The organism is Streptomyces sp. NPDC006208, assembly GCF_040613775.1.
Lineage (GTDB): Bacteria > Actinomycetota > Actinomycetes > Streptomycetales > Streptomycetaceae > Streptomyces.
This window is the reverse complement of the sequence record NZ_JBEXSW010000061.1, coordinates 1-45,845: the sequence shown is the minus strand read 5'-3', so window position 1 is coordinate 45,845 and position 45,845 is coordinate 1. Positions and strand designations below refer to the sequence as shown.

The window sequence follows — 45,845 nt, the reverse complement described above, 5'->3', positions numbered from 1 at the left end:
GACTCCGTCAACGGCAAGAAGAACGACGGCCAGGCCAAGGAAACCGTCCAGGTCGTCGACGTCGCCCAACTCCTCCTCGACTCCGTCAAGACGCCCATCGCGGAGAGCGACGGCGAGACCGTCGCGGAGCCGCAGGCCGAGCCGGTGAAGTAGCGGTAGCCCGCAAGCACGACAGCCGGTGCCCGAAGGTGGGGGGCACCGGCTGTCGTCGTTCCTGCCCGCACCGGAGTCCACTGCGCCGGCGGTGTCCTTGCTGCCGGCCAAGGGCCCCTACGGCCGCACCGTACGGGCGCCTGGCGCGGGCACGGCACAGGCCGGAAGGCGCGTGGGGTCTGTGCGGCGGGCGGCCGCGGCGCTCGTTGCGTCCTCGCCCGTCATCGGGCGTGAGTGCAGCCCCGCTGTCGGCGCCGGCTGAGCAGGACGCAGAAGGTCCGACGCGGGGGCGCTGGAGCGGGATCGGAAGGTGCTCCAGGGGCCGCAAGGATGTATCAGCGGTAACGGTCGCTCGTCACACGCCCGAACACTCATTGACCAGCAGGTCCATGCCTGCCTGCCGCTCGGTGATCGGGTCGGGTGAGGGTGAAGAGCGTCAACGGATCACTCCGCTGAGGTGGCACCGCCCCCGCCGGGGGGCCGGTGTCTTCCCGCTTCGTCGCCTCCTGCCGTCCGGCCCGGTGGCCGGTCGGTCTCAGGGATGCTCTGCGGGCGTTTCGTGTCTCTCCTCTACCAGGAGCGACAGGGTGATCGGCGATGGTGACGGCATGCCGGGCGATGTTCCGGGCGGCGTTCACGTCCCGGTCGACCGTCAGCGTGCAGTTGTCGCAGTGGAACGTCCCGTCCGCGAGCGTGAGGCGTGGGTCTTGCCATCCGCAGGCGGAGCAGGTCCTCCTGGAAGGCCACCCGCGATCGAGGACCGCGAGGGTGGAGCCGTACCAGGTGGTCTTGTAAATGAGTTGGCGACGCAGTTCGCCGGGTGACGCATCGACGACCGCCCGGACGGCACCGGCTTTCCGCTGCATCCGGTGGCCGGGCTTTTCGCGGTCGGCGTGGGTCCTTCCCGCGATGTTGAGGTCCTCGACGGCGATCTCGGCAAAGCGCGTGGCGAGCTGCTTGGTCATGGTGTGCAGCGCGGTGCTGCGGCGGGTCACAACATCGTGGCGCAGCCGGGCCACACGGCGCCGGGCTCTCCCCCGGCGCGCCGACCCTCTCCGGGTGCGCGACAGAGCCCTCTGGGCCTTGGCCAAGCGGTGCTCGGCCTCCCGCAGGTGACAGGGCTTGGCCACGAACGCCGAAGCCCTGTCGGTGGGGTCGAGGGGCTGGGAGAGGACGGCCAGGTGGCCGGCGCCCGGGTCGACGCCGATGCGGCCCTGCTCGCGCTGGCGCCGGGTGGGCCGCTCGGGCAGCTCGGCAGTCACCTTGCACAGCACCGACGCGTACCAGCGGTGCCCGCCACGGGTCACGGTCACCGACTGCACCACAGCCTGGCCCCGGTCGACCAGCCGGGCCAGGCGCTTGGCCGACTCGTGCAGTCGCACCTCCCCCAGTACCGGCATGCGCAGCCTCCTGTAGGAGGCCAGCCGGATCACCGGCTGCTTCACGTTGTGATGCAGCCGGAACGCCTCCCGCGAACGGCCCTTCTTCTTGAACCGCGGAAAGCCGACCGGACGTCCGGCCCGCGCTCCGCGCAGCGAGTCGAGCCAGTTCTGCCACGCCCGGTCGGCATCGACGAACGCCGACTGGAGGGCGTAGGTGCTCACCTCGTGCCACCACGGACATGGCCGCTCCGGTCCCAGAACTCCCTTGGGCAGACCGCCGAGCCGGGAGTCGCCCTTGATCCGGTTCAGGTGCTTCTGGATCTCCGGCTTCGTCGGCACAGGAACCCGTGTCCTCGTGCGGGCTTCCGCCTCCGACACTCCCTGCCCGACCAGCTCTTGAACTTCGCGCCGCCACTGCTGATACGCGGCCGCCTTCATCCCCAGCGCATGGTTGAACGCCCAACGGGCCGCCCCCGCATGCCGCGTGAACGCCTCGGCCTGATCCGGGGTCGGGTCCAGGGCGAACCGAAACGCCCGGAGAATCTCCCGCTGCACCAACCCGCCCCTCAACCGGACCTGCCTGCCGTGGCATGGAGAACTATAGGGACGACAGCACATCGTTGACGCCGTGGCCCAGTCGATGCGGCGCGCCGTCCACGCACCGAGCCACACCATCGCCGACCATCGGCAAGGGAATCTAACTGCACGACAATGCAACTTCCAGTGTGCATTCGAATATTGTCTGACCTCTTGCGGCCACGGCCCGCATCGGCAGCGATCCCCCATAGGCTGTACGGCAGTTGTCTTGCCGCCACAAATCGGCGCTGATACCGTTCCCTACCGTCGCACGGCTATCACGAGAGAACCGAAGTCCAGGTTCCCTGGATCGACAGGCCGGATTTGCGTTCGCAGGTAGGGTCATTTTCCCACTACGGAAGCCACGCTCGGCATGGTAGCCCTGAACCGCCTCGTTTTCCCCTGAACTCCTCGACAAACAAGGCAATTCGCACCCACGTAGGGATGAGAGATCAACGTGAACAGCATTTCCATACACCGCGACGCACTGGAGATGATGGCCGAGGCGCGTGAGCTGATCTCTCCCCTGCACCGCTCCACCATAGCCGCCTTGCCGCAGGAGACCGCACACATAGCCGGCTACCACATCGGATGGTGGGATGCGAACGGCCGGCAGTGCAAGGAAACCGGAAAATACGTCAGGCCGACCCTTGCCATCGCCTGTGCTCGCGCGATAGGCGGCGAGAGCGCCCTGGATTCCGCCATCCCTGCCGCTGTGGCGGTCGAGTTGGTCCATGACTTCTCCCTCCTTCACGACGATGTCATGGACAAAGGCCTGGTCCGCCGTCACCGGGCGACAGCATGGTCCTTGTTCGGGACCCCGAAGGCCGTGCTGACAGGCGATCTGCTCGTCGCCAACGCATACCGGCTGCTCGCGTCCTCGGGCCGTGACAGCTCAGGGCGATCGGTGGAGATCCTTGCTCAGGTTGTCCTTGACCTTTGCGTCGGGCAGGCGATGGACCTCGCGTTCGAGAACCGCGCCGAAGTGACTCTCGCCGAGACCAAGGCAATGGTGACGGGCAAGACCGGCGCGTTGATCGCCGGCGCTTGTGAGCTCGGCGCGGTCGCGGCCGGCGCCGACGCCGACGTCGCGGCTGTCATGCGCGCATTCGGTCGCCACCTGGGAATGCTGTTCCAGTTGGTTGATGACATTCTCGGTGTGTGGGGAGACCCCAGCGTGACCGGGAAGCCTGTCGGGGCCGATGTCGCGTCGCGAAAGAAGAGCCTCCCCGTCGTGGCCGCGTTGGAGGCCCGGACCGATGCGTCGCGCAGCTTGTCCACCCTTTACAGCAGTGCCGCCCCTCTCACGAGTGAAGAGGTCACTGAAGCAACGCAGTGGATCGAGGAGGCCGGTGGCAGGGAATGGGCCGAGGCGGAGTCAACCCGTCTGTGCCAGGCAGCTCAGGAGTGCCTCGAACAGGTGGGAGCGGATGTCCGGGCAGTCAATGACCTGCTGTCATTGATGCGGTTCCTCGTGGAACGAAAGGCATGACGGCAGCCGAGAAGGAGCGGTAGCCGAACTCACGCTGCTGCCACGCGTGGTGACGAACGGGTCGCGTGGCAGCGAGCAGGCTGGTTGCATTGCACTTGACCGGAGTTGGTCGAAATCAGCGAGCGGGTACGGACGTTGACCAAGGGGCTCGCCCCTCGGACGCGGACGGCCCGGGACGACCAGCACCACCCCAACGGAGCCCTGGACCCCGGCGCCCACCCGACGCGACAGCCGGGCCCGCATCATGCTCACGACCGCATCGAACGTCCGAGCACCCGGAACCGGCGGACCGTCAGCCGCGCGCCTGGGAACCGCTTGCCCCATCCACATCAGCGGGACCGATTACACCTCAGCCCCCATTGCATACGCAACGAGAGGGCGGAGCCCGAGTACGCCGTCATGGCGTGAGCATGATCACGGGGAAACCTGATGTACAGCCGAGGTGACGGTGTGACAGGTTGTCACTCAGGCGGCTGTTGTTGCAACTCGGTGCGGGGGCCACCAACTTCTCGCACCGGGAACTCACCTGCTCAACCAGAGCGGTCAATGAGAGCGACCGTGGCGCCCTCCGCCGCGAGCAAGAGCGTCAACTTCTCATGACGAGGCTCGGTCCCGGAGTCCACACCCGGCAGCCTGACGATCACAGCCATCCGCTGTCCGACGGGCCGCCACCGCAGTCGAACAGCCGCGGAACCGGCCTTGAACCGCATTGCTGTTGAACCAATCGCTTCCACGTGAAGATACCGGGGGGGATATGACTCACGCAAAGCGCGAATTGCGTGCAACGACTGAGATCAATGAGCCGATGAGGCAACTGCTCCAGCTGATCGAGCTGCAGGAGCAGTCTATAGCATCAAGCGCGGAACACACACAATCACTCCAAAGGCAGGTTGCAGCGCTGGCGTCATGCATGTGGCCTCCGCTGCACCGGGCGTCAGAACTGGAGATCGTGAAGGATGCCGATCGGATAGCAGAAATCCAGGAAAGCATCGTCGAGCTGCCCGCAGAAGAAATCATGCTGCTGAGGCCCGCATTTGGATCGTCAGACGAGACAAACCGCGAGGTGGAACGCCTTCAGTCCGCCCGGGAACGCGGGACAACGGTCCGATGTATTCAGCAGCATCTGCACAGCAGTTTGCGGATCCGTTCCCGATTCCGACAGCTCGAATCACTGGGCTGCCAAGTACGCACGTCACCCCTGATCCCTTTCCAGGCGACCATAGTGGACAACACACTGTCCTTCGTCTCGACAGACGTCGACGGGACGTCTGAAAAGATGCTCTTGATCACGAATCCGAATCTCGTCGGATGCCTGCGTCGCGTCTTCGAGTTCTGCTGGAACGCTGCCAGCGACAGCACTGCACAACCGCAGTTGGCGATCTGCAGCTCTGGGCATCCTGAGGCCGATGTGAGCCGGCCACGTACACCCGAGCTGCCGAAGGACCAGCTGACGGTGTTGCGTCTCTGGGCGAGTGGTCGACCCGATACCGCCATCGCACGAGAGCTGCAGATTTCACCCAGGACGCTTCGCAGGACGACCGCGATGCTGATGCGACGACTCGGCGTCAGTACCAGATTCGAAGCCGGCATGGTCGCCACCCGCTTAGGCCTTCTCAGTTGACCGGTTCAGCACGCCGATCGGCGCAGCTGAACAGCCGGCCGACGGCTTCACTCCCGTAGACGAACCCGCTCGAGTCCAGGACGTGCCGGACGCGGAGACCACCAGTTCCACGTTCCGGCGATGCGCATGAACGCCGGCACAAGGACGACACGCACCAGAGTTGCGTCCACGAGGACGGCCAGCGTCAGTCCGAGACCGAGCATCCGCATGAGGGAGACGCCGCTGGTGGCGATGCCTGCGAATACGACGGCCATCATCACCGCGGCTGCCGTCACCACCCGGCCCGACCGTGCCAGACCGACTGCGACCGCAGTGTCGTTGTCGGCTCTGGTGCGTCCGGACTTCTCCCACTCCTCGCTGAACCGGGCGAGCAGGAACACCTCGTAGTCCATGGAGAGCCCGAACGCGATGCAGAACAACAGCACCGGAACCGTGGCGACCGTGTAGCCGGTACTCGTCGTGCCGAGAGCCCCGAGAGCCCCGTCCTGGAAGATCCAGACCATCGCTCCGAAGCTCGCGGTCAGCGAAAGCGTATTGAGAACAAGGGCTTTCAACGGCATCACCACACTGCCGGTGAGCAGCAGCAGGAGCACGAACGTGGTGGCGGCGATCCAGGCCAGTGCTTTGGGTATGCCCCGGGCGATACTCGCGGCGGTGTCACGGGTCTGCGGCCCCAGACCGTCCAACAGGATGTGGCCCGGGGCGGAAACCGTCCGCAACGCGTTCAATTGCCGTGCCGCCTCGGAGGAATACGGGTTCAGCGGAGTCTGCACCGTCAGGTACGCAACGCTCGCCTTCCTCGCTGCCGGCTCGCCCGGACCCACCCGCTGTCCGCCGCTGTACGTACCAGCCGGGGCAACAACGGATTTCACGGATTCGACCCGCGACAGGGCCTCGGCGTAGGACTCGACCTCGTCCGGATCGCCGATGTCCTCCACGACGATGCGTACGGCACCCGCGACGTTTTCGTCGAATCCGTTCCGTATCGTGTCGCCCACCTGGTGCGACTGCGCGCTGACCGGGAGGACTCGGTCGTCGGGTAGGCCGAGCCGCAGACCGAGGACCGGTGCCACGGACACCAACAACAGGGCGAGCACGGGCAGGGCGAACACCACGGGCCGGCGCTGCACCGCCACCGCCACCCTGTAGAGCCACGAGGATTCGACCGTACCCGCCTCACGCAGCGGCTTGCGGTTGATCCGGGTGCCGAAAAGACTCAGCAGCGCGGGAACCACAGTCAAGGCCAGCACGATCGACAGGGCGACCACAGCCACGCCGGCGTACCCGATCGACTTCAGGAAGTAGATGGGGAAGAACGTCATGCCTATCAACGCGATACCGACGACGAGACCGGAGTACACAACCGCCCGCCCACCGCGCCGCAGCGCGACCGCGATCGCCTCGTGCTGTCCTCGGCCCTCGGCGATCTCTTCGCGGAACCGTCCGATGACGAGCAACGAGTAGTCGATCGCCAGCGCCAGGCCGAGCCCGGTGGCAATGTTCATCGCGAACACCGACAGGTCGGTCACCAGCGTCAGCAGATACAACACCGCGGTGGTGCCGACGATGGCGGTGATTCCGACCACGAGCGGGATCGCGGCCGCCAACCAGCTTCGCAGGAACCAGACCAGCAGGAGGAACGTCAATACGATCGCGATCGACTCGGCCACGGCGAGGTCGCGTGCCGAGATCGTGCCTATCTCCGAGAAGGCCATGGCCTGTCCGCCCGCGGTGACAGTGGCCCCGTCGGCTTCGCCCGTGTATCGGTCGGACAGGTCCTTGGCGGTCTTCTGCGCGGCATTGTCGTCGCCCTTCAGCGTGGCGACGACGAGTCCGACGTGGCCGTCGCGGCTGATCAGGTGCGCACCGCCCTGCGGTGGGGTCCACGGCGAGGCGACCGTCTCCACGCGCTCGTCCTGCCGCAGCCCGGCGACGATGGCCTTGGCCCGGGCCGTGGTCCGCGCATCCGTCGCACCCTGCGCCGACTCGACGGCGAGGATGAACTGTGCTCCGGACAGACCGAATTCGTCGGCCAGTACGTTCGCGGCTCGGGAGGATTCCGCGCCAGGATCCAGGAACCCGCCGGCCAACAGCCGGTCGGAGACCTTCGATCCGAGCACACCGCACAGGACGAAGGCCAGACCGGCCAGCGCCAGTACGACTTTCGGGGCACGGATGGAGAATCCGGCCAGACGGTCAATCATGTCTCCTCTTTCGATTCTCTGCTGTCCGCAGATCGGTCGGCGCAGGAAGACGGCACTCGGCCGTCAGAACCGTGCCTCGACCCGCATCGGCATGCGCGTCGGCTGGACGAACGCGCCGATCGCAACCTCCTCGACCTTGCTGCCAGGCATCGCCCGGAATCGCCAGCGCGCGGCGATGGTCGCGATCTGCAGCGTGATCTGCGTGAGCGCGAAAACGTTTCCGGGGCACTGACGCGCTCCCATGCCGAAGGGCATGTAGGTGTCGTTGGACATGCGTGCCCTGTTCTCCGGCAGCCACCGGTCCGGGTCGAACCGCATCGGATCGGGGTGGAACTTCGGATCGCGGTGCACCGCGATGGGGCAGGCGAAGAGCACCACACCGCCGGGGATCTCAACGTCACCGATGGTGGTGGGCTCGGTGATCTGCCGAAGTGTCAACCACGGCGAGTACTTCCGCAGGGACTCCGACACCACGCGCTTCGTGACATCGAGCCGCTCCAGGTCAGCGAACTCGGCCGGCCGTCCGTCGGTGAGCACTGTGTCGAGCTCGGCATGCAGCGCCGCCTCCACATCCGGGTCGGCGGCGAGTTCATGGAAGATCCAGGCGAGAGTGGCCGCCGCCGCCTGGGTGCCGGCGACGAGGAAATTCAGTAGTTCGTCGTGCACCTGAGTGTCGCTGAGCATGGCGCCTGACTCGTCGTCACGGGCCTGCAGCAGAGCGCCCAACAGGTCCCCCGGATCGTGCTCGGGATCGGCGGCCAGCTCGGCTCGTCGACTTGTGATGATCTTGCGAGTCACGGCTTTCAACTCGGCGAGCAGGACCTCGAACCGGCGATTTCCGGGCAGAGGCAGACGATCGGTCCAGGCAGGGCGGGTGCCTCGCTGCACGAGCAGCGTCATCACCGGCGGCAGCAACCGGTGAATGTGCCGGGCAGTCTCAGTGCCGAGCGTGCCCTGGAACAGCGTCCCCGCCATGGTCCGCACCGCCAGCTCGTGCATCTCCTCGTTGAGCAGGATCTGCCGGCCGTCCCGCCAGGAGCGCGAACACTCCGCCCCGTGCCGTGCCATGACCGACGCGTACTGCGCGATGCGGGCTTTGGCGAACGCAGGTGCGATCAGCCGGCGTTCCTGCCGGTGCTTCTGTCCCTGCAGGACGATCACGCCGTCGCCTGTCAGCGCCCTGGTGCGCTCGACCAGGACACCCTGATCCGAGTGTGTGACGAAGGCCTTGCGTATCAGTGCGGGCTCAGTCACGACGTACGCGACGTACCCGCCGATCCTGATGCGCACCACCGGCCCGAGCGCCGACAACGTCGACAGGAAGTGGTGCGGGCGCCGTGCGAGACGCAGCGCGTGGCCGAGCAACGGCAGGCCGCCCGGCGCGGTGGGAGCGCTGCGCGCGGCCTGTCGTTCGTTGATTGTCGTCACAGTGCAGATCTCCATCCCAGGGGCAACTGATCACGACCGCTACGGCGCTTGCGGCCGGCACCGGTTGCGGGTGCCGGCCACGTCCCCTCACGACAGGAGAATCGCCGCGGTCAAACCGAGCATCCCGACATCGATGCACCGGAAACCGAATTTCATGGCCTTCCGAACGTGGCCTTTGACAATGCCCTGGTAGTGCTGCACTGCCTGCATCACGACGACCGGCAGCAGCAGCAGCGCGGTCAACGGGTGCAGGTCGCCCACCGTGAACAGGAGCACCGTGAGCACGATGCTGTAGCCGTACAGGATCCAGATGGCACCCTGGAACTTCCGCGGACTCAGCACCACGGCGAGCGTCCGGCGGTCGGCAGCCCCGTCTCCGACGCGGTCGGCCATGTTGCCGTACGAGACCGGCATCAGGAACCAACTGCCGGTGAGCAGCCCGATCAGGACCACCGTGCCGGTCACGGTGTGCGCGATCATCAGGTACGGGATGATCGTGACGACGACGGTGAGGCCGGAGATGAACAGCTCCAGCCCGCCGGGAACGTAACTGAACTTCAGCCCGCCGGAGTATTGAAGCGCAATGCCGATCACGACTGCCCAGATCGCCAGCGCCAAAAGGACATTGACTCCCAACGACAGCGCCGTGGTGACGACGGCGATGGTGGCGACAGTGACGACGGTGACGACGAACGCGACCGCCTGCCGCACCGACAGCACGCCCGCGACCAAGGGCTTGCGAATCATGTCGGGATAGTCGGCCGCACCGTAATTCGCTATGTCGCAACCGTCCCGGAAGCCCATGATGTCGTCCATGGCGCATGCCGAACTCTGAATCGACAGCAACAGCAACGGAACCAGCACCAGCGCAGTCGTCGCACCGTGCAGGGACACCGAATCGGAGTACAGCAGCGCCAGAAGAACGATCCAGTGGTACAACCGGTGGTAGACACGCAGCTTTCCGAGCTGCACATAGGCCGTCCATTTCGGCGCCGGCCGGGCAGAGTTCGCTGCTTCGGTAGAGACAGTCACAACACCACTCACTTCGGGCTTGCAGGAGATCCGGAACCTTCGGCGATGCGGGCGGCAAGCACCGAGCGACGGATCTTCCCGGTCGCTGTCTTCGGCAGACTCGCGAAATCAACCACTACGGGCGAGTCGAATCCCGGCAGATCCACAACCGCTTCCCGCCACGCGTTTGCGTCGAAGCCACCCTCCCGGACCGCCGCTACCGGCACGATCCGGCCGTGCTGCTCGAGCACGACGACCTCGAGCAACCACGGCATCCGTTCCAGCAACAGGTCTTCCACGGCGATCGAGCTCGGCACCGTACTCACCCGATCCACTTGGCGATCGATCAGCGTGAGCCGGCCGAACCGGTCCTTCTCGCCCCAGTCACCGGTGTCCCACCAGCCGCCGTCGCTACGACCGGCACGCGCGGCCTCCGGTCGGTTGATGTAGGTGGAGAAGAGCGCCTTGGTGCGCACCTGAATGCGCCCGGGCGTACCTGCGGGTACCTGGGATCCGTCGGCATCGACGATCCGGATCTTCGTGACACCGGGAACTCCTCGGCCCACGGGGTGGCCCTTCATCCTGCGGCCGAGCTCGTGCTGCTTACGGCTCCCGCCGATCCCCTTGAGATGCGTGCGAGCCGATATGGCGCCCAACTCCGACTGGCCGTACAACTCGAAGAAGAGAGCGAACTTTCGGCCGCTGCCACGCAGGAAGCGCTGGACCGTGGCCGGATGCAGCACGTCGAACGTGGCGTAGAACCATCTGACCGATCGGAACACGCCCGCGTCGGCCAGGTCCTCCCACAGCATGTACGTGTTCGGAACCGTCTCCAGAAACGTCGGGCGCCGCTGCTGGACGATTCGGCTGACGGTCGCCGGGTCCGTGGCCGCCAGCAGAATCAGCGGAGAGTTCCGTCGCAGCGAGAACAACAGGGCGACAACCGTGGCGCCGTGAGAGGGCGACAGGGCGAAGACGGAGTAGCCCTTCATACGGAAGACGCGGTGCCCCAGCGCGCGCAGATACCCGTGGTAGTCGATCACCGCTCTCGTGTACTCGACGAGCTTCGGCACGCCGGTCGTTCCCGACGTGTGCGTGACCACATACGGTGCCGTGTCCGGCAGCACCACGGCAGGGGTCGTGCGGGGAGACATGGTCGCCATCCGCTCGGTCAGCACCGACCAGTCGTCGACCCGCCGGCCGTCCCCGACAGCGGCATACGGCGCGACGCGGGCAGTCGTGGTGATCACCCGGTCGACGCCCGTGGTCGGTGCCAGCATCTCCCCGACGGTCTCGGCGTCCAGAGTCGGGCTGATCAGGATCGGCACCGCGCCCACCGCGGACAGACCGGAGATCAGCACCAGCACGTCCACAACGGAGTCGAGCCACAACACGCAACGGTCGCCGACGCCGACACCTTCGGACTCGAGCAGAGTCGCCGCCCGTGCCGCCGCATCCGCAATGGCGCTCGGGGCGATCTCGTCGTCCTGCACCGCCACTGCGATCGGCTGATGGTCGACGATCCACGGCTCCGCGTCCCGCCGCGCTGCCATCAGCTCGTCGTAGAGCAGACGGTGATTGCGCGCCATTGTGCCTCCGTTGCGTCGTTGTTCTTGAAGTCCACAGTTCCGGGGAGAACGGTGATCGGTGATCCTGCGCAGATCCTGCGCAGCCATTCGGCGCCGGCCGTGCCGCCGGTACCGGATGCGGGTTGCGTCACGGCGTCAGGCAGCTCGTACTCCTGCGGACGCTCAGATCTTGCGGCCGCGAACCCACTGGAACGAGCCCTTCTGACGGACTTCGACGTCCGTGAGCCCGTTCGCGGCGAACATGCCGGGGAGTTCGTCGTCGTCGAAGTAATGGGCTCCACCGCCCGGCAGCGCCGACATCAGCTTGGCCGGACCGTGCTTGGTGCTGGGGATCATCACGGTGAGGACGCCGCCGGGCCGCAGCACGCGGACCATCTCCGCGAGCGCGGCAGCGCGGTCCGGGACCAGCTGCAGCACGGCGGTCGAGGCCACGCCGTCGACGCAGCCGTCGTCGAAGGGCAACCGGCGGGCGTCGGCCAGCAGGAACCCGACCCGAGGATCGGTGCATGCCTTGGCCGCACGGGCCAGCATCGGCGCGGAGATGTCCGCGCCCAGCACGACGACGTCCGGGCCGGCTCTGTCCGCCAGGACATGGGTGACATGCCCGAGCCCCGATCCGACATCGAGGATCACGCCTTCGGACGGCAGCACCAGCCACGCGGCCGGAGTCCGGGATCCCCTCAGTACCCCCCGAACCAGCGCCTGGGCGAATCGATAGAGACCCGCGCCGGCCTTGGAGGCCCAGAGCGCCTGGATTCCTTTGCTGTCCGCGCCGGCGATGGCGTCGGGGCGAGGCCGGAGGGTGTCGAGATAGCCGTCCTGGACGACCGGGTCGATCCCCCGTACGGCGAGCAGCTCGGTCGCGCGTCGCAGTGCGGGGGAAAGGTCGGTTTGCACAGTCATGACGCCACTGTCGAGGAGAGGGCTGCCCGGTCGATCTTGCCGATCTTCGTCCGCGGGACGGCGTCCACGATCCACAGCCGATCCGGCATCTTGTGCCGTGCAAGTGAATGACGCAGGCCGGACTTCAGCCCCTCCAGATCGATCGGATCGTCGGGATCGGCCGGAACCACACACGCGCCGATCGCCTCACCGAGCACCTCGTCGGGGACGGGGAAGATCGCGGCGTCGGCCACGGCCGGCAACGCCCCCAGCGCCGTCTCGACCTCGACGCACGAAACCTTCAGACCACCCCGGTTGACGAGCTCCTTCGTCCGGCCGCGCACGTGCAGCCGACCCTCGTCATCGATGATCCCGAGGTCACCGGTGTGGTACCACCCGTCGACGGCCACACTCTCCTGCCCCCAGTAACGCACCGGGACCTTCGCGCGGTACACGATCTCGCCGAGCACGCCGCCGGCCACGGCTCCCGTACCGTCGAGCGCGACGATCTCAGCGTGTCCGTCGGCCGGAGTACCCTCCGGCCCGTCCATCGGCCGGCGGCCGACCGAACCGGCCTCGATGTCCGCACGGTCGGTGGTGAACGTGTAGAAGCCCTCCGAGCAGCCGTAGATGAACAGCATCTCGACACCGAGAACGGTGTACACCTGCTCCAACAGCGCCGCGGGCAGCGGCGATGCGGCCGAGACCGCCCATCCCAGCGAGGACACGTCATGGCGCTCGCCGTCCAGACGGTCGAGCATCATCCGGAGATGGGCCGGGGTCCCGGGCAGCACCGTGACCTTTTCGGCCGTCACCAGATCCAACGCGCCGCTCGGCGAGAACCGGTCCATGACGACCAGGCGGCCGCCACTGGCCAGTGCCATCAGTGTCATCTTCAAGCCGAAGCCGTGGGCCATCGGCGGGTAGAGCAGCCATACGTCGTCGTTGTCCGGCTGCATCGCCTCCAGGAAGGCCGCGGTCTTGGACCACAGTGCCCTGTAGGTCTCGACCACCAGCTTCGGCTGGCCGGTCGTGCCGGAGGTCATCAGCAGCAGCGCGATCCCGAGATCGTCGATGCGGGTGTAGTCACGGTCCGTCTCCTGCGGGGCGGCGGTGCCGTCCAGCAGGTCGTCGAACGTCGTTCCCGCCGGCTCATCGGTGCCGTGCACGATCGCGTGAATCTTCGGAAACGCCTCACGCACCGCGTGCAACGGTTCCATGCCGTCCTCGGCTCCGGCCCGAGGCTGGTACAGCACGGCGACAGCATCGGTGCGGTCGACCAGCGACACCAGCTCGGGTCCGGTCAGATCGTGGTCGACACCGACGAACGCGATCCCTGAGATCCACGCTGCCACCATGGATATCAGGTATTCCGGGGAATTCGGGAGCTGGCAGACCACACGGTCCTCGGCCCGGATCCCGAGCGTCCGATAAGCCTCCGCCATGCGCTCGACACGATTCCAGAGCTCACCGTAGGTCAGGGACTGTCCCCGGAAGGTGAGGGCAGCCTGGTCGGCCCGCTCCTTGCATGCGGCGTGCAATGTCGCAATCAGTTCGTTCACAGGTTGTTCCTCGATATCGATGTGACTCAGTCACCGACTGACGTCGGTCACTCGAACACCCACGGCGCTACCGGTGCTTGCCCGCCGCCCTCGAAGGGCTCGAACAAAGGCGCAAGACGTTCGTCATGAACCAGCGCATCCACATCACAACGGACCTCGGCAGCGGGAACGCCGGCCTCGACCAGTGCCTTCTCCCAGTGCGCTGCCGGAGCCTCACGCAACCGCTCCGCCAGTGCCTTGTCGCTCTCGTCGTGAAGCGGCATCCCCAGCGCTTCGCCCAGGCTTCGGCGGGCAGCACCGTCGGCAACGGTGATCGCCAGGTAGCCGTCGGCGGTTTCCAGCGGCTCGTCCAGGAGGTGCCAATCCGGACGCCCGTCCGTTCGCCCCGACGAGCCATGATCGGACGTGACCTGGGACTGCAGGGCCATCGAGCCGCACAGCAGCGAGGTCTCGGACTTCCAACCGTGATCCCGGCGCTCTCGCTGAAGGAGGCCTGCCAGGACTCCTTCACAGGCCACCAGGGCACCGAAGATGTCGCAGAGCAACACCCGGGTCGTTCGAGGCTGTTCGAGAACGGGCGTGTTCGTGTCGGCCAACCCTGTGAAGGCCTGGACCATGAACTCCGTACCGAGCACATGGTCCCGGTCGGCCAGAGGGGCCCACCCGGATGCTTCGGCGAAAACCAGTCCCGGCCGGATGCACGCCAGTTCTTCCGCGCTGAGACCCCACTCCTCGGCCTTACCGGGGCGCCAGTTGTGGAGGAACACATCGGATTCCGCGATCATGTCGCGTAGTTGGTCACGGCCTTCCGGGCGCGCGACGTTGACAGGCACTCGTCCCTTACCGCGGTGGTAATAGGCGCCCATGCCGCCGATGTCCCCCTGCGGCGGTTCGATCCAGGTGACCTCGGCACCGAGCATGCGCAGCAAGAGCCCGGCCAGTGGACCCTGGACCCGGGTAGTGGCCTCCACGACACGAATACCGCTCAGCGGCAGGGGCTTCGAATCACCTGCCCGGCTCGCATGTTCCGGAGCAGAGGGGCCCCGGCCATGTCCGGCCAAGGGCGTCAGCTCGGGATGACCGGCCGACCAGCCAGGTTCAGCAGACATCTCCGCGCAGGTCCGCAACGGCGCCAGACTCACTCGGAACTCGTCAGCTGCCGCGAGCACTTGAGACCACCGCGCGGACGACGCTGCGATGTGCAGGCCGGCAGGAAGTACGCAGTGCCCCTTGACGTATCGATACTGAAAAATGGTCCACGACCGGCCCAGAAGAGCGTCGTCCACGCCCAGGCTCCGCCAGAAGCCGGCCCAGCGCTCGGGATCGAACGTATCGATTTCGAATTGCCGACCGTCCGCGCTGGCGAACGGCGGCGGCGAACCGTTGCCGCGTATCGACGGCGCCCAGCTCTCCTCTGACGTTGCCTCACCGATGTACTGGCCGGCCAGGAGTGTTGCCGCCTGAAGCACGGACGTCCGTACGATATCGATGCCTATTCCACGAGAACGGCCGATCTCGGCCGCCAAAGCACCGTGACCCGCGAGCAGACCGCTTGCAGCGGACGCCACGTCCAGGCCGAAACGGCGAGGTCGGCCGGTTTCTGCGCCATTCACGGCCATCAGCCCAGAAAGCGCCTGCACCACGGCTTCACTTCCTGGATCTGCCGAAGGGATCCGCGATCCGCCGTACCACGATATATCCACGCTCTCCAGCATCGGAGTCGCAGATTGCCCTGCAGAATCCCCCGACCAGGGTGCAACGCGAATACCGAACACCTCGCGGGCGAGGTTCATCTCATTCATCCTTTGATAATCGAAGACACGACTACCCTGCGCCTCAAGGAGGTATGTTCGACCCCACCTTTGAACAGCTCATCAACGGAAATTACGTTAGCAGGAGCGGTGAAAACGGGGAGCCGACAGGAGTCGCAAGGATGACTGGGTGGGGCCATGGCCGCTTTGGGCCAGACACGAGGCCGGGTACGTGGGTCACAGACCCATGTGGGTCAGCACGGCATCGCCCAGCGCGGTACCGCGGCACGCGAGGTCGAACGGCAGGTCGAAGTGGTCACGTCCAGCCACTCGCAGATCGACGGACTGCAGGCCGTGGCGACTCAGCTCGTTCACGAAGTCGACGTGCTGCCGGGCGTATTCGGCGGTCTCGGCGGCGCCCCGCGCGACGATGGCCTTCGGCGTCGCGAGAGGGAGGTGCCGGATGGGGCTGTAGGCGGTCACCGCCGATCCGTCCATGCGCACCTTGTCGTTGACGTAGCTCGACCGCACCGGCTCGAGGTCGTAGACGCCACTGAGGAGCACTGTCCCGGCGACGTCGCACGGCTCCTCCGCGCCGGCACACAGCGCCATCGCCACAAGGTGCGCTCCGGCGGAACTGCCGCCTGCAAAGATGAGGTCGGGGCGGGTCCCCAGATCTGCGGCATGGGACCTTGTCCACCGCAGGGCCCGGCGTACCGACGCGACCATTGAACCGATGCTGTGTTCCGGTGCGAGTCCGTAGCCGACGGCGATGAATCCCGCACCCTGCTCCACCAGGTCCGTGGCAGGGAACGCGGAGTCCTCCTTGCTCATCTCTTGCCAGTGACCACCATGTACGAAAACGAAGAGCGGGGCCTGGGGACGTCGTGGCGGAAAAAAGTCCAGCAACTCCGCCGCACCTGGCCCGTAGCGGACGTCAAGCTGGTGGTCAAGGATTTCCCTGGCCCGGTCGCTGTCCGTCGCATAACGCGTAAGATGTGCGGTAAATTCTGGCGCGCAAGAACTCGGCGAGTACTCCCGGTCGAGTTCCTTCTGGGTCATTTCACCATAGACAAACATATCGTTCTCCAGAGTTCGAAAAAGGCCCCGTGTTCCCGCAGGGCGCTATTAAAGCGTTAAAATCCCGACGATTCTTCGACTCGAAAGAGGTGCTCCATGCCCACCATGAGGGATGCCAAGAATCTTGACATGGCAGATCCTCTGTATTCGCGGCGAGAAAAGTTTCTGCTTCCGGATGGGACCATCTATTTGGACGGGAACTCTCTGGGTGCACTCTCCAGCCGCGTACCGGCGACGTTGGAGAAGGCGGTTCGCGACCAGTGGGGCAATCACCTGATTGCCGCATGGACCGAGGACGACTGGTGGGGAGCACCGCTGCGGATCGGCGACCGCATCGGCCGCTTGCTCGGAGCTGCGCCCGGGCAGATCACGGTGGGTGAGTCGACGTCCGTCCAGACGTTCAACGCCTTGGTGGGAGCTGCGCGGCTACGACCGGGGCGCACGCTGTTGGTCACGGATCCCGACCACTTCCCCACCAACCGTTACCTTGCGCAGTCGGTGGCCGGCCTGTGCGGGCTGGATGTCATCGCTGTACCGGTGCCGGACGTGCACGCCTTCCTTCAGGAACACGGCGAGCGCGTGGCCGTCGTCTCCTACGGGGCGGTGGACTTCCGCACCGGACGGTTGTGGGACGCAGCCGATGTCACCGCCGCCGCTCACGCGGCGGGCGCGGTGGTGGTGTGGGACCTGTGTCATGCCGCGGGCGCGCTGCCTGTTGAGCTCGACGACCAGGGTGTCGACATCGCCGTGGGCTGTACGTACAAGTACCTGTCCGGGGGCCCTGGCTCCCCCGCGTTCATATATGTGGCGCGGACTCATCACGGAACCTTCGAGCCGCCGCTCACCGGTTGGCACGGTCACGCCCGTCCCTTTCATATGGAGCGGGACTTCGAGCCGGCGCCTGGTATCTCGCGGACCAGGATCGGTACGCCCCATGTGCTGTCTCTTCTCGCTCTCGAAGCGGCCTTGGAGGCTTTCGACGGCGTCGAGATGGCCGATGTGCGCGCCAAGAGCCTCTCGCTCGGCGACTTCTTCATCGAATGCGCCGACCAACACCTTGTGTCCTTGGGCTTCGACCTGGTGACGCCGAGGGAACCCGGCCTGCGGGGCAGCCAGGTGACACTGGCTCACCCGGAAGCCCACCAGCTCATGAGGGCCCTGATCGCCAGAAAGGTCATCGGGGACGTGCGGCCCCCGAACATGCTGCGCTTCGGCTACAACGCGCTGTACGTCTCCCATGCTGACGTCCATCAGGCGGTGACGACGCTGCGCGACGTCGTGCTCTCCGGCGAACACCACGACTCCCGGTTCCGGACACCCACGTTGATCACCTGACAGGAGGCGGACGGTGCTGTGCTCGGACCGGCCTCGTCCGAACACAGCACCGTTGCCTCTTGCCTCAGCTCTTGTAGGCCTCGATGACTCCATGGGGTGTCCAGGTGTTGATCGTGACCCTGTTGATCTTGGAGAACCCGCAGTGCCGCAGCCACTCCTCGTAGTGCTGCCACGGGTAGAGGGTGCTGCCGCGGAAGGGCAGCGTGGCGAAGTAGACGCTGTCCAGTCCGGCGTACAGCGGGCCGGTGCCGTCGTCGTCGGAGAAGGCGTTGAAGATGAGCACACGGGCTCCGTCGGCCATCGCGTCAAACGCCTTGCCGAGCAGGGCCTTGTTCTGCTCGGGAGTCCAGATCACCAGCTGGTGCGCGAACAGAATGCAGTCGTAGCCGGTCGGGTAGGCATCGTCGAACAGGTCCGCGGAACAGGTGTCGATGCGGTCGGCCAGACCACTCTGGGCGATCTTGTCCTTGGCGACTTCAAGTGCACCGGGTCGGTCGAGGACGGTGACGCGCAGATGCTCGTGGGCCGACGCGAGGGCAATCGCGTTGACCGCGTCCCCACCGCCGACATCGAGCACCCGCTGGACCTGTGAGTAGTCCACGCCGTCGAGCAGCACCGGATTCGACAGAGTCGACCAGGAGTTCATGCACCGGTAGAACAGCTGCTCGAGACCCTCGGTGTTGGCCAGACGGGTGTAGAGGTCCTGCGTGTCGCCCGGGAAGTGGCGCACACCGATGTTCTCGCCCGTGCGCAGCGACTCTGCATAGTCCATGGCCGGCAGGTAGGCGATCCTGGCCTGGAACTCCACGATGTCCTTCAGCACCTGCCAACTGCCTTCGCGGAACGCCTCCTCCACGATCGCGCAGTTTCGGTAGCCGTCAGGGCCCTTTGTCGTGAGGCCCAGTGAGGTCGTCCCCAGCAACAGCACCTGCGCGGAGCGCGGGCTCAGGCCGGTACCGGCCGCAACGGACTCCGCCGGGGCCCCCGGCGCGCTGTGCAGATATTCGAAGAGCCCGAGCTCGCATGCGGCATTGAGTTGCTGGAACGCGGCGTGTCCGAACAGGATGGGCACCAGCCCGCGCATGGTCAGGGTAGGGGCGGCAGTCACAACCAGCCCTCCAGTCTGAGTCGATGGGATGGGGAATCAGAGGAGTGTGCGGACAGCCCACAGTTCGGGAAAGAAGCGGTGCTCGTTCACCGAACGAAGCCAGTCCAGGCCCGTTGTGCCGCCCGTTCCGGGCTTGCTGCCGAGCATGCGTTCCACCACGAGGAGATGGGTCGCGCGCCAGTGGGAGAACTGGTACGACACCTCGGTCAGCATCTCCGCGAGCCGATGGGCCTGTCGCCAGCGACCCGGCTCCTTGTAGACGGCGAGCCATGCCTGTTCCACGTCCGTGCTGGCCGTGTACGGAGCACCAGGCTCACGCTCGTAGACGTCTCGCGGAATCGTGGCTCCCAGGCGGACCAGCAGGCTCAGCGCCTCGTCATAGAGACTCGGGGCACGGAACGCCTTCGTGAGTTCTGGATAGAGGTCCATGTAGCCGGAACACTGAGCCACGGTCCGAGGGTCCTTGTTGCCGAGCGTGAATTCCAGTGCCCGGTACATGAAGGACTGAGTGCCTGATGCCTCGCCGAGGATGTCGCGGAAGGCAAGGAACTCATCCGGGGACAGCGCCGTCATCGTGTCCCATACGTTCACCAGGAGCCGCTGGGCACGCACGGCGCGCGAGAGACTCTCGCACGCCTGGTCGACCTCGCTCTCGCGAAGCTGTTCACGAGCCTGGTCGACCTCCACGAGCACAGCGCGGAACAGCAGTTCCTTGACATGGCTTATGAGCAGGAACGTCAATTCCCGTGGTGAATCGGATCGAGGTTGCTGCAATTCGTGCAGTCTGTCCATGTGGGCGTAAGTGACGTAGGGGGGTGCGCCCTCACTGCCGTGCTGCAGCACCGGACAGGAACTCAGCTGCTCCATGTTGGTCTTCATTTCTCCAAAGGCCAGGCTCTGGTGGACGCTTGCGAAGTCATCGGATTCGGCTGATGCTCGGGTCAGTGCGCCGGTTCGAGATCCCCCGCCAGTCGGGCACGCGCGGATTCGAATAGTTTGACGAAATCAGGGTCGAGTCGGTCCGGCTTCTCGTAATGCCGTCCATGGCGACGCTCGTATTCTGCGAACCAGAAATCGTCGGCGTGCAGGAAAAGGATGTCGTGCAGAGCCATGTTCCGGACGGCGAACAACGGCACGGGCGACCTGTTGACGGGGAACCCGCTGTTGCGTGCTGCCGGCTCTTCGCAGGTCGGGTGGAACTGCCCCAGCATGCAACCCCTTGCTACGACACGGTCCTTGGTGAGCTCATGCGCCTTGTCGATCAACCAGTAGGCCTCGCGGGGCAGATCCGGCACCGCTACCACGAGGGAGTGCAGGTTGGGGTTCTTCGATCCCCACTCGTGGGTGGCGAAGGATTCGACTGCGTTTTCGACGATTCGCATCATGTGTGGGAGGCCGAACTCCGGCCGCCATTCTGCCGTGTACAGCACGAGACAGCCGGCTCTCCGGGAGGGTTCTACGAACGGACACACAGCACCGCTGCGGCCCAGTTCCGCATGGGGCTTGGTTATGTAGCTCCCCAGCCAGTCATCAATCAACTTGGTTACATCTGGAGTCGGCTCTGTCAGCGTGATATCAATGTCCGGCACTGTTTCGCTTTCAAGTCGTGTAGGAGCGGTCCGGGCCCTCCTGTGGAGACCTTCGCACAAGGAGGCTCAACAGGAAAAATAGGGGCGACGTAAGTACCCTTCGACGTTGCTCGCAGCACCGGTTCCGGCATGGTGCCGATGAAACACGTCGCCTCGCCGGTCAGCAGAGTCAATGGGAATTGCAGGGAAAGCGCTGTCCTTGACCCCATCCATTGGCTCTGAGCGCGCTTGCGCAAGGTCGTACGGTTCGGTTCATTTGACGTGGTCCCGCGTCAGTTCAGGTACGACTTTGTCAGATCACGCCCATCGAGAGTAGGCCCTTTATGGCCGACGGCGGCCATGGCCACCCACGGACACAATTGTCGAGACGCAGGGATATCTCCCCGAGCCCGGATGCAAACCTTCAGTGATTGAGCTGGTTCCGCTTTGGCGGACGCCATTGATGTGGCAGCTGATGTCGTCACGCCGGCGGGCATCGAAGCCGAGGCGGTGCTCGGTCACGTCGGTCCGGTCATGACGGCCGGATGGAGCCCGGGGCGGGAGGAGCGGGAGCCTGAGGACCTGATCGAGGTCTGGACGCTGCAACTGGCCGGTCCCGAGAGTCGGTCCGTCACCGTTCCCGTGAGTGATCTTCGCGCGCTCCGTCCACAGCCGGCCAATGAGCCGAACCACACCGCGCCGCACCCCTGTGGACACCCCTCACGCAGGCACACCCCGTCGCCCCGGGCGACCCGGCGATCAGGGGCTTCACCGGCTGACGGCTTGTCCGTACGATCCGGCTCATGTCGATCACGTCACCCATACCCGTCCTCCAGGACCGCGACGGCACCGTCCTGAGCGCCGAGAGCGAGGGGCTGGTCCTGGAGCGCCCGCGCGAGGAACTGACGATCCCCACCGCGGCCATCTCCCGGGTCCGCGCCGAGGGACGGTCCGTCGCCGTCGAACTGAGGGCCCTGGCCGGCGCCACGCCGTCCGTCCACCGGATCGAGGACGTGAGCGAGGCCGCCGCCACCGTCTTCGCCGACGCCGTGAACGCGCTGTTGCCCGAGCGGACCGAGGAGATCGACGGTTCCGCCCTCGTCGTCCTGCGCACCCTCACCCCTTCCCGGCGCGAGAAGTTCATGCGCAGCCTCAAGTGGTTCGTGTTCGGCTGCCTCGGAGTGGTCGTCGCCGTGTGCGTGACTGCCGGGATCGCGGGGGACGCGGGCCTCGCCATCGCCGTCGTGCCGATCGGCGTCATCACGACCGCGGGCCTCGGGGTCGGTGTGTACTGCGTGTGGACGTGGAACCGCGAGCGGCGCCTGCTCAAGCACGGCATCACCGTCGTCGCGTCGCCGGCCAACAGGCCGGGGGCGTACCTCTACACCGACAGCGCCGGCATGACCCGCGTCCTCTCCCACTGGGGCGTCGAACCGTACGTCCGGGCCGGCTACAACCCCCAGGACCCGTCGGACGTGCTCGTGCCGCAGGCGCCGTTCATGCGGCGCTTCAACATCACCCTGGGGGCGTTCATCCTCTTCTGCGGGCTCAACGGCGTGGCTCTGCTGGCCTTCATGATCGTCGACACGCTCTCCGGCGGCGGGATCTAGGTCGCGTATCGGGCCGTGATCAATCTGTGGGGATGTGCTCTCGCGGCTGGGCCCGGTCCAATAGACCGCTTTGCGTGACGGCCGGACCGACTGGTTCGGCCGCACCGCGAGCCTTGGGGGCCTGCGAGTGCGTTCCTTCGCGGCTGGACGGCAAGCGAGTCCTCAACCCGTCAGGCGTCGAAGCGGTGGCGGGAGGCCTCGATGTGACCGAGGTACTGGTGGGTCCAGTCGCACAATCCGTCGATCGTCACCCGCAGGGCCTGGCCCGGCTCGGTGAGGGTGTACTCGACCTGTGGCGGCACGACGGGGTGCACCGTCCGCTCGACCAGACCGTTGCGCTCCAGCATGCGCAGGTTCTGGGTGAGCATCTTGTGGCTGACGCCCTCGATCTCGTTCCGCAACTCACTGAAGCGCAGGGTGCGCTCACCGAGGGACTCGATGATCAGGAGCGCCCACTTGTTGGCGACGTCCGAGAAGATCTCCCGCCCCAGAGAGTCCGCACGCCTCAGGTCCGCATCCTCGGACGAGCCGCTGAACTTCTTGGTCACCATCAGGTTCCCCAGTCACCGAAAAGTGCGTTCTTCCATGTCAGCGGTCACTCTCCTACGGTTTCCCAGTAACCACAAGAGAGCATCTCTCATAGCAATGGAGGCAGGGAGCATGGCCATCACCCTGGTGAACCCCAACGGATTGCCGGAAATCGACGCCTATCGGCAGGTGTCGATCGCGACCGGTTCGAAGCTGGTCTTCATCGCCGGGCAGGTCGCCTGGGACGTCGACGGTGTCACGGTCGGCGAAGGCGACCTCGCCGCTCAGGTCGAGCAGTGCTACCTCAACATCGGCACCGCCCTGGCCGCGGTCGGCGCTTCCTTCGACGACGTGGCGAAACTGACCGTCTACGTCGTCGACTGGACCCCCGACAAGATGCCCCTGCTCATGCAGGGGCTCGGTCGGGCAGCCGCGAAGCTAGGGGTCACCGCGACACCCCCTGCCTCGCTGCTGGGCGTTGCGGCACTGGACGTACCCGACCATCTGGTCGAGATCGAAGCAACCGCCGTCATCGACTGAACAGGCGCTCTTCGCCCCGGGGTTGTCCGAGCCCGGCGTCCGCCGCGGCGCGGGGCCGGGCACGCACGACGGGCAGCGGGACGGTGGGGTGGGAGGCCATGTCCAGCTCGGACCGGCGGCAGGGGTTCACGTGGGTCCGGAACAGCGGGGACAGGCCCGCCGGGCGGCGTCGGTGCGCCTGCGGTCGATCGCGTCCGTCACCGGCCGGTTGGCGGTCAGGCCGCCTCAGCGGCCGCTGCCGGTCACTGGCCTAGAGTGCGGGTGTGCCGTCGTACAGCATTGGGCAGGCAGCAGAGCTGCTGGGTGTGAGTTCGGAGACCGTTCGCCGGTGGGCGGACGGCGGTCGGCTGCGTATGGACCGGGACGGCTCGGGGAACCGCGTGATCGACGGGGTGGGCCTGGCGACGTTCGCGCAGGAGCGGGCCGCGGGCATGCATCCGGTACCGGAGGGCGTGGCCACCTCCGTACGCAACTCGTTCGCCGGGATCGTGACCGCCGTACGCGTCGACGATGTGGCCGCCCAGGTGGAGATCCAGTCCGGTCCTCACCGGCTGGTCTCGCTGGTCACACGAGAGTCCGTCGAGGAACTCGGCATCGATGTCGGAGTCACCGTCACGGCGCGGATCAAGTCGACCAACGTCCACATCGACCTTCCGTGAACTCCGCACGAGCCGGCGGACCTGCGTCTCGCCGACACGCGTCACGAGGGCGTCCGGGGCAGGCAGTTGCCGTGGCCTTGACCGCCTCGGCCTGAGCCAGAGGCCCCACTCAAGGCGCGCACGGAGTTGTCTCATGATCGCGACGGAGGGGTCCCGCCGCGGGGTCAGACGTCGGCGAGCGAGATCTCGGTGGACTTGATCAGCGCGACGACCGAGGATCCCGAGGCGAGACCGAGGTCGGCGACGGCGTCCTTGGTGATCACCGCGGTGAGGCCGCCGCCCTCGACGTCGACCTTGACGCTCGCCATCGCGCCGCCCTCCGCCACGTCGCTCACCGTTCCGGGGATCTGATTGCGGATGCTCAGCCCTGCGACGGGGCCAGTGGCCAGAGCCACTTCGGTGGCCTTGACGAGGGCGCGTACGGCGGACCCCTCGGCGAGTCCCAGCTCCTTGACGGCCTCGGCGGTGACGGCGGCCGTGATCTCCTGCCCCCCGTCGAGGCGCACCTTGACGGTCGCCATGGCCTCGCCGGAGGTGACCGATGTGACGGTGCCGGGGAACTGGTTACGCATACTCAGGCCCATGAAGAAACGCCTCGATTGCTGGACGGAATGTCGGTTATATCCTGCAGCGCCTTCTGCACTCTACCCACACCCTTCGCAACCGTTCGGCGACGCATCGCAAGCACCGGGCCGTCCCTGTGTCCGGCCCGGCAAACGATGAGGAGACCTGCGCTTCATCCGATCGCAAGACAGGGTGCCCTCCGCGGCGCAATTGCCCGTTCCTCCAATCGCCGTAGCACCTGCCATGGAGAATCGACTGATCAATTGCAAATGTGAGGAGAAACGCCATACCGTGTCGCACATGCAGTCCTACACCATCGGACAGGCGGCACGTCTGCTCGGCGTCAGTCCCGACACCGCGCGCCGCTGGGCGGACGCCGGCCGGGTCGCGACCCATCGCGACGACAGCGGCCGCCGTCTCATCGACGGCCGCGATCTGGCCGCCTTCTCCATCGAGGTCGCCCAGAGCGGCAATGGCGAGGACGACTCCTCCTACACCTCGGCCCGCAACGCCTTCCCCGGCATCGTCACCGCCGTGAAGCTCGGCGACGTCGCCGCGCAGGTCGAGATCCAGGCAGGTCCGCACCGGCTCGTCTCACTCCTGACCCGGGAGGCCGTCGAGGAACTGGGTCTGGAGGTCGGCATGCAGGCCACCGCCCGCGTGAAGTCGACCAGCGTGCACATCGATCGCACCTGACCCCTCGCGCAACCAAGTGGCGTCGCCGTCACCGGCGCGGCTCATCACCATCCGCTCGGACGGCACCGGCCGACCATGTCCCCCAGGGAGTTCCACTCTCATGTCCCTCACTTTCACCAGACACCGCGCCGCCGCTGCGGTACTGGCCGCTGCACTCCTCGTTCCGCTCACGGCATGCGGCAACGACGGCTCCGAGAAGGACACCGGCAGCGCGAAGGCCACCGGGTCCGCCACAGGCACTCCCAAGGCCAACTTGACTGTGCTGGCAGCCTCTTCACTGACCGATGTGTTCAAGACCGCCGGCGCCGCGTACGAGAAGAAGAACCCGGGGACGAAGATCACGTTCTCCTTCGCCGGGTCGCAGGAGCTGGTCGCCCAGGTGAAGCAGGGGGCTCCGGCCGACGCCCTGGTCACCGCCGACACCAAAAGCATGGACGGCGTGAAGACGGACACCGGCACCCCGACCGTCATCGCAAGGAACCGCCTCGTCATCGCGACCGTCGAGGGCAACCCGCACAGGGTCGACGCGCTCAAGGACCTCGCGGACACGAAGCTGAAGGTCGTCCTCGCCGCCCCCGAAGTGCCGGCCGGCAAGTACAGCAAGAAGATCCTCGACGCCCAGAAGATCACGGTGAAGCCGGTCTCGCAGGAGCCGAACGTCCGGGCCGTGCTCAGCAAGGTCGAGCTCGGCGAGGCCGACGCGGGTCTCGTCTACAAGACGGACGCCGCAACGGCCCCTGACAAGGTCGACGCCGTCGAGATCCCCGACGCGCAGAACGCCGTCGCCGCATATCCGGCCGCCACGCTGAAGCAGTCCAAGAACGCCGAGGCCGCCGCCGCGTTCGTCGCGTGGCTGTCCACGCCCGAGGCACAGAAGATCCTCCAGGACGCGGGCTTCCAGAAGCCGTAGTTCGGGCGATTGCCGTGAGGGGGCTGTCCGTTCCGGGGGAACTGACAGCCCCCTTCACTCATCCGTCTCCCCGAGCCCCAGGTATCCCCGATGAAACGAATCCGCAGTCGCACACCGGGCCCCCGCACCCCGGTCGCCCTGGCGATCCCCGCACTGCTGGCCGTCGCCTTCCTGCTCCTCCCCCTCGTCGGGATCCTCGTACGGACCCAGTGGCCGGAACTCGGCAGCCATCTGACCAGCCCGGGAACGACCGAGGCGCTGAAGCTCTCGCTGCTGGTCTCGTTCTGGGCCCTCGCTCTGTCCCTGGTCCTGGGCGTACCGCTGGCGTGGCTGCTGGCCCGCGTCCCGTTCCCCGGCAAGGCGTTCGTGCGCTCCCTCGTTCTGCTGCCCATGGTGCTGCCACCGACCGTCGGCGGTGTCGCGCTGCTCCTCGCGTTCGGCCGCCGCGGGCTGCTCGGGCCCTGGCTGGAGAACACCTTCGGCATCACCCTGCCGTTCCACACCTCGGGCGCGGTCCTCGCTGCGACCTTCGTCGCCATGCCGTTCCTCGTCATCAGCCTCGAAGGCGCGCTGGGCGGGCTCCGTCCCCGCTACGAGGAGACTGCCGCCTCCCTCGGGGCCTCACCGGTGCGGGTGTTCTTCACCGTCACGATGCCGATGGTCGCCCCCGGCCTCATCGCGGGAGCAGCCCTGACCTGGGCGCGGGCGCTGGGCGAGTTCGGCGCCACCATCACCTTCGCGGGCAATCTCCCGGGCACCACCCAGACGCTGCCGCTGCAGGTGTATCTGCTGCTCCAGGACGAGCCGGAGGCCGCGACGTCGGTCTCTCTGCTGCTGCTCGCCATCGCGATGCTGGTGCTCGTCGCGCTGCGCGGCCGCTGGGCCGGCACGCCCGCCGCCCGCGCGCACGTACCCGGGCCTCCGGTGGACGAGGCGGCATCGGCACCCCTTCCCGAGCCCGACGCCACCCAGCACTCGGCACCGCAAGAGCTCTGGTCCCTGCACGCCGAGGTCACCGGCTTCAACCGGCTCACCCTGGACGCCGAACCCGGCACCACCATCGCCGTCGTCGGCCCCAACGGGGCCGGGAAGACCACCCTGTTGCGCGCACTGCTCGGCCTCACCCCACGCGCCCACGCCGAACTCCGGCTCGGCGATCACGATGTCACCGGCCTTCCCCCGCACCGCAGGGGCGTGGCCTGGGTCCCGCAGGACGGTGCCCTCTTCCCGCACATGAGCGCCCTCGCCAACACCGCGTACGGACTGCACGCCCACGGCGTCCCCCGCGCCGAAGCCCGCCGCAGCGCCCAGGAATGGCTCGACCGGCTCGGCGTCGGCCGTCTCGCCCATCGCAGACCGGCTCAGCTCTCCGGCGGACAGGCCCAGCGTGTTGCGCTCGCCCGGGCACTGGCCGCCCGCCCCCGGCTCCTCCTCCTCGACGAACCGCTCGCCGCCCTCGATCAGACCACCCGAGCCCACGTCCGGCACACCCTCCGCCGTCATCTCGACGGCTTCGGCGGCGTCTGCCTGATCGTCACTCACGACCCCGTCGAAGCCGTCGCGCTCGCCGACCGGGTCCTCGTACTCGACGACGGACGCGCCATTCAGGACGCCCCGCCCACCGAGGTGACCCGCCACCCGCGGTCCCCCTGGGTCGCCCGCATGCTCGGCCGCAACGCCTGGCCCGGCACCGCCACCGCCGAGGGCATCCAGCTCACCGGCGGCGGCACGCTCGTCGTCGCGGACCCTCTCCCGGTCGGCTCCGACGCCCTCGCGATCATCGCTCCGGAAGCCGTCGCCGTTCACCGCGACAGGCCCAGCGGCAGCCCTCGCAATGTGTGGCCCGGCGCCGTACGGGAGATCACCACCAGCGGGAGCCGGCTACGTGTCCTGATCACGTCGGAGCACGCGCCTGACCTCGTCGCCGAGATCACCCCGCAGGCCGCCGCCGAACTCGGCCTCGCCGACGGAACTCCCGTCTGGACCAGCATCAAAGCGACCGAAGCAACCGTCGTGGCCCTCTGAGCCGATGCCGCCGCGGGCGAACCGGGCGGATGATGACCAGGGCGCCCTGGCGGGAACCAGAACCCACGCCGGTTCCCCCACGCACCTCAATAGACGTCGCGGACGTACCGCTTGTCGGCGGCCAGCTGCTTGACGTAGAGAACCGCTCCGTCCTCGTCGAGACCGCCGTGTGCGACTGCGATGTCGCGCAGCGCCTGGTCGACGTCCTTGGCCATCCGCGCGGCATCGCCGCAGACGTAGAAGTGTGCGCCGTCCTGGAGCCACGACCAGAGCAGGGGACCGTGTTCGCGCATCCGGTCCTGAACGTAGATCTTGGCGCGCTGGTCGCGGGAGAAGGCGGTGTCGAGGCGGGTGAGGGTGCCATCGGCGAGGAAGGCGGTCAGCTCGTCCTGGTAGTAGAAGTCGGTGGCGCGGTGCTGTTCGCCGAAGAAGAGCCAGCCGGGGGCTCGGTGGCCACGGGCTCGGCGTTCCTCGAGGAAGCCGATGAAGGGTGCCACTCCGGTCCCGGGGCCGACCATCACCATCGGTGTGTCGGGGTCGGCCGGGGGCCGGAAGTGCGGGGAGCGCTGGACGAGGACCGGCACCGTGGCGCCGTCGACGGCATCGGCGAGGAACGGCGAGCACACGCCCTTGCGCAGGCGGCCGTGGACATTCTCGTACCGGACGACGGAGACCGTCAGCGACACCTGGTGGGGGTCGGTGAGCGGGCTGGACGATACCGAGTACAGGCGGGGCTGGAGGCGTTTGAGGACACCGGCCCACTCGTTCGGGGTGGCGCGGACGGGGCGCTCGGCGACGACGTCCACGGCCTGACGGCCCCAGGACCACCGGGCGAGTTCGCCCTTGTTGTCGGGGCGCAGCATCTTCTTCAGGTCGCGGTCGCCGGTGCGCTCGGTGATGAAGCCCAGCAGCGCCGGGGTGAGCTTGGTGATGTCCAGGTGCCGGTGCAGGGCGTCGGTGAGGGGTATCTCGCCGACGCCGGCGACGTCGACGGCGGCGGCCGGGTCGAGACCGGTGACGGCCAGCCATTCGGTCACGAGATCGGGGCAGTTGACGGGATGCACACCGAGGGCGTCGCCGACCTCGTAGGCAAGCGGAGTCTCACTGTCGCTGGTGTCGAAAGTGAACCGCCGGACCTCTTTGCCCGCGCCGGGGAGGCTGAGGAGCCGGTTGCCGGTGAGCCGGGCGGCGGCGGGGGCCGGCTGGGCACTGCGGACAGGGGCGACAGCCGGTGCGGGGGCCGAGCCGGTCGTCGGTTGTGCGGTGAGGTTGCTGAGGACCTGGTCGAGCCATGCGCGGGCGGGGAGCTCGTAGTCCGGTTCGCAGTCGGTGCGCGGGGCCAGGCGTACGGCCCCCAGCTCGTCCAGACGCTGGTCCAGGCGACGTCCATGGCCGCAGAAGTCGTCGTACGAGGAGTCCCCGAAGGCCAGGACCGCGTACCGCCTGCCGTCCATGCGCGGGATGTCCGCAGCCGTCAGGGCGTCCCAGAACCCGGATCCGTTGTCGGGTGCGTCGCCGTCACCGAACGTGCTGGTGATCAACAGGAGGTCGGCAGCGGGAGGGAGGGCGCGCGGGTCGGTGTCGTCCATACCGACGAGCTCGGCACGGTGGCCGGTCGCGGTGATCCGGTCGGCGGCGGCCGCGGCGAACTCCTCGGCATTGCCCGTCTGCGAGGCCCACAGGACGACCACTTCACGGCCCTGGGCAGTGGCCTGCGTCGTCGCTTCCTCTGTGCTCTGCGGGGCACGCGAGTACATGCCGGCGAGCACACCGTTCACCCACCGCGCGTGCTCCTCGCGGAACGGCGCACCGGCCGGCAGCACGGGAACGCCAGGCGCGCCTGATCCCAGTCCGGCCAGGAAGCCGACCAGGTACTGGCGCTCATGCTCGGCGAGTACGGGCGGTGGCGTGCTCTCCAGCCCGAGGACCGAGGCCGCGCCGGGCCGGACGGCGGTCGGCACCATCGCCGCCGGCACCTCGCCGCGTGCGGCAACGGGCGCCTGAGCCACGACTACCGGAGTGGCCACCTTGGCCAGCGTCACCGCGCACAATTTGAACTCGGGCTGGAAGGAGACCGGGTCGACGGCGTCGCTGGTCACCGCGTTGATACTCAGGTACTCCCCGAACAGGTCGTTCCAGTGGAACGGTGCGAAGCAGCAGCCCTGCCGCACCCGGTCCGTCAGAACGGCCGGCAGCACGGCCCGGCCGCGCCGGGATGCGATCTCGACCGAATCGCCCTCCCCGATCCCCAGCCTTTCAGCGTCCTGCGGATGCAGTTCGACGAACGGCGCCGGGTCGAGCTTGTTGAGCCTGGCGACCTTGCCGGTCTTGGTGAGGGTGTGCCACTGGTGCTGGAGCCGCCCGGTGTTGAGGACGAACGGGTAGTCGTCGTCGGGCATCTCCGCGGCCGGGATGTGCGGGCGGGCGAAGAAGACGGCCCGTCCACTTGCCGTCGGGAACACCGGGCCGTTGCCGTCCTCGCCCAGATAGCGGATCGGGTTGCGGTCCGGGCCATCGGCAGTCGCGGCGGGCCACTGGACGGGCGTGGCCCGCAGCCGCTCGTACGTCACGCCCCGCAGGTCGTAGCCGGTCTTCGGGTTCGCGGCGCGCTTGATCTCCTCGAAGATCTCCTCGGCGCCGGTGTAGGAGAAGGCATCGGCGTATCCCATCTCGCAGGCGATACGCGCGATGATCCGCCAGTCCGCGAGCGCCTCCCCCGGCGGGTCCACAGCCGGCTGGGCGAGGGTGAGGTTGCGTTCGCTGTTGATCAGTACGCCCTCGGTCTCGGTCCACAGGGCGCCCGGCAGCATGACGTCGGCGTAGGCGTTGGTCTCGGTGTCGGCGAACACGTCCTGCGTGATGACGAGTTCGGCTGCTTCGAGACCCTCGATGACCGTCTTACGGTTGGCGACCGAAGCGACCGGATTGGTGCAGATGATCCAGCAGGCTTTGATCTCTCCGCCCGCCATCCGCTGGAACATCTCGACGGTGCCCTTGCCCGATCCGTCCCTGCGCACCGTGCCGGGCTCAAGATCCCACAACGCCTCCACGAAGGCGCGGTCCTCGTCCACCAGCACCGACCGCTGACCGGGCAGTCCGGGGCCCATGTAGCCCATCTCGCGGCCGCCCATGGCGTTGGGCTGACCGGTGAGGGAGAACGGACCGCTGCCAGGGCGGCATATCGCGCCGGTGGCCAGGTGCAGATTGATCAGGGCATTGGTGTTCCAGGTGCCGTGGGTGGACTGGTTGAGCCCCATGGTCCAGCAGCTCATCCACTCCCCCGCCGCGCCGATCAGCTGCGCCGCCCGGCGGATGTCCGCCTCCGGGATGCCGGTGATCTCGGCGACCGTGGCGGGCGGGTAGTCCGCAAGGAACTCCGGCATCGCCTCCCAGCCCTCGGTGCGCTCCGCGATGAAGCCGGCGTCCGTGTCGCCGTTCTCCACCAGCAGGTGCAGCAGGCCGTTGAGCAGAGCCAGGTCGGCCCCCGGCTTGATCTGCAGGAAGAGGTCGGCCTTGTCGGCGGTGGCGCTGCGTCGCGGGTCGACGACGATCAGCTTGGCCCCCGCCTTCACCCTTTCCATCAGCCGCAGGAACAAGATCGGGTGGCAGTCCGCCATGTTGGAGCCGATGACGAAGAAGACATCCGCGTGCTCGAAGTCCTGGTAGGAACCGGGCGGACCGTCGGCGCCGAGGGAGAGTTTGTAGCCGGTGCCCGCACTCGCCATGCACAGACGGGAGTTGGACTCGATCTGATTGGTGCGGACAAAGCCCTTGGCCAGCTTGTTGGCCAGGTACTGGGCCTCCAGGCTCATCTGCCCGGAAACGTAGAACGCAACAGCGTCCGGGCCGTGCTCGTCGATGATCGCCCGCAGCCGCCCGGCCGTCCGCGTGATCACCTCGTCCACACCGGCAGGCACCGGCTCGGCCCCTCGCTCGGCGCGCATCAGTGCGGTGGTCATCCGGCCTGGGGCGGCGAGCATGTCGGCCGTCGTCGCACCCTTGGTGCAGAGCCTGCCGAAGTTGGCGGGGTGGGCCTTGTCGCCCGATGCCTTGAGGACCTTGCGACGGCCGTCGGGGCCGGAGGCGATCTCGAGGACCATGCCGCAGCCCACACCGCAGTACGAGCAGACCGTCCGCACCTGCGAGGCGGCCGTCGACGAGTCCTGTGGGGGCACCGGATGGCCTCTCTGTTGATCGAACGTGTCCTCGACAGTACGAAACGCCCATTACGGAGATGTGACCTCGGCCGATCATGGGCAGTAACGCTCGTCACACACCCGCCCGACCGCCACTGTGAGGAGCAGCAGGATTCGGATCTGCCAGGTGGAGCCGCAGCACACTGCGCGCATATGCCGTGCGTTCGGGACGGGGCCCGTTTGCGATCTCCACCGCACTGGAAGCAGCAGGGCCGCGCCCGCACCGATTGCGGGCGGGCAGATCGGCTGGGGACACGTCACCCGTCCCCTCGGCGGAACACAGTGAGCAAGCGGGGCACGAGGCGGGCAAGGGCGGCGTTCCCGAAGATCACATCTCCGTGCCGGACCGTGACACTCAAGCTCAGCAGACCTGCTCGAGTCTCCCGTAGGAAGGAGACACGAGGGTGGGGGCATGAACGACGGCGAAGCGCGCTACTCGATCGGTGATCTGGCCCGTCGGACCGGCCTGACGGTCAAGGCCATCCGGTTCCACTCCGATTCCGGGATCGTGCCGCCGACCGAGCGCAGCCCGGCCGGCTACCGCCGCTACGGCATCGACGCCGTCGCACGCCTGGACCTCGTGCGTACCCTGCGCGACCTGGGCCTCGACCTCCCCACGATCCGGAAGGTCGTGGACCGGGAGATCTCGCTCCCTCGGCTCGCCGCAGCGCACGCCGAAGCGCTGGAGGTGCAGATCCGCACCCTGCGTGTGCGACGCGCGGTACTGGCAGCGGTGGCCCGACGTGGCTCCGGCCGTCGGCGTACACACGAACGTCCCCAGCTTCGTACGGATGAAATGGGACAGTTGTTGACGCGGTGAGGTCTGCTGCTCGGCACTGCTGGTCGAGATCCGGGCGACGAAGTCCCAGGTGATGCTGCATTCCACCCTGGCCGCCGCCGGTGGCAGCCGTTGCTGGCCTCCCATCCCCGAGCCGTCGGCCGCGGGGCCCGTGTCGTCGCCGACACGCACTGGGACGGTCTGCCCACCGGGAAGGGACGCCGGACCACGACCGGAGAAGTGCCTCTCCAGCCTCGTCACGAGCGATCTGCGGGCCAGGAGGCCAGCCCGCTGCAGGCCCTGCTGAACCGGGCCGCCGCTACTCAGGTCGAGGTCGGCCGCCGACCCCTGTCGGTCTATGACGAGATCTGCCGCTGGCACACGCGCCGCCCCTTGACCGGGACCCAGGTCCGGGAATGGTTCGACGCCTATCGCCAGGACTGGCAACGAGAGAAGGGCGGACACTGGGCGGTCACCCGCGGCGGCGGCGAGGTGCTCGGCCGGATCGCCCTGCGCGGCCTGGACTTCGACGACGGCATCGCCAACGTCGCGTACTGGGTGCTCCCGGCCGCCCGCGGCGCCGGCGTGGCCTGCGGTGCTCTCAGGGTGCTCACTGCCTGGGCCCTGGACGAGATCGGCTTCCACCGCCTGGAGCTGGACCACTTACCCGTCCTCGTCTTCGATCTCCAGGCCGTGCCATCGGTGAGGTGCGGCCGCCGCTCGCGAGCCGCGGCCGCACCATCGCTTCCGGACTGCACGGACACTCGCCGAGGTCCTCGACCGATCTCGGCGCGAGCGGGTGAACGGGGATCACCGACGGCACCGAGATCCGGTGCGACGACCGCCGCGGGACGCACGGCCCGGGCGTCGTGACCGATCAGCGAATGTGAACCCCGGGCGGAGCCGCCGCACTCGACACGCCATCGCCAGCCTTGCACGGGCTCGTTGTCGCGAGGGAGATGGCGGTGATCAGCAGACCCTTGTGGGCCAGCCACCGGCCTTCGAGGCGGTCGGTCGATGGCCTGCGTGGGGGGTCGTGCGGCAGACGGAGCTGCGCGGTGAACGTGGCGACGCCGGCGTCGAAGGAGATGTCGGCGTCTTCGAACTCCAGGCGCTGTCCCGTGTACGGGTACCAGCTCTTGTAGACGCATTCCTTCATGCCGAACAGCAGGCGGTCCCAGTGGACTTCGGGCGCGACACGCCTCATTCTGCGTACCCTGCGCTGTTCTTCGGGCAGCGCGATGGACTCCAGGATTCCCTTCGGCAGCGGCAGGTTCGGCTCGGCGTCGATGCCCAGCAGCATCACATCGGTGGTGCGGGCGAGCGCCGCTGCGCGGTACCCGGCGCAGTGGGTGATGCTGCCGACGACTCCCTCGGGCCACTGAGGGGCTCCGTGGTCATTGGGAAGGATGGGCCGGGGCGGCAGGCCGAGCATGCCGAGGGCCTTGCGGGCGCACAGTCGGGCAGTGGTGAACTCGCGTTTCCGCGAATCCACCGCCTTCTCGATGAGTCGGCGCTCCGACGGGAAGAGGACTGCTCCCAGCGGGTCGCGGAAGGCCTCCGAGGCGGCGACATGGCTCGGGAGGATGAGTTCGATCATAGGTGCCGTCCTCCGGACGCGGACTCTTGCGGCAGAATGCGGCGAAGCCCTACGGCGGGGTGGCCGGGACGACGCCATTCACGTGGGTAGCCGACGGAGACTTCCTCGAACCTCACCCCGTCGTGCCAGGTCGTGCGCGGGATGTGCAGATGCCCGTAGACGACGGTGTGCGCCCGGAAGCGGCGGTGCCATTCCGCGGTGCGCACGGTGCCGCACCACTGCGCGAATTCGGGGTATCTCAGAACATGGGTGGGGTCGCGGACGAGTGGATAGTGGTTGACGAGCACGGTCGGCAACGCCGGGTCACATGCCGACAGACGTTGCTCGCTCTCCACGACTCTCGCATCGCACCAGGCCTCTCGGCTGGGGTAGGGGTCGGGGTGCAGGAAGTACTCGTCGGTGCAGACGACACCCCGGCTGTGGGCAACGGCCAGGGACTCTTCCTTGGTGTCGGTGCCCGGAGCCCGGAAGGTGTAGTCGTAGAGAACGAACAGCGGCGCCACCGTGACCGGCCCGCCCGGCCCGTCCCACAGGGCGTACGGGTCCTCGGGAGTGAGGATGCCGAGGCCTCTGCACAGTTCCACGAGGTGCTCGTACCGTTGCCGCCCGCGCAGTTGCAGGGGGTCATCGGGGGGTGTCCACAGTTCGTGATTGCCAGGGGCCCAGATGACCCGGGCGAACCTGTCGCTCAAGGCAGTGAGCGCCCAGGCGATGTCGTGGGAGAACTCACCCACGTCGCCCGCGACGATCAGCCAGTCCTCATCGGTTATCGGTCGTAGATCCTCCACGATCTTGCGGTTCTCCGCGTGATTGACATGGAGGTCGCTGATGGCCAGCAGGTTTCCCCGGCTCATACGTCCTTCACTGGTCCTCTGCGTGTTGCGAGTCGGGCGGGTCGGCAGCCCTGCGAGCAGGGGTGGCGCCGTCGTGGCCCATCTGGGTCGGCAGGTCGAAGGACGCCGACGGACCTGTCGTACCTTTCGCGATCAGCTGCTTGTTCCGGGCGTTGGACTCGACGGACGTGCCGAGACCGGCGTACTGGCGCACCGTCCACGGCCGCCCGGTGTGCATCGACGGGTGGACACCCCGCGCGAAGGGGCAGGTGGCCGGGCCCACCCAGCTTGTCGGCCGGCTCCCACTCCGCGAGCGCGTCCGGTCCATGGACCGGCTCAATGGGCAGTCCGGACTCGGACTCGCGCGCCACATGCTGTGCGCCGATGACAGTTCCTCCCCATGACGGTCTCGATGTGCTGCGATGACGTGGTCGACCACGCACCGTGCGGCGGCTCAGTAGGGGTTCACCGGCTTCCGGTTGCTCATCGGCTCCACGATTCCGGCATGCCTCGCCGGAATCGTGGAGCGACTGTTCGACCTCCGGCCCCGGCTGGGCCGCCACCGGAGCGAACGCCCGGCGGAGCCGTACGGAACCGGTCGCGGCACTGTCGGAGTGGTGTCCCGCCGCGCCGCTATCCCCCGGTGCCGGTCGGGGTCCGTCGTCCTCGCAGCTCTTCGCCCAGCCGGCGCATTCCCTCGTCGAAGTCGATCCGCGGGCGGTACCCGAACTCGGATCGGAGTCTTTCGCTGGAGAAGCCCTGCTCTGTCGTCAGTATGTCCACCGCCAGCCTGGTCAGCGGCGGACTCGATCGAAGACGGAGCCCGCGATAGGTGGCCTCGATCCCCCATGCGGCGGCGTACGCGACACGGCGGGGAATCCGGACGAAGCGCGGCTGCGGCAGGCCCGCGATCTCGGCCAGGCGCTCGAAGTAGGTCTGCCAGCTGACCGTTGAATCATCGGTGATGTTGAATGCCCGGCCCACGCTCCGCGCGTCGGACGCGACGAGCAGAATCGCGTCCACGGCGTTCGTGACCTCGGTGAGCCCCGCCGAACGGTCTGCCGGGAGCATGGGGACACCTTGGCGCAGCAGCTCCAGCGCGTCATCCACGAAGGTGCGCGAACGCGGTCCGTACAGGCTGGCCGGCCGCACCACGACGGTGGGCAGATCGTGCTTGTCGACGAACTGCCACAGCAGTTCCTCGGCCTCGATCTTGGTGTCGCCGTAGAGGAATCCACGCCGACGCAACGGCGCGCTCTCGTCGACGGGGCGATCGGGGTGGCCGTAGACGTCTGTCGAGCTGACGTGCACGAACAGGCCCACGCCCGCCGCACTACTGGCCTCCAGCACATTCTGCAGGCTGGTCACGTTGGCGGCTCGGAACTCGTCCCAGGTGCCCCAGTCCTTGACCAGTGCGGCACAGTGGAATACGCGGTCGAAACCCTCGACGCAGCGCATGAGCGAACTGCGGTCCAGGAGGTCGGCCTCCACGACGTCGACCCCTAGGAGGTCGAGGTGGCTGCGGTCGCTGGACCTGCGTACCAGGGCCGTCACGTTCTCGCCGGCGGCGAGAAGACCCTCCACGAGATGGCTTCCCAGGAATCCGCTGGCCCCGGTCACCAGGTTGCGCATGTCTTGTCCTTCTTTCGGAAGCACATATGGACTCGGCGGCTGGTGAAGACCACGGAGTCCACCTGCTCGTTGGTGTGCGCCGCATCGAAGACGGGCTGTTGGCGGCGGTCCGGAGCATCTCTACGAACTCGGCGACGTCTGCCTGTCGCCGAGCTGTCGAATCCGGGTGGCATTCAGGAGTACTTCGACCAGTTGCGGCCGATCCCGCGAACGAGAGAGGGAACCACCAATGTGCGCCGGAATGGCGTGATTCCGGCCATATAGGCTTTCCCGAACCATCCATTGGGTCGTACCAGCGCGGCCATCTCGCCGCGATAGCCACCGGACCCGTCCGGTACCCAACCGATGTGCATCACCACGTGCACGGTCTTGTTGGCCATTTCGGCCGCCCACTCCGTCTCGGCCTGGTAGACGGAACGGAGAGGCACCACCGCGAAGTCGGGTCCGCGTGGCCCGTCGCGCAGATCGTCCGGCAACCGGTCACGCAGCGACGCCACTCGTTTGCCGACGCCGTCTTCGGATCGGTCCAGGCGGAACAGCGCACCGAGCTTCCAGCGAATCGCGAACAGGACGCGAAGCACGGCAGCGGACATCTCGGAGTCGTCGTCCGAAGTGAACTGCTTCACCAGTCGCGGCAGATCGTCCGGCCCGCCCGGCGTCGGCAGTGCCCACACGTCCTCGAGTGTGAAGTCTTGTGTGAACTCATGGATACGCCAGGGCCTGGCGGTATACATGTCATTCGGAATCCTCATACAGCGACAGCCTTCCGAGTGCGGGCTCGGAGTGCCATGCGAGCACCGTGCTCAGGCTTGATGAGGATTCCCCGGTGGTGCACCCGCTCCGGCGTCTTGTCGGGCCGGTGCAGATCAAAGTGAGTGAGGACAACGCGCAGCACGCTCTTCATCTCGTCGATCGCGATCTTGTCGCCGGGGCAACGGGTGATGTTGCCTCCGAACGGGGCCCAGGCGCTCAGATCCAGCTTGACATTGAGATACCGCTCGGGGCGAAACGCCTTGGGTTCCTCGAAATTGTGCGGATCAGTGCTCAGCAGATGGGCACTCGCCCACACGATGTCGCCGGGCTCGTAGTACACGCCGCCGATCTGGATCGGGGCCATCACCTCACGAGGCATGAGCAGCGGCAGCGGCGGGCGGAGGCGCAGCACCTCGTAGCAGACCGCCTCGAGGTAGTCATCGGTCTCGCCTGCGTCGATCTCGTCCCGCAAGCGCTCGAGTTCGACGGGGAACCGGCTCAGGTACTCGAGCGCCCATGCGACGGACGACACGGTCGTCTCCGTACCCGCGAGGAACAACGTCATGATTTCGTCGCGCAGTTCCACATCGGTCAGCTTGCGGCCGTCGACTTCGATGCTGAGCATCATCGACAACAGGTCGTCGCCGAGCTGGCCGATCGCCCGACGCTCGTTGAAGGCCTCGAAGAGCAGTTCGTCCGCGCGGCGCCGGTGCTTCAGGAAGGGGGCCAGGCCGGTGCTCGGGATCGACTTGATCACCCAGTTCGAAAAGCGCGACATCTGCTCCAGCGGGAAGGCCGCCGTCATGTGGTTGTTGAGCTCCACCACACCCATGATCTCTTCGATCATTTCGTTCCAGCGCGAAGGAACGACCTTGCCGAAGACGACCTCGCGGATCACCTCGACGGTGAACCGGTGGATGATCGGCCGCAGCGGCATCACCTTGTTCTGCGGCCAGTTGGGGATGTCACGCTCGGCCATTTCCTCGATCGCGGCCTTGATTCGCTGATACGCCGTGCCCTTGAAGCTCGGCAGCAGTTCCTTCCGCCTGACCTTGTGCTCGTCCCCATCGAGGAAGGCGAGGCCGGTCCTGCCGAAGAACTTCCGGGAGACATCGTTGCCGTTGCTGGTGTGCAGGACGTCGGGAGACGCGTGGAACATTTCCCTGACATCCACCGGGTCGGAAATGACATACATGTCGGGACCGGGCCTGAGCTGCAGCTTGAACCGGTGGCCGAGCTTGTCCCGGACCTTCTCGAGCCAATCCGTCTGGTACTTCGTGAAAAGGTATGTCTGCAAGGCTCCCGGCGCGCTCGGTGCCGGGAGATCAGCAGCTCGGATCGTGATCGGAGGACGCCTGGCAGAATGATCTATCGGGCAGCGGCCGGCGGGAGTCGTGTCGAGAGTGCTCATTTCCGTCCCTGGATTTCGTGGATCACTGGTGATCGGACATCAGATGGGGGTAACGCGCCGGGTCGTCCAGTGGGTCGAGCAAACCGGAGTGGGCGACTCGTCCTTCTCCTCGCCCCGGGTGGCCGGGGCAGGCCACACCGGCGCCGCCGTTCTTCTCGCCGGCCAAACCTGCTCCCCCCTCCCGGACGCGCGGCATGGTCGCGTTTCAACTACTCTCGTGCTGTCGAGGCTGAGATGACCGGACACCATGAAGAGCCCGCGAACACCGCTGTGGATACAGGTCACTTGGATGCAATTCACCAAGGGAGCCGGCGGAGACGTGGACAAGTGAGCAGCCGATCTCCCGGTGCAGTCGTCTGCGTCTCGCCGCGCCGGTGGGGTTCAGGGATCGGCGCAGTGCCGGCCGGTGCATGAAGCCATCGGCAGTGGCCCGTCCGTACTGCTCAGCAGGGCCCCGCAGCTGCGGGTCACGTCCCTGGAACGCCTCCACGAGGCCCCAGAGGGGCAGCCCAGAGTGCATACCCGGCCCGATCGGCCAGTGGCCCCACGGGGACAGCCTCGAAGTCGGCCGGCTGGGCAATCGCACCGACGAGCCGGTCGAAGAGGAGAGTTCGGTATTGCACCGGCTGTCTGCTCAGCCGTCACATCCAGCACCAATGCCCGGTCGACGAGACCACGGACACTCCGCCACAGGAACTCCGACCGTCATTTCCTTGCGGTCGGCTCCTCCGCCCACAGTCGTCGCTCGCGGCAGCCCAGGGACGTCGGCAGCTCCTGCCGACTCGAGACGCTCGGCCGCAAGCCTCGGGGATGCGGGGAACGGGAACGGCTGAACGATGCGCTTGTACATCGGCTCGTGAAGGTCCGCCCTGGCGGAAGCCGGGAGAGCCGAAGCCGTACGACGAAGTCAGTGTCGCGCAGGGTGTCGCGCGGGACCTGGTCGGCTCTGCCAGGGGGCGCCGTCCGAAGCATCTGGAGCGGGCTCGACCGGCGTCAGGCCCAACGCTCCGAAATATCCGGTGCGCCCATTGATCAACTCAAGGAGACAGGGCCGCGGTCCTTCGCGATGGAGCGCCCATCCACTTTTCGCTGAGTGCTTAAAACTTGAAATAAAGCCTTCACGCTCTCCGTCACCCTCTCGGGGCACGGCCCAATAGCATCCGCAAGCCTGCGGAGCACTGCTTCATCAGAGGCTTCTTCCGTGTGGCCGTCACTCGCATTCACTGATCTCTCCGCTGATGTAGGAGTTGGTGTGTGCAGGTGGTTGAACCCTCGAATATCACGTTCATTGGGGAGACGGGGGTCCAGCGTTCGCACAGTTTCAGGGGGACAGGGGCCGCATGGGTGAGGCGAGCGCTGCGGCGAGCAATTCGTACCCTTCGGCGAACCCGCGAAACCGATTGAGGGCTCGCCCCAGCGCGGTTTCAGAGCTTTGCTGACCGAATAGGTGTGGTGGTCACGGCAGTGTGACGATGGCCCGTCGGGCCGCTGCGAGGACGACGAAGCACGGCGCGACCGCCGTTCCGGCCGATGCGTCGGGATGCGGCCCGGCCGGTACCGACGCCGTGGTGGTGGATGACAAGAGCGCCCGCGGCTCGCGGCGCAGGGGCGCTGTGACCGCGCGTCTGCTGGGGGCTCATCGAGGGTCGGCTCCACTTCGTCCGGGACGTCACCCTCCGCGACGACGTCTCCAAGGGCCATGTCGGCCGCAATGTCGCGATCGACCGGCCCCGGCCGCCACATGCATGACCGGCGGCGACACGTGATCACCCAGACTCTGGAAGCACCCGGGGTCTCGTCCCCAGCCCAACAGGCGTAACTCGAGCGGCACTTGAGGCCGTGCTAGCGCGCCGGATCCGCGACGTGCTCGTGGAGCGCTGGCAACGCCTGGCCCCTGGCGGGCAGTTGACCGGTGCTCTGCCGCCACAGCCCACACAGATGCTGTGGCTCTCCTCGCTCGACGGCATCGTATACCGACTCTTCGGCCTCCGAGTCGATGCTGCGACCACCGCGGTGGAGCTCGTCCGGAAAACGTCCACTGCGACCGACGTCGTGACCAACACCGAGGACGCCCATGTGGTGCGCGCGACCACGCCCAGGTGACCGTCGGTTTCGGAACCGATGTGTATCCAGTCGGGCGCCCGGGGGCTCTGTACTTGAGATTCGCGAGGCTGAGGCAGCCCGAAGGCTGCCGTGCATCCACCAACAGAGGGTCAGGGTTCCGAATGTCGTACGTTTCGCGTGAGTGCTCCTCGCGCCGCGATCCGAGGAGTGTCAGTTGTTGAACCGAATCGCCGACCTCGCGATCAACAGGCCCAAGCGGGTCCTGCTGATCACGTTGATCGCGGCGCTCGCCTTCGCGGCTCTCGGTGCAGGGCTCACGTCGCGGCTCACCCTGGGTGGTTACGAGAGCCCGTCGACCGAATCCGCGCGCGCCGCCGAGGCGCTCGAGGACCGGTTCGAGCAGGGGCCACCGAACCTCGTGATCCTTGTGGAGGATGCGCGCGGGGTGGACGCTCCTGAAGTGGCCGCGGCCGGTGCGCGGCTGACCAAGCAGGTCGCCGCCGAGGAGGGCGTCAGCGACGTCGTCTCCTACTGGACGACGGAATCCTCCGCGCTGCGCGGCAAGGACAAGAAGCAAGCGCTGGTGCTCGGACGCATCGCCGGCGACTTCGACGCGGTGCAGGACCGTGCCAAGGAGCTGAAGAAGACCTACTCGGGGACGTCACACGGACTCAAGGTCAAACTCGGCGGTGCCGGCCTCATGTGGCTGGAGAACCTCGAGACGGCGGCCGACGACTCGCTGAAGGCCGAGGCCTTCTTCCTTCCCGTGGTGCTCGTGCTGTTGGTGCTGATCTTCGGCAGCTTCCTTGCCGCGCTCCTGCCGCTGGCGGTCGCGATTTCCACGACGCTCGTGGTGACGGGACTGCTGTTCGTCATCACGTTCTTCGTCGAGACCGCGGACATGGTGACCATCGTCGCCACGTTCCTCGGCCTGGGCCTGGCCATCGACTACAGCCTGCTCTTCATCACCCGGTACAGAGAAGAACTCGCCGACGGCGCCGCGGTGCCGGACGCCATCCGCACGACGATGCGGACCGTCGGACGTACCGTGATCTTCTCCGCGACCACCCTGGCCGTGGCCCTCGGTTCCATGCTGGTGCTGCCGTTCACGGTCTTCCACTCGCTGGCGATCGGCGCCGTACTCACCGGTCTCACCGCCGCCGCCGCCACGCTGCTGTTGGTGCCCGCCCTGTTGGTCTGGATGGGGCCGGACCGGGTCGTCGGGCGTCGCGGCCGCAAGCGCACCGCCGCCCGTGCCGACAGCGAGGGCTTCTGGCACAAGCTCGCGATGTTCGTGATGCGCCGCCCGGTGCCGCTTCTCCTGGCGGTGCTGGCCTTCATGACGTTCCTCGCCTCTCCGGCGCTGGACATGAAGGTGCGGCTGCCCGACGAGCAGATCCTGCCGCCCACGGCGCAGTCGGCGCAGGTCGCCTCGGCCGTCCGGGACAAGTTCGACAACCGCGAACAGGACACGCTGCAGGTGGTGGCGTCGGGGGTCGGGAATCCCACTACTCGTACATCAGACATCGACCAGTACGCGAAGCGGCTCTCGCAGTACGAGGCGGTCGCCAGAGTGGACGCGCTCACCGGCGGCTACAGCGACGGCCGGAAGGTGGTGGAGCCGGATCCCACCTCGAAGCGGTTCGCCACCGATGGCGACACGTACCTGTCGTTGGTGCTCGACGTCGACCCCTATGGTGACGAGGCCGCGCAGCTGGTCCGCACCGTACGTGACGCCTCAGCGCCGTTCGAGATCACCGTCGGCGGCACGCCGGCTGTCTCGGTCGACACCTTCGACGTGCTGGGCGACCGGTTGCCGATTGCGCTGGCCATCCTCGGGATCGGCAGCTTCATCCTGCTGTTCCTGCTGACGGGAAGCGTCCTGCTGCCGATAAAGGCGATCCTGCTGAGCGCGCTGAGCCTGTCGGCGACCTTCGGCGCGCTGGTGTACATCCTCCAAGAGGGCCATCTGCAGTGGCTCGTGGGCGACTTCGTCGTCACCGGAGCGCTCACCTGGCTCGTGCCCATCGTCGTGATCGCGATCGCGTTCGCGCTCTCGCTCGACTACGCGGTCTTCATTCTGTCGCGCATCACGGAGGAATACCGCAGGACCGGCCGGAACGAAGAGGCGGTCGCGGTCGGCCTGGAACGTACCGGCCGGGTCGTGACGTACGCGGCACTGTTGCTCGCCCTGGCATTCGTCGGGCTCACGTTCTCGAGCATCAGCTACGTCAAGGGACTGGGAATCGGCCTGCCCCTGGCCGTGCTGCTCGACGCGACGTTGGTCCGCGGTGTGCTCGTACCCGCGTTCATGCGGCTGCTGGGCAACGCCAACTGGTGGGCCCCGGCTCCGCTGAAGCGGATCCACGACCGGTTCGGCATCAGCGAATCGGACACCACCACCACCGACGAGAAGAAGCCGGTCATGGCCGGCACGAACAGCTGAGGCGTTCTGTCCGCCCCTCCCGGGGTGACGATCAATCCGCCCCCCGGGGCGCTGACTTGGAGGTGCCCAGAAACATGCCCATCGATGAGAACGAACTCGTCGAGGCGCTCCGGAAATCGCTCAAGGAGAACGACCGGCTGCGTCAGGACAAGCACCGCATCCTGGACCAGATGAGCGAGCCGCTGGCGATCGTGGGAATGAGCTGCCGCTATCCGGGGGGAGTCACCTCCCCGGAGGAGCTCTGGGAGCTGGTGGCGTCCGGGCGTGACGCGGTCTCCGAGATGCCGACCGACCGCGGTTGGGACCTGGAGCGGCTCTACGACCCGGACCCGGACCAGCCCGGGAAGTTCTACAACCAGGGCGGCGGCTTCCTCGACTCGGTGGCCGACTTCGACGCCGAGTTCTTCGGTGTGAGTCCCCGCGAGGCCCTGGCGATGGATCCGCAGCAGCGCCTGATGCTGCCGGTGGTGTGGGAGGCGCTGGAGAACGCGGGGATCGACCCGACATCCCTGTCCGGTAGCGACACCGGTGTCTTCTGTGGTGTGACCAGCTCCGACTACGGCAGCGGATCGGCGCCGGAACTGGAGGGGTACCGGCTGACGGGCAAGTCTTCGAGTGTGGCGTCCGGCCGCATCTCCTACGCCCTGGGCCTGGAAGGGCCGGCGGTGTCGGTGGACACGGCGTGCTCCTCGTCGGCGGTGGCACTGCATCTGGCTGCGCAGTCCCTGCGCTCCGGCGAGTGCTCGATGGCCCTGGTCGGCGGTGCGACCGTGCTGTCCGGTCCCTTCCTGTTCGTGGAGTTCAGCCGGCAGCGCGGGCTCTCGGCGGACGGCCGCTGCAAGTCGTACGCAGCGGCCGCCGACGGTACCGGCTTCTCCGAGGGCGTCGGCCTCGTCGTGCTCGAGCGGCTGTCGGACGCACGGCGCAAGGGCCACAACGTGCTGGCCGTGATCCGCGGCACCGCGGTGAACCAGGACGGCGCGAGCAACGGCCTGACGGCGCCGAACGGTCCCTCGCAGGAGCGGGTGATCCGGGCAGCGCTGGCAAACGCGGGGTTGACTCCCGCGGACGTGGACGCGGTGGAGGGCCACGGCACGGGTACGAAGCTGGGTGACCCGATCGAGGCGCAAGCGCTGCTGGCGACGTACGGCCGTGAGCGGGCGGCCGATCCGCTGTGGCTGGGCTCCATCAAGTCCAACATCGGGCACACGTCCGCTGCCGCGGGTGTGGCCGGTGTGATCAAGATGGTGATGGCGATGCGGCACGGGGTGCTGCCCCGGACGCTGCACGTGGACGAGCCGTCGCCGCACATCGACTGGTCGGCGGGTGCGGTCGAGCTGCTGACCGAGGCCCGGGACTGGACCGCCACCGACCACCCGCGCCGCGCGGCCGTGTCGTCGTTCGGGATCAGTGGGACGAACGCTCACGTGATTCTGGAGGAGGCCCCGGCCCAGGAGCCGGCCGAGCAGTCGGATGAGCCGTCCCGGCCGCTGGGTGCGGTGCCGGTCATGGTGTCCGCGAAGTCTGCGGCGGCGCTGCGGGAGCAGGCGGACCGTCTGCGGGCCCATCTCCTGGCGAAGCCGGAGGTGTCGCTCGCGGACACGGCGTTCTCGTCGGTGGTGTCGCGTGCGCAGCACGAGTACCGGGCGCTTGTGGTGGCTTCGGATCGGGATGAGCTGCTGACCCGGTTGGCCGGTCTGGTGGCGGACGAGCCCGGTGCTGGTGTGGTCGAGGGTCGTGTGGCGGGCGGTAAGACGGCGTTCCTGTTCACGGGTCAGGGTGCGCAGCGGGCTCGTATGGGTGCCGAACTGGCCCAGGAGTTCCCGGGGTTCGCCGCTGCGTTGGACGTGGTGTGTGC

The 45,845-nt window shown here is 67.2% G+C and carries 33 protein-coding genes and 2 pseudogenes; 14 read left to right on the top strand and 21 right to left on the bottom strand.

Going from position 1 to position 45,845, the window contains the following annotated elements; translation table 11 throughout:
• Nucleotides 1-524 precede the first annotated feature (524 nt).
• Entirely contained in the window at nt 525-2,210 is a 1,686-nt protein-coding gene (locus tag ABZ208_RS34560) for an RNA-guided endonuclease TnpB family protein (protein ID WP_356913396.1), read from the bottom strand.
• A gap of 358 nt (nt 2,211-2,568) precedes the next feature.
• Between ABZ208_RS34560 and ABZ208_RS34555 the strand changes: the two genes are divergently transcribed.
• Together ABZ208_RS34555 and ABZ208_RS34550 are read left to right on the top strand one after the other, a co-directional pair.
• Nucleotides 2,569-3,603, top strand: coding sequence for a polyprenyl synthetase family protein (locus ABZ208_RS34555; protein ID WP_356913395.1), 1,035 nt, complete (start codon nt 2,569-2,571; stop codon nt 3,601-3,603).
• A gap of 754 nt (nt 3,604-4,357) precedes the next feature.
• Nucleotides 4,358-5,224 (top strand): LuxR C-terminal-related transcriptional regulator, encoded by an 867-nt coding sequence (locus ABZ208_RS34550; protein WP_356913394.1) that lies wholly within the window; start codon nt 4,358-4,360, stop codon nt 5,222-5,224.
• A gap of 47 nt (nt 5,225-5,271) precedes the next feature.
• Here the strand turns inward: ABZ208_RS34550 and ABZ208_RS34545 are convergent, their stop codons facing one another.
• The 8 genes from ABZ208_RS34545 to ABZ208_RS34510 form a co-directional block, all read right to left on the bottom strand.
• On the bottom strand, nt 5,272-7,428 hold the full coding sequence (locus ABZ208_RS34545) for an MMPL family transporter (RefSeq protein ID WP_356913393.1): 2,157 nt from the start codon (nt 7,426-7,428) through the stop codon (nt 5,272-5,274).
• Nucleotides 7,429-7,491: 63 nt separating this feature from the next.
• Complete coding sequence (locus tag ABZ208_RS34540) at nt 7,492-8,856, bottom strand: cytochrome P450 (protein WP_356913392.1); 1,365 nt, start codon at nt 8,854-8,856, stop codon at nt 7,492-7,494.
• Between the two features lie 87 nt (nt 8,857-8,943).
• Nucleotides 8,944-9,888 (bottom strand): UbiA family prenyltransferase, encoded by a 945-nt coding sequence (locus ABZ208_RS34535; protein WP_356913391.1) that lies wholly within the window; start codon nt 9,886-9,888, stop codon nt 8,944-8,946.
• 8 nt (nt 9,889-9,896) lie between these two features.
• Entirely contained in the window at nt 9,897-11,456 is a 1,560-nt protein-coding gene (locus ABZ208_RS34530; protein WP_356913390.1) for a class I adenylate-forming enzyme family protein, read from the bottom strand.
• A gap of 162 nt (nt 11,457-11,618) precedes the next feature.
• Nucleotides 11,619-12,359 (bottom strand): methyltransferase domain-containing protein, encoded by a 741-nt coding sequence (locus ABZ208_RS34525; RefSeq protein ID WP_356913389.1) that lies wholly within the window; start codon nt 12,357-12,359, stop codon nt 11,619-11,621.
• Nucleotides 12,356-13,900, bottom strand: coding sequence for a class I adenylate-forming enzyme family protein (locus ABZ208_RS34520; RefSeq protein ID WP_356913388.1), 1,545 nt, complete (start codon nt 13,898-13,900; stop codon nt 12,356-12,358). The genes ABZ208_RS34525 and ABZ208_RS34520 overlap by 4 nt, the downstream gene beginning before the upstream one ends.
• A 47-nt stretch (nt 13,901-13,947) precedes the next feature.
• A complete protein-coding gene (locus tag ABZ208_RS34515) occupies nt 13,948-15,693 on the bottom strand; it encodes a CoA transferase (protein ID WP_356913387.1) in 1,746 nt (581 codons plus the stop codon).
• Between the two features lie 195 nt (nt 15,694-15,888).
• Complete coding sequence (locus ABZ208_RS34510) at nt 15,889-16,713, bottom strand: alpha/beta hydrolase (RefSeq protein WP_356913386.1); 825 nt, start codon at nt 16,711-16,713, stop codon at nt 15,889-15,891.
• Between the two features lie 114 nt (nt 16,714-16,827).
• Here ABZ208_RS34510 and kynU point away from each other — a divergent pair, with 114 nt between their 5' ends.
• Nucleotides 16,828-18,066 (top strand): kynureninase, encoded by a 1,239-nt coding sequence (gene kynU / locus ABZ208_RS34505; RefSeq protein WP_356913385.1) that lies wholly within the window; start codon nt 16,828-16,830, stop codon nt 18,064-18,066.
• Nucleotides 18,067-18,130: 64 nt separating this feature from the next.
• Here kynU and ABZ208_RS34500 read toward each other — a convergent pair whose 3' ends face one another.
• The 3 genes from ABZ208_RS34500 to ABZ208_RS34490 all read right to left on the bottom strand — a co-directional run bounded on the left by ABZ208_RS34500 (nt 18,131) and on the right by ABZ208_RS34490 (nt 20,763).
• Nucleotides 18,131-19,174 carry a methyltransferase gene (locus ABZ208_RS34500; RefSeq protein ID WP_356913384.1) on the bottom strand — a complete coding sequence of 348 codons (1,044 nt, stop codon included), beginning with the start codon at nt 19,172-19,174 and terminating at the stop codon, nt 18,131-18,133.
• A 36-nt stretch (nt 19,175-19,210) separates the two neighbouring features.
• Nucleotides 19,211-20,053 carry a tryptophan 2,3-dioxygenase family protein gene (locus ABZ208_RS34495; RefSeq protein WP_356913383.1) on the bottom strand — a complete coding sequence of 281 codons (843 nt, stop codon included), beginning with the start codon at nt 20,051-20,053 and terminating at the stop codon, nt 19,211-19,213.
• A 62-nt stretch (nt 20,054-20,115) separates the two neighbouring features.
• Nucleotides 20,116-20,763, bottom strand: coding sequence for a DUF6875 domain-containing protein (locus ABZ208_RS34490; protein ID WP_356913382.1), 648 nt, complete (start codon nt 20,761-20,763; stop codon nt 20,116-20,118).
• A 782-nt stretch (nt 20,764-21,545) separates the two neighbouring features.
• Here ABZ208_RS34490 and ABZ208_RS34485 point away from each other — a divergent pair.
• Complete coding sequence (locus ABZ208_RS34485) at nt 21,546-22,352, top strand: hypothetical protein (RefSeq protein WP_356913381.1); 807 nt, start codon at nt 21,546-21,548, stop codon at nt 22,350-22,352.
• 170 nt (nt 22,353-22,522) lie between these two features.
• On the opposite strand, the gene ABZ208_RS34480 is transcribed toward ABZ208_RS34485, so the two are convergent.
• Nucleotides 22,523-22,903, bottom strand: coding sequence for a helix-turn-helix domain-containing protein (locus ABZ208_RS34480; RefSeq protein WP_356913380.1), 381 nt, complete (start codon nt 22,901-22,903; stop codon nt 22,523-22,525).
• Nucleotides 22,904-23,012: 109 nt separating this feature from the next.
• Between ABZ208_RS34480 and ABZ208_RS34475 the strand changes: the two genes are divergently transcribed.
• Nucleotides 23,013-23,420, top strand: coding sequence for a RidA family protein (locus tag ABZ208_RS34475; RefSeq protein ID WP_356913379.1), 408 nt, complete (start codon nt 23,013-23,015; stop codon nt 23,418-23,420).
• Between the two features lie 263 nt (nt 23,421-23,683).
• Nucleotides 23,684-24,079, top strand: coding sequence for a helix-turn-helix transcriptional regulator (locus ABZ208_RS34470; RefSeq protein WP_356913378.1), 396 nt, complete (start codon nt 23,684-23,686; stop codon nt 24,077-24,079).
• A 164-nt stretch (nt 24,080-24,243) separates the two neighbouring features.
• Here the strand turns inward: ABZ208_RS34470 and ABZ208_RS34465 are convergent, their stop codons facing one another.
• Nucleotides 24,244-24,663, bottom strand: coding sequence for a TOBE domain-containing protein (locus tag ABZ208_RS34465; RefSeq protein ID WP_356913377.1), 420 nt, complete (start codon nt 24,661-24,663; stop codon nt 24,244-24,246).
• A gap of 280 nt (nt 24,664-24,943) precedes the next feature.
• On the opposite strand from ABZ208_RS34465, the gene ABZ208_RS34460 reads away from it, so the two are divergent.
• From ABZ208_RS34460 to ABZ208_RS34450, 3 genes are all read left to right on the top strand, one after another.
• Entirely contained in the window at nt 24,944-25,339 is a 396-nt protein-coding gene (locus tag ABZ208_RS34460) for a helix-turn-helix transcriptional regulator (protein ID WP_356913376.1), read from the top strand.
• A gap of 100 nt (nt 25,340-25,439) precedes the next feature.
• Complete coding sequence (modA, locus tag ABZ208_RS34455; RefSeq protein WP_356913375.1) at nt 25,440-26,249, top strand: molybdate ABC transporter substrate-binding protein; 810 nt, start codon at nt 25,440-25,442, stop codon at nt 26,247-26,249.
• Between the two features lie 90 nt (nt 26,250-26,339).
• On the top strand, nt 26,340-28,274 hold the full coding sequence (locus ABZ208_RS34450) for an ABC transporter permease (RefSeq protein ID WP_356913374.1): 1,935 nt from the start codon (nt 26,340-26,342) through the stop codon (nt 28,272-28,274).
• 86 nt (nt 28,275-28,360) lie between these two features.
• Here the strand turns inward: ABZ208_RS34450 and ABZ208_RS34445 are convergent, their stop codons facing one another.
• Complete coding sequence (locus ABZ208_RS34445) at nt 28,361-32,413, bottom strand: bifunctional nitrate reductase/sulfite reductase flavoprotein subunit alpha (RefSeq protein WP_356913398.1); 4,053 nt, start codon at nt 32,411-32,413, stop codon at nt 28,361-28,363.
• Nucleotides 32,414-32,882: 469 nt separating this feature from the next.
• Between ABZ208_RS34445 and ABZ208_RS34440 the strand changes: the two are divergent.
• Both ABZ208_RS34440 and ABZ208_RS34435 read left to right on the top strand, forming a co-directional pair.
• Nucleotides 32,883-33,221: pseudogene (locus ABZ208_RS34440) on the top strand (MerR family transcriptional regulator); the annotation flags it as partial.
• Between the two features lie 318 nt (nt 33,222-33,539).
• Nucleotides 33,540-34,121, top strand: coding sequence for a GNAT family N-acetyltransferase (locus ABZ208_RS34435; protein WP_356913397.1), 582 nt, complete (start codon nt 33,540-33,542; stop codon nt 34,119-34,121).
• A 4-nt stretch (nt 34,122-34,125) separates the two neighbouring features.
• On the opposite strand, the gene ABZ208_RS34430 is transcribed toward ABZ208_RS34435, so the two are convergent.
• From ABZ208_RS34430 to ABZ208_RS34405, 6 genes and pseudogenes are all read right to left on the bottom strand, one after another.
• Nucleotides 34,126-34,848 (bottom strand): 4'-phosphopantetheinyl transferase superfamily protein, encoded by a 723-nt coding sequence (locus tag ABZ208_RS34430; RefSeq protein WP_356913373.1) that lies wholly within the window; start codon nt 34,846-34,848, stop codon nt 34,126-34,128.
• On the bottom strand, nt 34,845-35,702 hold the full coding sequence (locus tag ABZ208_RS34425) for a metallophosphoesterase (RefSeq protein WP_356913372.1): 858 nt from the start codon (nt 35,700-35,702) through the stop codon (nt 34,845-34,847). The genes ABZ208_RS34430 and ABZ208_RS34425 overlap by 4 nt, the downstream gene beginning before the upstream one ends.
• 70 nt (nt 35,703-35,772) lie before the next feature.
• Nucleotides 35,773-36,052 (bottom strand): annotated as a pseudogene (locus ABZ208_RS34420) (methylmalonyl-CoA mutase family protein); the annotation flags it as partial.
• A 262-nt stretch (nt 36,053-36,314) separates the two neighbouring features.
• Nucleotides 36,315-37,313: an NAD-dependent epimerase/dehydratase family protein gene (locus tag ABZ208_RS34415; protein ID WP_356913371.1), complete on the bottom strand. Its 999-nt coding sequence runs from the start codon at nt 37,311-37,313 to the stop codon at nt 36,315-36,317.
• Between the two features lie 173 nt (nt 37,314-37,486).
• Complete coding sequence (locus ABZ208_RS34410) at nt 37,487-38,065, bottom strand: DUF2867 domain-containing protein (protein WP_356913370.1); 579 nt, start codon at nt 38,063-38,065, stop codon at nt 37,487-37,489.
• Nucleotides 38,062-39,477, bottom strand: coding sequence for a cytochrome P450 (locus ABZ208_RS34405; protein ID WP_356913369.1), 1,416 nt, complete (start codon nt 39,475-39,477; stop codon nt 38,062-38,064). Before ABZ208_RS34405 ends, ABZ208_RS34410 begins: the two co-directional genes overlap by 4 nt.
• Before the next feature lie 1,839 nt (nt 39,478-41,316).
• Here ABZ208_RS34405 and ABZ208_RS34400 point away from each other — a divergent pair.
• The 3 genes from ABZ208_RS34400 to ABZ208_RS34390 form a co-directional block, all read left to right on the top strand.
• Nucleotides 41,317-41,580, top strand: coding sequence for a hypothetical protein (locus ABZ208_RS34400; protein ID WP_356913368.1), 264 nt, complete (start codon nt 41,317-41,319; stop codon nt 41,578-41,580).
• A 175-nt stretch (nt 41,581-41,755) separates the two neighbouring features.
• Nucleotides 41,756-43,987, top strand: a complete 2,232-nt coding sequence (locus ABZ208_RS34395; protein WP_356913367.1) for an MMPL family transporter — start codon at nt 41,756-41,758, stop codon at nt 43,985-43,987.
• A gap of 74 nt (nt 43,988-44,061) precedes the next feature.
• A partial coding sequence (locus ABZ208_RS34390) for a type I polyketide synthase (protein ID WP_356913366.1) occupies nt 44,062-45,845 on the top strand: 1,784 nt, incomplete at its 3' end.

Excerpts from the sequence above, each read along its gene's own strand:
- ABZ208_RS34560 (WP_356913396.1), bottom strand. The coding sequence starts at position 2,210 with ATGGTGTGGCTCGGTGCGTGGACGGCGCGCCGCATCGACTGGGCCACG.
- ABZ208_RS34550 (WP_356913394.1), top strand. The coding sequence starts at position 4,358 with ATGACTCACGCAAAGCGCGAATTGCGTGCAACGACTGAGATCAATGAG.
- ABZ208_RS34545 (WP_356913393.1), bottom strand. The coding sequence starts at position 7,428 with ATGATTGACCGTCTGGCCGGATTCTCCATCCGTGCCCCGAAAGTCGTA.
- ABZ208_RS34530 (WP_356913390.1), bottom strand. The coding sequence starts at position 11,456 with ATGGCGCGCAATCACCGTCTGCTCTACGACGAGCTGATGGCAGCGCGG.
- ABZ208_RS34525 (WP_356913389.1), bottom strand. The coding sequence starts at position 12,359 with ATGACTGTGCAAACCGACCTTTCCCCCGCACTGCGACGCGCGACCGAG.
- ABZ208_RS34515 (WP_356913387.1), bottom strand. The coding sequence starts at position 15,693 with ATGAACCTCGCCCGCGAGGTGTTCGGTATTCGCGTTGCACCCTGGTCG.
- ABZ208_RS34510 (WP_356913386.1), bottom strand. The coding sequence starts at position 16,713 with ATGACCCAGAAGGAACTCGACCGGGAGTACTCGCCGAGTTCTTGCGCG.
- kynU (WP_356913385.1), top strand. The coding sequence starts at position 16,828 with ATGCCCACCATGAGGGATGCCAAGAATCTTGACATGGCAGATCCTCTG.
- ABZ208_RS34495 (WP_356913383.1), bottom strand. The coding sequence starts at position 20,053 with ATGAAGACCAACATGGAGCAGCTGAGTTCCTGTCCGGTGCTGCAGCAC.
- ABZ208_RS34485 (WP_356913381.1), top strand. The coding sequence starts at position 21,546 with ATGTCGATCACGTCACCCATACCCGTCCTCCAGGACCGCGACGGCACC.
- ABZ208_RS34480 (WP_356913380.1), bottom strand. The coding sequence starts at position 22,903 with ATGGTGACCAAGAAGTTCAGCGGCTCGTCCGAGGATGCGGACCTGAGG.
- ABZ208_RS34475 (WP_356913379.1), top strand. The coding sequence starts at position 23,013 with ATGGCCATCACCCTGGTGAACCCCAACGGATTGCCGGAAATCGACGCC.
- ABZ208_RS34465 (WP_356913377.1), bottom strand. The coding sequence starts at position 24,663 with ATGGGCCTGAGTATGCGTAACCAGTTCCCCGGCACCGTCACATCGGTC.
- ABZ208_RS34460 (WP_356913376.1), top strand. The coding sequence starts at position 24,944 with ATGCAGTCCTACACCATCGGACAGGCGGCACGTCTGCTCGGCGTCAGT.
- modA (WP_356913375.1), top strand. The coding sequence starts at position 25,440 with ATGTCCCTCACTTTCACCAGACACCGCGCCGCCGCTGCGGTACTGGCC.
- ABZ208_RS34450 (WP_356913374.1), top strand. The coding sequence starts at position 26,340 with ATGAAACGAATCCGCAGTCGCACACCGGGCCCCCGCACCCCGGTCGCC.
- ABZ208_RS34430 (WP_356913373.1), bottom strand. The coding sequence starts at position 34,848 with ATGATCGAACTCATCCTCCCGAGCCATGTCGCCGCCTCGGAGGCCTTC.
- ABZ208_RS34425 (WP_356913372.1), bottom strand. The coding sequence starts at position 35,702 with ATGAGCCGGGGAAACCTGCTGGCCATCAGCGACCTCCATGTCAATCAC.
- ABZ208_RS34415 (WP_356913371.1), bottom strand. The coding sequence starts at position 37,313 with ATGCGCAACCTGGTGACCGGGGCCAGCGGATTCCTGGGAAGCCATCTC.
- ABZ208_RS34410 (WP_356913370.1), bottom strand. The coding sequence starts at position 38,065 with ATGAGGATTCCGAATGACATGTATACCGCCAGGCCCTGGCGTATCCAT.
- ABZ208_RS34405 (WP_356913369.1), bottom strand. The coding sequence starts at position 39,477 with ATGAGCACTCTCGACACGACTCCCGCCGGCCGCTGCCCGATAGATCAT.